This is a genomic window from Celeribacter sp. (assembly GCF_048266405.1).
Classification (GTDB): Bacteria; Pseudomonadota; Alphaproteobacteria; order Rhodobacterales; family Rhodobacteraceae; genus Celeribacter.
Window position 1 is genome coordinate 1 of the sequence record NZ_JBLWZO010000017.1, and the last position, 46,645, is coordinate 46,645.

Here is a 46,645-nt window from a genome sequence, read left to right on the forward strand (position 1 = left end):
CGCAGGTTGGACAGATCAAAACATGGTGCATTTGTCATCGTTGGTGACAGACAACTATGACATCTATTCCAACTTCCCGATCAATTCGGTCGACGATGTGAAAAACCGCCGTTTGAATGCGCCGGGCACATCAGCGAACTGGTTGGCCGATACAGGGGCAACACCCGTCAACGGGGCGCTGACAACCTACTACACCGACATCCAAACAGGTGTGTCCGAGGGCACGCTATCGTTTGCCAGTGGCATTCAGCCAACCCGCGTTTATGAGGTGGCACCACACCTGTCGCGCGTTGGGTTCGGGTCGATGTATTTTGGTGGCATTGCCGTCAATAAGAAGTTTCACGACCGCCTTCCCGCCGACGTGCAGGTAGCTTTGCGTGAAGCAGGCCGTATCACATCGCGCAGCCACGGTGACTATGTGACCGAGCGTTCGACAAATGCGATGACGGAGATGGTTGCCGCTGGGCTTCAAGTCAATGAGATGGCACAGTCCGAGCGTGAGAAATGGGCCGCAACCTTGCCCAATGTCACGAAGCCTTGGCTCGATGCGAACGGCCCCGCTGCCGCGACCGTCCTCAAGGCTTATTTTGACGAGTTGAAAGCCCGCGGCATTACGCCTGCGCGTGATTGGTCCGCCGAAATCTAAACCCTGAATCCATTTTGTTTCACTCCATCGAATTGGACATGACATGCCGCACGAACGTACCTTCACCCAAAGCACGGGGCCTTTAAGACGGGCTTTTCAGGCTGTGTTGAGCGCTATTGCCGCAATTGGAACGATATGGATTTTTGCCATTATGCTCTTGATTGTGGCCGACGTTGTCGGCCGCAATTTCTTTGCCGCGCCAATCACTGGCGTCGCCGAAATCGCGGGGCGTAGCGTCGTAGCCATCGTGTTCTTGATGTTGCCTGCTGCTGCCCTTAAAGGGGCGTTGATCCGTGCGGATTTCTTGGTGCGTCTCATCCGTATGGGCTCGCCACGCACCGTACATCTTCTTGATATGCTGTTCGCCCTCGTCGGGGCCGTCCTCTTTGGTCTTGTTGTCTTCGCCGCGTGGCCAGACACGTACGAAGCATGGGTCTCCTCCGAGTTTTTCGGGGTGCGTGGGGTTTGGACCCTTCCGACATTTCCGTTCCACCTGATTGTGGTGCTTGGGTCTGGTGTCACCAGTCTCGCTTTTGCTGCCGTTGCATATGACAGCGCCGTTCTGACAAAATCTGAAAAGAGTTTCCAAGATGACTAGCATTACAATCGGTCTCATCCTTATTGGCGTCTTGTTCGTTTTGGTCCTGTTGGGCATGCGTATTGCGGTGGCGCTTATGGCTGTTGCGTTTGCGGGCGTCTGGATTATTCGAGGCAACTTCGATCTGTCGATGCGCCTGATGTCGATTGCGACCTATAATGGTGTGGCGAACTACCTGTTTGCGACCATTCCGCTCTTTGTCCTGATGGGGCACCTAGTCAGCATTTCGAATGTTGGCAAAGACACCTTTGATGTGGCCGAAGCATTGCTACGCCGTCTTTTGGGCGGATTGGGGATAGCCACAGTTGCGGCCAATACGGTTTTTGCCGCCGTCACAGGGGTCTCGATTGCCTCGGCTGCGGTCTTCACCAAAGTGGCCGTGCCTGAAATGACGCGGCACGGATATCGCCCGTCCTTCTCCGCAGGGACCGTTGCGGGCAGCTCGGTGTTGGGGATGCTTATCCCTCCAAGCCTGCTCCTCATCATTTATGGCGTGCTTGCCGAACAATCCATCGGTCGCATGTTTATCGCCGGTCTTGTCCCTGGGGCGCTCCTCGCCGGCGGCTTTGTTCTCTGGATCATGCTCGTTGCAAAATTCGCCCCACGTCTCGTCTTTACCCAAGAGTACCTCAGCAAGAAAACCGAACAGCATGAATTGCCTCCCGCCATGCCCGTGACGGAAATCCTGAAGAAACTGCTCCCCATTGTGGTCTTGGTCGTCTTCGTATTGGGCGGGCTTTACAGTGGCTTCTTTACGCCAACCGAAGCAGGTGGAGTAGGCGCCTTTGCGGCTCTGATTATTGCCTTGCTGCGGCGCAGTTTGGACCTGCGCAAATGGTGGCAGGTTCTGACGGAAACAGGCACAATCTCTGTCGGTATTCTGGCCCTTCTCGTTGCCGCAAGCTTCTACAGCCAGATGCTCGCCGTAGCAGGTATCCCGTCGGCCATCGGGTCGTTTGTGCAAAACAGCGGATACGGTCCTGTTGGGTTTCTATTTGTCTACGTCATACTTGTTCTTCTGCTCGGCATGATACTGGACAGCAGCTCGATCTTGTTGATTGTTGTGCCTATTGCTGCACCGATTGCACAGGGCCTCGGGTTTGATCTGATCCAATTCGGGATCATCACCGTTATCGCAGTGGAGGTTGGCCTGTTGACTCCGCCGTTTGGAATTTCGATCTTCACTGTCCATTCGACGCTGGGGGATAAAAACACAACGCTCGAATCCATCTTCATGGGGGCATTTCCCTATGTGGTGATTATGTTGCTCGTGCTGGCGCTTATCGCTGCGTTTCCGGGGCTTGTGATCGGGTGAGGGGTGGCCCGTTCCGGGCTGTGCTATGACATCCAAGCGGGTTTGCATTCTGCGCCATGTTTGGACGTAATCAAATTCCTGTGCGGAGAGTCGTCGTATGAAAGACATCACTGCTATTCGGGCCATTTTGGAGCGCCCACGAGGGGCGGTTCTTGCCGTGATCGTTGGCGTTGAGGGTCCGTCCTATCGGCCTCTCGGCGCGATGATGACGATCTACGGAAAGAACGACTGTGTTGGCTCCTTGTCATCAGGCTGTATTGAGGCGGACTTGGCGCTTCAGGCGCAGGAGACATTGCGCGAAGGTGCTCCGCGCCTTGTTCGATACGGGCGAGGATCAAAGTTCATTGATATCCAGTTGCCCTGTGGCGGGGGCTTGGAAATCGTTTTACTCCCGACCCCGGATTTGGCGGTCCTGACGCAATTGGATGCCAAGGCAAAGCAACGGCATCGATGTGCATTGGACATCGATATCGAAAGCGGTGCCATGACCTTGGGGCTTGGCGGTGCGACCCGCCGAACCGCGTCGGGGATCAGTATAGATATCGTGCCAGAAATCCGCGTCTTTGCCTTTGGAAAAGGGCCAGAGGTGAACACCTTTGTCGCTCTTGCAACGTCGGCGGGATACCCCGCTGTTGTATTATCACCAGACGACGAGACCATAGCTCTGGCAAAAAACTTGGGCTGTGTGACGCAAAAGCTGACCTCAAAGACGTTCCCTGATGATCTGGCCGTTGATGACCGATCTGCAATCATCCTGTTTTTTCACGATCATGATTGGGAGCCTGAAATCCTGGCAGCATCCTTAAAGACGCCTGCATTCTACATCGGAGCACAGGGCAGCTTGAAGGCGCGAGACGCGCGTTTTGCGGCGATGCGTGGCATGGGGGTTTCTGACAAGGATCTTGAACGCATGCATGGACCCGTTGGACTGATCTCATCGGTCAAAGATCCCACAACGCTTGCGATATCAGTACTTGCCGAAATTGTTGGAAAGGCAATGCAGGACAGCGGGGCATGAATTTGTGGGATGACACGGGCGCATTGTGTTGTGCCCGTGCCGTTTTTCGAGGTGTGAGTTACATCATCTCGGCGCGTTCGCTTTGCAGGCCTCGGAAGATGCAATAGCACATCAGAAGCAAGACCAGCGTGAACAATAGGCCTGTGGAGATCACCATGGATTGTAGAGCCGCTAGGCCACCGCCGAGCAGCAATGCGATCGCAACAGCGCCCTCAAAGACACACCAGAACACACGCTGAGGCACAGGCGCGTCAACCTTGCCGCCCGCTGTGATAGTGTCGATGACTAGCGAGCCGGAATCCGATGAGGTCACGAAGAAGACGATGACCAAAACGATACCGATGAAGGAGGTGATGGAGGCCAATGGCAACTCGCCCAACATCTGGAACAACTGGCGCGGCAACTCTGCGGATTGCGCCCCAGTGAACCCGTCAAGGATCACCTGATGGATAGCAGTCCCGCCGAAGATAGACATCCATGCCACGCAGACCAATGACGGGATCAACAACACGCAGATGATGAATTCACGCACGGTACGGCCGCGGCTGATACGGGCGATGAACATCCCAACGAAAGGCGACCAGCTGATCCACCACGCCCAGTAAAACGCGGTCCATCCTTGGCTGAAGTTCACATCTTCACGGCCAAACGGATTGGCGAGGGCAGGGAGGTATTCGGCATAGGCCTTCAGGCTGTCCCAAAAGAACGAGAACAAGAAGGCTGTGGGGCCGACGATGAGTGTAAATAGCGCTAGCAGCCCTGCGAGCCCCATGTTGATCTCGGACAGGACCTTGACGCCGCCATCGAGCCCCCGCAGCACGGAGATCAGGGCGATAGAGGTGATGGCCGTAATCAGGATCACTTCGGTCGTGTTGCCGATTTCAATACCGAATAACTCGTTGAGGCCCGCATTGGCTTGTGTTGCCCCCAATCCAAGCGATGTCGCGAGGCCAAAGAGTGTCGCGAACACTGCCAAAATGTCGATGATATGCCCTGGCCAACCCCAGACACGATCCCCGAAAATCGGGTAGAATGCGGAGCGGATCGTGAGCGGGAGACCTTTGTTATAGGTGAACAGCGCCAGTGCGAGGCCAACAATCGCATAGATGCCCCATGGATGCAGACCCCAGTGGTAGATTGTAGCCGCCATGCCAAGACGAACGGCCTCGGACTGATTGTCCAACGCCCCTGCGAGCGGCGCCCAGTCCGTGCGCACCCCGCCTTCTGTGGCGGTGCCACCAATGGAGGATGAGAAGTGCGACAGCGGCTCGGATACGCCGTAGAACATTAGGCCGATGCCCATACCTGCGGCGAACAGCATCGAGAACCATCCCGCATAGGAATAGTCAGGCCGCGCGTTGGTGCCCCCGAGGCGCACCTTGCCAAAGGGTGAAACGATCAAGAACAGGGCAAACAGCACAACCAAATCAGCCGCGCCGATCAGAAACCAGTCAAAGTTCTTGGTGGTGAAATTGAACATGGCGCTAAAGATAGACGCGGCCTGTTCTGGTAGAGCTAAAGTAAAAAATACAAAGGCAACAATAGCGGCCCCTGAAATGGCGAACACAGGGTTATGAATGTCAAACCCGAACGGGCCAACAGCCCCGTCCACGTTGTGTTGACCGATTTCATACTCTGTGTCGATCACATCCGCGGCCCCCTGAGGCGCGGGTATGCCATGGTTGGTGGTTTCGTCAGACAAAAGAGTCTCCTTTTCGAATTTCGTTTGGTCCGTTCACACCTCAACTACGGAAACGTAGGAGACATCGGGCACGCCATATGGATGCCGCTGCGAACGGAGCGATGACAGTCACCGACGCGCGCGACCCATAGGTGTATCGAAACTGAATGCGCGTTGAACTGATCTCACGTTGCTGTGGGTATCAGCCTTTGCCCCAAGATCGCAACCAAGTCACGGAAACTCATTTGCTGACGTTCAGACGAACGGAAGAGACGATTTTAGTTTTGTATACAAACGGCGCCACGAGGGCGGCGTTTGTTAGTGTATCAATGCTGAAGCAAAGCGACGCGGCATTTTACTGGTCGCGCATCCAATTCAGTTGAGAACGGGTGATAAAGTAGTGTCCTGATGAGGGCTGCCTTATGTGCAGCTGAAACCAGAACACCAGTATTAGATCAGGCGGCGAGGGCCAGAACCGCCATCGCAGGCAGGCGCAGAACCTCATGGGCCATCGCCACACGCTCGGGCGTGTAATAGCCCTCTTCGTGCAGGAAGTTGACCGTCGCCACCATCTTGCCGCCAAGGATCACGGGCAGGTTGATCACCGAGCCGCAGCCCAGTTTGCCAATCAGTTCCGCATCAGGAAATACGGTGTCGATATCGGCCAAGGTGTTGGAGACAAAGGTCTCGTGACGCCCATGCACCTGCTCGAACCAGCGGTTCATTTCGATTTCCTTGGTGCCCGTCGTGGGGTAGTTCTCCACGTCGTCGGTATAGACGCGACGGGCGAGCATGGCGTCCATGTCGGCGGTCATCACCGTGAATAGCTTGGCCCCGACCGTGGCCTTGGTTAGCGCGCAAAGCGCAACATAGGCCTGCTCGTCCGTGGTGGCCTCTGATAGCGCCTTTTCGAAGGTGCGTCGCGCCGTATCTGTATTTGTCATGTCTTAGTCCTTACGGTCTGGATTGCCGCCTGACGCAGCGTAGAGGGATTGGGTATAGGGATCGGTGAAACCGCCATCATGGAGCGCGGAGGCGGGCGCGATCTCGACAATGCGGCCCTTGTTCATCACGGCCATGCGGTCGCACATGAAACTGACCACGGGCAGGTTGTGCGTGACCAACAGATAGGTCAGCCCTTGTTCGCGGCGCAGCTTCTTCAACAGGTTCAGGATTTCCGCTTGCACCGAAACGTCAAGCGCCGAGGTTGGTTCATCGAGCAACATCACTTTGGGCTCCAACATCAAGGCCCGCGCGATGGCGACCCGTTGACGTTGCCCGCCCGAGAGCTGGTGCGGATAGCGAAAGCGGAACCGCTGGTCGAGGCCTACGGCGGCGAGCATGTCGTTGACGCGCGCGTCGCGATTGCCAAGCCCGTGGATTTTGAGCGGTTCGCTTAACACGGTGTCCACGGATTTACGTGGATGCAGGGAGCCATAGGGGTCTTGGAACACCATCTGGCAACAGGTGGCGAAATCCTGATCGACGGCATGTCCGCGCGGATGGCCGAGTACCGAAATCTCACCGGTCCAATCGGGGGCAAGCCCTGCGATGGCCTTCAGGATCGTCGACTTGCCCGACCCGCTCTCACCGACTAGCGCAAAGCTCTCGCCTTCTGCGACCTCGATGTTCACTCCTTCGACAACCTTGGTGTCACCATAGGAAATGTCGAGGTTTTTCAAAATAATGGCGCTCATGTGCCGCTCCATGCGCTGCGGTCAAGGACGGGGAGTTCGTCGCGGGTTTCTTCCATGCGGGGCACGGCGGCCAACAGGCCCTTGGTGTAGGGATGCGTGGCCTTGTGCAGATCGGCGGCGGCGCAGCTTTCGACCACCTCGCCTGCGTGCATGACCAGAATGCGGTCGCAGTAACGCGCCACCAGATTGAGGTCGTGGGAGATCAGGATCAGCCCCATCCCCTTGTCACGCACCAATTCGTCGATCAGGTCCAACACCTGCGCTTGCACCGATACGTCCAGCGCCGATGTCGGCTCGTCCGCGATCAACAGGTCGGGGCGCGGGATCAGCATCATGGCGATCATGATACGCTGCCCCATGCCACCGGACACCTCGTGCGGATAGAGGTCCACCACCCGTTCGGGATCGTTGATCCGCACGGAATGCAACATCTCCAGAACGCGGGCTTTGACCTCGCGGCGCGGCAGGTTCTCGTGGGTTTTGAGCGCCTCGGCGATCTGCGCACCGATTGTCATTACGGGGTTTAGCGAGAACTTCGGGTCTTGCATGATCATCGAAATCCGCGCGCCACGAAGGTCGCGCATCTTGCGCTCCGAAATCCCTTGCAGGTCGATGCCGTCAAACATCATCTTGTCGGCCTGCTGCTGTCCTGGCTTGCGGATCAGTCGTAGGATCGCGCGGCCCGTCATGGACTTGCCTGATCCGCTTTCGCCCACGATGCCAAGGCGTTCGCGGCCCAAGGTGAAGGACAGGCCCTTGACCACCTCAACGCGTCCCTGTGGTGTGGGAAAGCTGACACGCAAGTTTTCCACTTCGAGTAACGGGGAACGGCTCATGATTTGCCTCCCTGTTTGGGGTCCAGCACGTCGCGCAGACCATCGCCCAGAAAGCAGAAGCCGAGCGAAACGATGATGATGGCAAAGCCGGGCATGGTGGCGACCCACCACTGATCGAGGATGAAGGCCCGCCCGCGAGAAATCATCGCCCCCCATTCTGGCAGGGGAGGTTGTGCGCCAAGACCGAGGAAGCCCAAACCCGCGGCGGTCAGGATAATACCCGCCATGTCCAGTGTGACCCGCACGATCATTGAGGAGGTGCAAAGCGGCAGCACATGGAGGATGATGATCCGTGCATGTGACGCCCCGAGCAGGCGCATGGCCGAGATGAACTCGGAGTTGCGGAAGGTCAGCGTTTCGGCCCGCGCGATCCGCGCATAGGCGGGCCACGAGGTGATGGCGATGGCAATGATTGCGTTCTCGATCCCAGGCCCAAGCGCCGCTACGAAAGCCAAGGCAAGGATCAGTTTGGGCATCGACAGGAACACATCGGTGATGCCCATCATAATCTTATCCACCCAGCCGCCGAAGTAGCCCGATATCGCCCCGATCAAGAGGCCGAGCGGTGCGGAGATCACTGCCACAAGTGCGACGATCATCAGCGTGATACGCGCGCCGTAGATGACGCGGCTGAAAATATCGCGGCCCAATTCGTCCGTGCCCATCCAATGCGCGGCTGAGGGCGGCAACAATCGTTGTCCCAACTCCTGTCCCAGCGGGTTCTGTGGTGCAATCCATGGCGCAAATATTGCTGCGAGGATCAGCATCAAGAGGATCAATGCTCCCACAACCGCCAGCGGATTGCGCATCAGCATCCGCGCCATGCGGTAGCTGTGGCCGAGCGAGGCTTGCAGGCGGGAGGTCGGGGAGTCGTCGAGCAGCCAGTTGGTCATCGTCGTCATGGCACTCTCCTATCGGCTACGCGGGTCGAGAATGCGGTAGAGCACATCCGACAGCTTGTTGATGAGAATAAAGACCGAGCCGATCACTAGCGTTGAGCCAAGCACGGCGTTCATATCGGCGTTCAGCAGAGCCACGGTCAGGTAGTTACCGATCCCTGGCCAGCTAAAGACGGTCTCGATCATCACCGAGCCTTCCAGCAGCGCGGCATAGGACAGGCCTATCACCGTGATCAGAGGCACACGGATAGGACGGAACCCGTGGGTCCAGATCACCCGCCATTCCGCGACACCTTTGACGCGGGCGGTGGTGATATATTCCTGACCGAGTTGGTCCAGCATGAAACTGCGCGTCATCCGCGCGATATAGGCCAGAGAGAAAAAGCCGAGAATGGTGGAGGGCAGGATCAGGTGGTCCAGCGCACTACGGAACACATCCCAGTCGCCTGCAATGAGGGAATCAATCAGCAACAGGCCAGTGTGCGGTTCTACCAGTCCTTCATAGAAGATATCGACGCGTCCGGGACCGCCGACCCAGCCAAGGCCTGCGTAGAAAACCACCAACCCCACAAGGCCGAGCCAAAAGGCAGGGACTGAATAGCCGAGAAGCGCAAAGACGCGGATCAGTTGGTCCACCCATGTGCCTTGTTTGGCGGCGGCCCAAACGCCCAGAGGAACCCCCATGCCGATGCCAATGATGATACCAAGCGTCGCCATTTCCAATGTTGCGGGAAAGACGCGGGCAAGGTCTTCGGCGACGGGGCGGTTGGTGGATACTGAATGGCCGAGGTTGCCTTGGAACACATCGCCCACATAGGAGATGAATTGCACCAGCAAGGGCCGATCCAACCCCATTGCGATACGGGCGGCGTCGTATTGTTCTTGCGTGGCGCGATCTCCGACCACGGCCAAGACAGGGTCAATCGGGATCACGCGACCGATGAAGAATGTGATCGCCATCAATCCGACAAAGGTCAGAAGTGTGACAATGACAAAGCCACCAAATGCGCTGGCGGCCTTCGTCAGTCCGGCGTGTGAAGTCGCGGCTGTGCTCAAGGGTCTGGTCCCCATTCTTCCTCCCAAATCCACCGGTGTTCGGGAGGATCGGGATTGTGAAAACTCGACGTCAGAGAGGCCTCGGACGCGGCGGTTGGTCCTTAAGGCATAAAACAATTTTCCAGATTTACAAAAATAATTTTTGCATGACAAAAATTTTTTTTGTAGCGTGAGTGAAAGAACGCCTCCAACGTGTGGCCCTTTCTGATGTTTCAGGCGGGGGTCTCCACCCAAAGAGTGAAATTAGAAATGTCCTCTGAGAACCTGACATCAAAGCCCAATATCGGCCCCGCGATCCGCAAACGCCGCAAGCAGTTGAAGCTGACCTTACAGGCGCTTTGCGACAAATCTGGCGTCTCCGTGGGCTACCTCAGTCAAGTTGAACGCGACAACGCAACGCCTTCGCTCGGCACGTTGGCGCAGATTTCAGCGGCGCTTGATGTGGGGCTCGACTATTTCATTTCAGCGTCCAAACCCTCGGACGGGCTGACCCGCACGGGAACGCGCCCGCTGTTTGCGCTCGATGATTCCTCTCTACGCTACGAGGCGCTTGGCGCGGATTTTCCCGGCTCGGAAATGTCCTCCTACATCCTGCACATCCCCGCGGGTTACGTATCTGAAACCGTGAGCCACGAGGGCGAAGAGATTATTTTCGTCCTTGAGGGCGAAATTCAGCAGACCTTGGACGGCCAGTCCTTTCGTATGACCTTAGGCGACAGTCTGCACTACAGCGGCAACACGCCGCATGCTTGGAGCAATCCAACCGATCAAACCGCTCGGATTCTCTGGACGGGCACGCTGACAGTTCTCAACCGAAAAGGCACCATCGAGCTTCCCGAATTGTCCCACAAACAGAACGCGTAAATCGCGACAATCAGATTAGAAATCGTATCTAACAAGGAGACCTCCCGTGAAACATCTGAAGACAACATTGCTGGCAAGTGCATTGCTCTTGCCACTTGCGGCACCCGCCGTTCTCGCCGACACGCCCGATGGTGTGCTGGTGGTGGCGCAGAACATCGACGATATCGTCGCCATCGACCCCGCGCAGGCCTATGAGTTCACCTCTGGCGAACTGCTCACCAACCTCTATGACCGTCTGGTGCAATACGACGCCGAGGACACCACCGTTCTGGCGGCAGGTCTGGCCTCCGATTGGAAAGCCGATGCGGACGCAAAGACCATCACCTTCACCCTGCGAGATGGCGCAACTTTTGCCTCGGGCAACCCCGTGACAGCCGAGGATGTGATCTATTCCTTCTCCCGCGTGGTGAAGCTGAACCTGACCCCTGCCTTCATCCTTACCCAACTGGGCTGGACCCCCGAAAACATCGGCGAGATGGTCACGGGCGAAGGCAACACCGTCACCGTGAAGTATGACGGCGACTTCTCCCCCGCCTTCGTGCTCAACGTTCTGGCCTCGCGCCCTGCATCCATCGTGGACAGCACGCTCGTCAAAGAAAACGAAGTTGACGGCGATATGGGCAATGCATGGCTCAACGCCAATGCGGCGGGCTCTGGCCCCTTCACGCTGCAACGCTATGCGGCGGGTCAGATGGTGCGTTTGGAAGCCAACCCGACCTACTTCAATGGCGCGCCAGAAATCGACAGCGTGATCATCCGTCACGTTGCCGAAAGCGCCACGCAGCAACTGCTGCTGGAGCAGGGCGATGTGGACATGGCCCGCAACATGACCCCCGACCAGATTGCCTCGCTCGACAGCGACGAGATCAAGGTTGAAACCTTCCCGCAGGCCGCCGTTCACTTCCTGTCGTTCAACCAGAAAATCGACAGCCTCACTGATCCCGCCGTATGGGAAGCCGCGCGCTATCTGGTGGATTACAAGGGTATGACCGACACGATCATCAAGGGTCAGATGGACGTGCATCAGGCCTTCTGGCCTAAAGGCTTCCCCGGCTCCTACGACGAGACGCCCTTCTCCTACGACCCTGAAAAGGCCAAGGAGATCCTGGACGAAGCAGGGATCGAAACACCTATCACCGTGTCGCTCGACGTGATCAACGCGGCGCCCTTCACCGATATGGCGCAGTCGCTTCAAGCGAGCTTTGCAGACGCGGGGATCAACTTCGAGATCCTTCCGGGCACGGGTAGTCAGGTGATCACGAAGTACCGTGAGCGCAGCCACGAAGCGATGCTGCTCTATTGGGGCCCCGACTTCATGGACCCGCATTCGAATGCCAAGGCCTTTGCATACAACTCCGACAACTCGGACGAGAGCTATGCGGCAACGACCACTTGGCGCAACGCATGGGCCGTGCCTGACGAGATGAACGAGAAAACCATGGCCGCTCTTTCCGAGACCGATCCCGAGGTGCGTCTCGACATGTATCGTGAACTGCAAAAAGAAGTGCAGGAAGAATCCCCCATCGTCATCATGTTCCAAGCAGCCTATCAGGTGGCGATGGACGACGATGTGTCGGGCTACGTGAACGGCGCGACATCCGACTTCGTTTACTACCGTCTGGTCGAAAAAGACTAAGCCGACGGTCCTGATCTGACCTTTGTGGGTCGCCGTTCGCGCGGCGGCCCACTTCTTTTCCCCCGAATTCCCCAAGCATCTCTGGAGTGTCCGATGACCGATTTCCCGCTGACCGTTGCCCGCATTGCCGCCCTACGCGACCGTATGGAACAGACAGGAACCGACCTTGTCGCGGTCGGCCCCTCCAGCCACATGGCCTACCTGGCAGGCGTTCATCCCCACGGTGACGAACGGCCCGTGATGCTTCTGGTCAGCAAATCCTATGCGGGGTTTCTGATGCCCGCGCTGAACTCTGCGGCCGCGCGTAAGGACACCGACCTGCCGTTTCACTGCTGGCGCGATGATCAAGGCCCCGATGCGGCACTCGCCGAACTTTTGGAGGCCTGTGGCGCGACGGGTGCCAACCTCTCGGTCGTGCTGGACGAAACCATGCGCACGGATTTCTCTCTGCGCCTGCTCGACGCAATGGACAGCCCGCGCCGCCGCTTCACCGAGGACACCGTTGCCCTGCTCCGCGCTTCTAAGGATGAGGCTGAATTCAAGGCCATCAAGGACGCGCATCTGGTAAATGACACGGCGGTGAAAGCCGCCTTCGCCGCGCTCAAGGAAGGTGTGACCGAAGCCGAGATCGTCGAGTTGATCAAATCCGAATATGCCGCCCTTGGTGCCTCGCTGGAATTCTGCTCGGTTTGTTTCGGAGCCTCGGGTGCCTTCCCGCACCACACGTCGGGTGCATCCAAACTGGAGCGTGATACGGCGGTGCTGATTGACACGGGGTGCCGCCTCAACGGCTACCCCTCCGACATGACCCGCTGCGGCTATTTCGGCAAGCCGGAAGAGGGATATGAGGAGGTCTTTGCCGTGGTGGAATGCGCTGTTAAGGCCGCAATCGCCGCCGCCAAGCCGGGAGTGCGTGCCAGTGCCATCGACAAGGCCGCACGCGACGTGATCACCGACGCAGGTTACGGCGACCGTTTCCTGCACCGCACGGGCCACGGCCTTGGCATCGACATCCACGAACCACCCTATATCGCCGCCAACTCCGATGTTGTGTTAGCACAAGGCAACGTGTTTTCCATCGAGCCAGGCATCTATCTTGATGGCAAATTCGGTATCCGTCTGGAAGAAATTGTGATCCTGCGCCAAGATGGCGCGGAAATCTTCTCCGAAATGCCCCGCGACATGGTGCGCGTCGGTTGACCACAATTTGTCAAAGATTGGCTAAGAAACGGCGGTGAGAAATCTCTCACCGCTGTTTTAACATATGAGCCTCTACAAAATCCGCATCATTTGGTATGCGAGCTTACCGTCATTGGGTATGACGGCCGACTGATCCCGACGGATCGAAGTCGAATGCAATATATCCGCGGGTATGATTAAATTTTAAGCGCATAAGCGGGTAACCCCACGTACAATGCGGCATCATGTTGCTTAATCTTGAGAAGCAATTACCGTCGAGACATGACAACAAAAAAGCCGCACTTCAGTGAAATGCACACATCCAGCGGACAGCCTCGGCCTCCGTATGTTGGTTACGATGCATGGTTCGCCAAACAGAACAATGAACGGCTTGCCCAAAAGTCCAAGGAAGCCGAGGCCTTTTTCAGACGTACGGGGATCACCTTTAACGTCTATGGGGAACACGACGCTGAGGAGCGTTTGATCCCGTTCGATCTCGTGCCACGGATTATTTCGTCGCGAGAGTGGACCAAGCTTTCAAAGGGTATTGAGCAACGGATTTATGCTATCAATGCATTTTTGCATGACATCTATAATCGGCAGGAGATCTTGCGGGCGGGTATTATCCCGACCGAGCTGATCGCACAAAATGACGCCTTTTTACCGCAAATGATGGATTTCAGCCCTCCGGGTAACATCTACACCCATATTGTGGGAACCGACATCGTGCGCACGGGCGAGGATGATTTCTTCGTCCTCGAAGACAATGCACGCACGCCTTCGGGCGTCAGCTATATGCTGGAGAACCGCGAAACGATGTTGCAGATGTTCCCAGAACTGTTCAGCAGCATTTCTGTGCAGCCCGTAAGCGATTACCCTAAAAATCTGCGGCGCTCGCTTGAGGCCTCTGCGCCGCTTGGATGTACAGGCCGCCCTTGCGTGGCGATCCTTACGCCCGGCATTCACAATTCCGCTTACTACGAACACAGTTTTCTGGCCGATCAAATGGGTGTGGAACTGGTCGAAGGGCATGACCTGCGGGTGGTCGATGGTCATATCGCCATGCGCACGACCAAGGGCTATAAAACCATTGATGTGCTCTATCGCCGCGTCGATGATGAATATCTTGATCCGCTTACGTTCAATCCTAACTCTATGCTTGGGGTGCCTGGGATCATGGATGTCTACCGCGCGGGCAACATTACGATTGCTAACGCCCCCGGTACGGGCGTGGCCGATGATAAGGCAGTTTATAGCTATATCCCTGAGATCATAAAGTTTTATACGGGTGAGCCCGCGATCCTCAAGAACGTCGAAACCTTCCGATGTTCGGAGCCGCAGGCGCTCCAATATGTACTCGATAACCTCGCCGATCTGGTCGTCAAAGAGGTGCATGGCTCTGGCGGCTATGGCATGTTGGTTGGCCCCGCCGCCACTAAACAGGAGTTGTCGGATTTCGCCGACAAGCTGCGCTCGCGCCCCAATAACTACATCGCGCAGCCAACACTGTCGCTATCGACCGTGCCGATTTTCACAGAGAGCGGCCTCGCGCCACGTCATGTCGATTTGCGTCCTTTCGCGTTGGTGTCGCCCAATGGGGTCAACATCACCTCGGGCGGGTTGACCCGCGTTGCGCTAACAGAAGGCTCGTTAGTGGTCAATTCAAGCCAAGGCGGCGGCACAAAAGACACTTGGGTATTGGAAGACTGATATGTTGGGAAAAACCGCAGGAGGTCTGTATTGGATGTTCCGCTCGCTAGAGCGGGCCGAGAATACCGCGCGTTTGATCGAGGCGGGGTTTCGCATCGCGCTGACACGTTCCACCACAGCCGAAGCCGAATGGCAGTCGGTGATATCGACGCTTGCTGCACAGCAGGCCTATGAGGCGATCTGTGACGGATATGATAGTGCGCAGGTGGTGGATTTCCTGCTCCGCGAACCCAGAAATTCAAGCTCGGTGCTGTCCATCATCAAATCTGCGCGCGATAACGCCCGTCTGGTTCGCACCGCGCTGACGACCGAAGTGTGGTGTGCTGTTAACGAAACGTGGATGCTGTTCACGGAGCTGCTGAAGGATGAAATTTCCCAGACAGACCTCCCCGCTGTGCTTGCGACAATACGACAGCAATCAGGTCTGGTGCGAGGTGCATTGCACGGGACGATGTTGCGCAATGATATCTACGATTTTTGCCGTCTAGGCACCTTTGTTGAACGCATGGACAACACGGCGCGGATCATTGATGTGAAATACTATTCGCTTCTGCCCGCGCCCTCGTTCGTCGGCAGCCGCCTCGACAACGTGCAATGGGAAACGATTTTGCGCTCGGTTTCTGCGCATAGGTCGTTTCGCTGGGCCGTTGAAGGGGACTTCACTGCCCCCGCAATTGCCGAGTTTTTGATCCTTGACCGACGGATGCCGCGTTCGTTGGCCTTCAGTGCCGAACAGATCGTAAATAGCTTATCACAGTTGACGCAAAATTACGGGACCAGTCTACCGTCCAATGATATGGCTGAGGCGCTTAAGGCGCGGCTGATGACGCCTGACATAGATGCGATTTTTGACGAGGGCTTGCACCAATTCGTGAGCGGCGTGATTGGCAGCACGGCCAACCTCGCTCATCAAATCGAAATCGACTACAGGTTCACACGATAATGGAACTTAGCATCAGCCACACAACCGAATACGCTTATAGCGCGCCCGTGGATTACGCGCTGCAAAAAGTGCGCTTGCGCCCTCTCACATCCGTGATGCAACAGGTCATCGACTGGGATGTGGAGATAATGGGTGGCAAGATTGAAACCAGCTATCTCGACCATTACGGCAATCACGTCGATCTCGTGAGCATCGAGCCTGGGGCGAGTGTTTTAAGCATTCACGCCAATGGACAGGTCCGCACGCTGAACGGTAGCGGTGTGCTTGGTCCCGTGTTCGGCCGCGCACCCCTTTGGCATTTTCGACAGCCGACGGCGCTGACACTGCCCGGCGCGGCGATCAAGGCCTTGCCAAGGATCACCTCGGATGTCAGCGGACAGCTTGCCGAATTGCACAGCCTGTCCGATGCTATTCTCAAGGCGCTCCCCTACAAAGGAGGTGAGACGGCAGTGGACACCCCCGCCGAGGAGGCGCTTCAAGGCAAGACGGGTGTTTGTCAGGATCATGCACAGATTTTTGTTGCGGCGGCGCGGTTGTCAGAACTGCCTGCGCGCTACGTCAGTGGATATCTGCAAACCAATGAAGAGGTACAACAAGAGGCAACCCACGCATGGGCCGAGGTCTATATCGACGGACTGGGGTGGGTTGGATTTGATGTCTCTAACGGGGTGTCGCCCGATGAGAAATATGTGCGCCTCGCTATTGGTCGCGATGCGCGTGATGCGGCCCCGATCGAAGGGCTGCGCATGGGGAGTGCCGATGAAACGCTCATGGTATCTTTGCAGGTTCAGCAGTAAAGAGGAACTGAGGTTTCTTTTCGGATAGAATGAAATGACGTATTGCATCGGAATGCGACTGGACCAAGGGTTGGTCTTTATGTCGGACACACGCACCAGTGCGGGTGTTGATAATTTTGCCGTCAGCAAGAAAATGTTCCACTGGAACGTGCCAAATGAACGCGCAATTACCATTATGACGGCGGGCAACCTTGCCACGACGCAATCTCTCATCAGTCTTTTGAATGAACGTTCTGTGCTCGCAGGCGAGCGCGATCCGAATATCTTGCGCCTGCCGACGATGTTTCAGGTTGCACGCTTGGTTGGGGACACATTGCGTGAGGTCATCACCGGTTCATCCCCGACAGGTCAAACCTCGGACGATCAATTCGGCGCATCGATTATTTTGGGCGGTCAGATCAAAGGCGGCAAACCGACGACCTTTTTGATCTACCCTGCAGGAAATTTTATCGAGATTTCTGATGATACGCCGTTTTTTCAGATCGGTGAGACAAAGTATGGCAAGCCGATCCTCGTGCGGGCATATGATCGACAGATGGAATTCGCTGACGCTATTAAGCTGCTGCTTGTGTCGTTCGATTCAACCGTCAAATCAAACCTGTCTGTTGGTTTGCCATTCGATATTCAAATCTACGAAAATGACTCGTTCTCGATAGAGAGGACCAAACGGGTCGATACGGATGATGCCGTATATCAGGAAATTTCAAACGGGTGGGGGGATGCGTTGCGTGATGCTTTCCGACTGTTGCCAAGTTACGAGTTTTGAGCGTTGCCGCTAGGGTCAAGCCTTTACCGAATGGTTGATGCAGAGCTGCCAATCGCGGTTCGTTTTTTTTGAAGTGCCCCCCGCACAGCAGACGTGTTTGGGGGCGTTGATCTGTAGGTCGGCTTAATGTGACAAAGTAACCTCTACCCGTGGTCGGACAGATGCCTACTTTCAAGACGTTAACTTCCGTCTGGCGGCAACTCTCCTCCTTCCAAAAACCCGTAAAGCTGTTATTTGAAATTATGGATATTGTTCTGATCACTGCGATCATCGCATCGCTTTTTGTTGTCATTGGAGCGGCGGAGCCTCTCGCTGCACAGTTGCGCCTGCCATACAGCGTTATTCTCGCTATTCTGGGTATCCTTATTGGCTCGGGCGCAATCTTCTTTTTGCGCACTGACCTGACGGATGCGCTTAATCCGGTTGCGGAGGCGATCCTAAAATTTCCAATTCGATCCAACGTCTTCCTGTATGTTTTTCTGCCGACACTGTTGTTTCAGGCAACCTTGGGGATGAATCTGCGTCGGATGTTGGACGATTGGGTTCCTATTATGGTTTTGGCCATCGTCGCTGTGATATTGGCGACGTTCAGTGTCGGGTACGCGCTTTCGTGGGCGAGTTCGCTGCCCTTGGCGGCGTGTCTGTTGATCGGGGCAATCGTCTCGACGACTGATCCTTCCGCGGTTGTCTCGATCTTTCGGTCCATCGCTGCCCCCCGAAGACTTTCACGGATCATCGAGGGTGAAAGCCTGCTGAATGATGCTGCCGCTATTGCGTTGTTTGGTTTGTTCATGGGGTTTGTTATGCTCGGGACACCCGACCCTAAATTGGGTGACGCCATTGCTCAGTTTCCGGTCTTGATCATGGGAGGCGCCTTGACGGGTTGGCTTGCCGCGCGGATTGCGATCTGGTCCATGTCCTTGATCAGCGCACATGAACTGGCACTGGCCTCTGTCTCGGTCGCATTGCCCTATCTTGCCTATATCGGGTCTGAACAAATCATCGGCGCATCGGGTGTCATCGCTGTGGTTGCGGCAGGGCTGACACTTAACTTGACCGGTCCAGGGCGATTGCCACCTCACGCATGGGTCAATTTGCGCGAGGTCTGGGATTTGCTTGCCCATTGGGCTGGCGCATTGATCTTTATCCTCGCCGCACTATTGATACCCCGATTGTTGGCAGATGTCAGGATCGAAGACCTTGCCCTCATCGGCGTTGTGATAGTTGCCGCGTTTGCCGCGCGCGCGGTTATACTTTTCGTTCTGTTGCCATTCCTGACACTGCTAAGGGTATCTCCCGCTGTCGAACAGCCTTACCGGACTGCAATCCTTTGGGGCGGGCTGCGGGGTGCTGTGACACTTGCGTTGGCGCTCGCCGTCACAGAAAGCCTGCGGGTTCCAGTAGAAGTCAAACGTCTGGTTGGCATTCTTGCCACTGGGTTTACCCTGTTTACCTTGCTGGTACAGGGTACGACTTTGAGGTCCGTTATCGGCTGGCTAGGGCTCGATCGCCTGTCACCGATTGATGAAGCCATGTCGCGGCAGGTTGTCGCTGTCGCCCTGCAAACCGTGCGCGAAGATGTGTCGCGAACGACTGAGGACTACGCCCTCACTCATGAGGTCGTGCGCACGGAGGCGAAGGCGTTTGGTGAACGACTGGAGACCGCTGTTAAAACAGCGGAAGACAGCGAGGATATCCTTGATCGTGACCGAATTACTTTGGGGCTGATCGCGTTGGCAGGGTTCGAACGCGACACAATCTTGAACCGTGTGCATGAGCGAACAATTTCGGCGCGCATGGCTGAGAAGACTCTTTTGGATGCTGACCGACTGATTGAAGGTGCGCGTTCGGATGGGCGTGCCGGCTATCAGCGGGCGGCGCGGCGCTCCGTTGCTTATGGGCGCGCGTTTCGAGCAGCAGGGCTTCTGCATAGCAAACTACGGATATCTGCACCTTTGGTGCGCCTGACGGCAGATCGATTTGAGCTTTTGCTGTCACAACGGCTGATCCTACGCGATCTAGGGTCTTTTATTGAGGGGCGTATACGCCGAATTCACGGACGACGGGTCGCTGGCCTACTATCAGATATGGTAGCGCGGCGGGTCGAACTTGTGGAAACCGCTCTGGATGGTTTGCGGCTGCAATATCCTGGATATGCCGAAGAGTTGGAGCGTCGTTTTATAAAACGTACCACCTTGCGGTTTGAGGAACGAGAATACGAGGCGATGCGCGAAGACGGGCTGATTGGCGCAGAAGTTTATACCGCTTTGATGCAAGATCTCACGAAACGGCGTGCCACAGCAGAAGACCGTCCTCCTCTTGATTTCGAGGTGAAGCGCTATGAGCTGATCAAACAGTTTCCGCCGTTCGCAGATCTGGATGCCAAATCCGTGCGGCGACTTGGTCGCGCGTTGAAGACCCGTTATGTCAATGCGGGAAGCACCATTTTGCGCAAAGACGGCGCATTGAAGCATGTGTTTTTTATCGCCTCTGGGGCGGTCGAATTGGAAATCGCAGGTCAGACATCGCGTTTGGGTCGGGCGGATATGTTCGGGCAAGTGTCTATCTTGATGAAAAATGCGCCCCGTTCCGAAGTGCGCGCCATCGCTCCAACGACGTTGCTTGTTCTTGATGTGGCGCAGTTTCAGCGTCTTCTTAAAAAGATACCAGCGCTAAGAAGTGCTGTGCGCGCCAGTGCAGAAAAACGCGGCATTGATCCGGATGCACTTTTGAAAGACATCGCCACTGAAACTTAAATGAGGGTATTCACTTCTATTGCCCGATCCAGAAAATGCTCAGTCCAAGCCCACCACGGGCAGCCATGTGTGCTAGACGTTGCCGTGGCTTACGGCGACGTCTAGCACACCAATATGTTAAAAAGTGTCAGGCTGACCAGTATTTGCCGCTTACGATAGGAACTGCTCGACCACCTGCGCCTGCTGCTTGAGCCCGTCGGGATCAAGGCTGGTCTTGAGCTTGGTGAAGGCTTCAGACCACTCGGAGGTACGGATACGCACGGGGGGATTTTCCGTGCCCATGACCTGCATGACAACCGCCGCCACCTCATCGGCAGTCTGATAGATGCCCGTCTCTTGACGGTTCTGCGATCCCGCGACGTATTTCTGGAGGATCGGCAGGTATTCATCCTCCAACATGCCGCCCGTCTGCGCCATCTGTTCCATCACCGTATTGGCGAACTCGGAGGAAATGCCACCGGGTTCGACGGCGCTGAAATGAATGCCGAAGGAGGGCGTGATATAGCTGGCCATCGACTCGGTGAGGCCCTCAACCGCAAATTTAGCGCCGCAGTATACCTCATTGAACGGCTGCCCGACCAATCCGCCGACAGAGCTGATGTTGATCACATGCCCCGCACGGGCCTTGCGCATATGGGGCATGACAGCCTTGGTGCAACGTGCGACGCCCATATAGTTGATATCGAGGATCTTCTCGATGTCCGCCTCATCTGCCTGTTCAAGACTGCGGGCATAGCCCATGCCCGCGTTATTGACGAGTACATCAATGCGCCCTTGTTCTGCGATAACGGTCTCGACCGCCTTGGTGACGGAGGCTGTGTCCTGTACGTCGAGTTGCAGCACGGACAACGACACTCCCGCCGCCTCCGCAGCCGCATCCAGCGCACCTCTCTTTTGCGTGTTGCGCATGGTGGCATAGACGGTGTGTCCGGCTTGGGCGGCCTGCACAGCAATGGAGATGCCGAGCCCCGTGGAGGTGCCGGTGATAAGAACGATTTTTGACATGGAGTGATCCTTTTGATCAGTGATTTGCAATGGAGAGCCAGACCCGTTCAAAGGTCTGCTCGATCAATTTTTCAGGGATGTTCCGACCGGAGAGGACGGCGCTGCGCGCAAGCTGCATTGCGGGTGCCACTAGCAGGAGCGAGAGAAGGTTTGTCTCGAGGTCGGCCAGCGTGCCATCAGCCACACCGCGCTTGAGAAGCGCCGCAATATCGGCGGCATATCCGTCGGCAATGGCCTGTTGTTCGGGCAGCAAGATTTTTGCGGAACTGGCGTATTCGAGGAACAGGAAGTCTTTCGGACGGGTGCGCACAAAGCGGAACATGGCAAACCACATCTCCCGCACCAGACGGGTGCTGTCGGCTTCCGCACGGTGCTTGGTGATGCAGTCGTGAAACTCCGCCTTGAGTTCCATATAGACCTGACGGAGCATGGCGTCCTTATTCTCGAAATGCACATAGACTGTGCCTGCGGACACCTTTGCCCGTTTGACGATGCCCGCCACGTTGACCGATGAAATGCCGTTTTCGACTACTTCGGCCACAACCGCGTCCCGCAGTTTCCTTCTGGTGTCTTGTTTACTGAGTCTCGGCATAGGCCATCCCCGCTTTCGATAGCAAGAATATATGATAATGAATATTCATTATCAATAGAGCGCGAGATTTTTGTTTCTTTACGGGGAAGGGGAGCTCGTGTGAGCGACAGATGCTATTCCGTGAAGATACGGCAAGGGGTCCAGAGTGTCTGACGTCAGTCCTCGATTGTAAGGGCCCCAAAAACAGGGGCCCTTCTTTTGATACGGCAGGATGTTTAGCTTGCTATAGCTAGACGTTGAAATTTTGATTGAGCGTAGATCAGCGCCTCTCCCTCAGCGATGGCAACGTCTTCAATTTGACCAATGAAAACCGAGTGGCTACCTGCTTCTGTTGTCGCGATGACTTGGCAAGATATGCTGGCCAAAGCGTCAGTTAAACGCGGCAGGCCTGCGGCGCAACGGGTCCAGTCTCCAGTTTCAAACTTGCGCACGCCACTAAGGCCTTTTGCTCCAGCAAATGCCATTGCGACATCGGCATGATCTTGTCCCAAAAGTTGCACCGAAAATTGCCCCGACCGAGCGATTTCGCAACATGTTCCAGTTTTCCGGTTAACGCAAACCAGAAGACTAGGCGGGCTGTCAGAGACAGAGCACACAGCCGTAGCTGTGATGCCACGTCTCAGGTCGCCTTGTCCTGTTGTGATCAGGGTTACTGCCCCTGGAAACAGACCCATCGTTTCCCGAAATGTTTGAATATCTATCGGCATCTTAGTCGGCCTGTAGGCTGGTTAGATAGTCTTCGGCAGCGGTTGGGTCTGCGAACCATGGGAAGAAATCGCGGGGATCGTTAAATCCGTTGGCAATGCGAGCTGCCAAGCCAGGTAGTACCTGTGCTGATCCCATTATATCCAATACGAATGGGGGTGGCGGTAGAAGCATCATGTTAGTCCAGCGGACAACCCATTGAGCATATTCCCAAAAACGTTCGAAAGTTTCGGTCATCCAGATTTCGTCAAATGGTTGGTCGCCGTGCTGCAAAATGGAATCGAGATAAACACTCGCCGCTTTTGAGGCATTGTTCGAGCCTTGTCCTGTGATTGGATCGTTCAAGCATACCGCGTCACCGAGCCCCAAGACTTTTGCCCCAGACGGCAAGGTGCCGATTGGCTTGCGCACGGTGGGAGGGAAGCGTCCCGCAAGGATACCGCCATCATCGGTTAATTCGACGTTGCGACAACGATCAGCTTCCCATGGTAGGTACGTATTTAGAATTTCTTGCGATTTTGCGAGATGCTCGCTGGGAGTTTTGACATCGCGCCAACAATCCATTGGGCCATTGGGCACCCCTTCAAATACCATAATTTCGCAGGGGCCTGATTTCGTCAGCGCGGGGAAGACAAAGTATTCACCAACGCCAGGAATCAAGTTGAAGTTTACCGCGGAAAATTCCTCACGTGGCGTCATGCCATGCACGTACGTTAAGGCCAAAGCGCGCTGTGGAGCGTCAAATGGCGAACGCTCGGCATCACGTTCAAACAGTTTGCCTATGTCACCTTTTCCTGACGCCACTATAACCAAATCACTAGATTTTGCCTCGGTCTCCAGTGTTTGAATGTCGGCAACGCTGATGTCCAATTTACCACCAAGGTGTTCGAATTCTGCCAACCAACGCGGAATTTTGACGCGCTGATCGATGGACTGTGCCGAGGCATCTAAGCGCGCAGCCCAGTCGATCACTTTACCTGGACCTTCAGGGTTCGCGATAGAAAAAGAAATGCCTTCGACAGGAGCGCTGTTGTCTTGCCAGAAGTCTATCCCTAAATCGCGTTCGTGCTGAAGTGATGCGTCGAATTGGCATTGTGAGGACATGACGCGGCCATCCGCGATTTGATCTGCTGTGCGGTCTTGGATGATCTTGACGGCATAACCTTTTTGCAGCAGGCCGATGCCCAATTGAAGGCCGGATTGGCCGCCTCCGACGATGGTAATGCGTTTCATTCTTTGTCTCCTGTTGGTCTTTTTTGTTTTTTATTTGATCTAATCGATGAGTCTTGGGATCGCGGCGACAGCGCCTTCAGGACCCATAGCGGTGTAGCCCCCGTCGACGCGCAGGTCGGTTCCGGTGATGAAGCTGGCTTCATCTGAGCACAGGAACATGATGGCCGCTGCTACTTCTTCTGGCTCGCCGACGCGGGGGAATAAGTGAAAATCAGCACCGACTTTATTGGTTTTGGTGCGATCGCCACCGGATAGATTGTCCATGATATTCGACCAGATCCAGCCTGGAGAAACAGCGTTGACTCGAATACCGTCAGGGGCCAAGTCCATGGCTTGGTTGCGGGTCAACTGTAATATCGCGGCTTTGGATACAGGGTAGAGCCAGCGTCCTGTCTGGGCTACGCGGGCGGATATGGAGCCGAAATTAACAATAGCTCCTTTGTTATTTTTCAACTCTTCGCGGGCAGCCTGCATCAACATAACCGACCCGATAAAGTTTACATCCAACGCTTCCAGCCATTCAGCTCGCGTGCTTTCTGCACCGTTATCAAGATAGGTGGCCGCAACATTTACAAGAAAATCAATCCGACCAAATGTCTCCATCGTTTCGGAAACCAATCGAGTGATATCAGCGTCCGAGCGCAAATCAGCGTGGACAAATTTTACGTCGTCGCTTTGCAGTTTTTCACCATTTTCGGCGTCAATATCTGCGACAACAACCTTCACGCCGTGCGAGCGAAAGGCTTCGATTACAGCAACGCCAATTTTAGTAGCGCCGCCGGGTATAATTGCTACTTTGTCTGTTAAGCCACGCATGCTTTGTTCCCTCCTGTTTAAAATTTTTATGATGAAAGTTGATCGTAATGAAGAAAGGTGCACTATCCTTTCAGCGTAATGACTATCCGGATTGCGCAATTAATCGCTTTAGGCTTCAATTAATTGTTTAGAGAGGGTGAGCTTGGATCTGTTTCAATCAACGACAAATGCCGACGCACTCCCGCTTGGCAATCATGTCCTTTTCTCGAGCGATGACGTTGACCACGCTCGCGCGGCGGTGGCCGAAGTTTACTGTGACCATCGTCTTGAGGTGATCGGGCGGAACCCCTTTGCCGCACAGCACAACCGTTTAAGCGGCAAAGCGCTATCGATAAATGTTATGACTTATGGCGCCAAAACCATGATCGCGCCGGGGGCTTTGGAAGGGTTCTACTTGTTCCAGTTTCCTGTTCGTGGCCATGCCTCGGTTAACAACGGGAAAAACCGTTATGAGATCGGGGGAGGCACCGGCGGTGTAATCAATCCTGAGGCTTCGACCACCATGATCTGGAGCGAAGACTGCGTTCAGGTGATGATGCAAATTGAAAAGAGGGCATTCATAGAAGCCGCTTGCGCCGAGGTTTGTTTGCCTGCGGGGGCGTCGCTTCAATTTTCAGGGGCCAACAAGTTGCACAACAGTGAAGGTCGCGCATTTTTGGGCATTTTGGATTATGTAATCAGGGAGGCGGAAAGAGGCGAGGTATTATTGGGAGGTGACACGTTACTTAGTAAGCAGTTGGAGCGGACCTTGATGGTCGGGCTGCTGCAAACTCAAGTCCATAATTTTACCTCTGTCGTTACGACTAATACCGGACCTATGCCGCGCATCATTCGGAGTGCTGAAAGCTATATGCGTGAAAACCTTGGTGCGCCGATCATGGTAGAAGATATTGCCAGCGCTGCGGGGACGAGCGTGCGTAATTTGCAAGGAGCCTTTAGAAGTCGATATGGTCGTTCACCTATGACGGTTTTGCGAGACTTGCGACTTGAACTGGCGTGGGAGGAGCTGTCCAACCCTACGCGTACAACGCGAGTGACAGATGTTGCGACCGAGCTTGGCTTTTTTCATCTTGGGCGATTTTCTGAGATATATCGCAAAAAATATGGCTGTACCCCAATCGAAACTCTGCGCGCTGCGCGTCCTGGAGAAGGGTTCGGACCATTCTGATTTGGAAACGGTCTGGTGGTGAGCGTTTTGAGTTGTCCCGACAAACTCGGGGCGGTTCATATCACTAAGTGCGTTCATGCAGGTTGAAGTGGTCGCGGACGGCCTTTGGCAATCGGTCATCATCGAACCTCCAAAGACCACAGTGGCGACGAAAAATACTAAGCGCTCGTCCGTGTACTTGTTCCAAAACCACTTCAGACTGCGCAATACTGCCGACTGCGCTTAGGCCCGTTGTTAACCCGTGCCCAAAAATGTGTTTATCCGACGCTATTCTTTTGGGTCTGAAAATCATCAATCCCAAATCTGTGTCAGGCCCTGCCAAACTGTTCATGCGAACACAATGAAGGCAGCCAGAGTTCAACAAGACAATGGCATCATATCTGTACAGTCGCGGCAGCAACGGCGTGCGCCCCTCTCCATCAAAGCTCATCAATGTTGACATGTAGGTTGTGTGGTTGCGTTGGTAGATCTGACTATAGCCGACGAGGATGTGATCCTTTAGAAAACCTGAGTTGTGGTAAATGAGATAGCTCCCACAATTTATGCCAAGCATTTCATGGTTGGTTTTAGAGAAACTGCATAGTTTCTTGTAGTTTATGATAAATTTGTCATTCAAGTCGTTCGTGTCTGGGGGTGTGTCGACACGTTGGGGATGGTGATGCGCAGGGGGCATCAATAGCATATCAATGGTGACGTCGAGTGCGGACGCCATTCTTTTTAGTATTTCAACGGAAGGTTGGTTAACGCCTTTAAGATACTTATTGAGCTGCTGCCTGTTGATGCCAATTGCTTGGGCGCCATTGGACAGGTTGGCGTATTTTGCGAGAATTAATCTCCGTAAGTTCTTTGAAAAATATTCTTCTTGCATAAATTCCCCCAACTCAACGGTAAAACGCAAATGATAACTCTTTAGAGGTCGTATCTCATATCCTGTACGCTTCCGAAAAGGGAAATTTTGATTTGGTGTCAAACGTTTAGAAATATCTGGCGCAAACTAATCCAATTTTCCGTGACGGCGTCACGCCGTCGCGTTGAGGCATGCGCTTTAGAGTAATGCTCATTCATTGTTTTCAACGTTGGACGACATTTGAACCGATTGGCGACACTAACAGCGGTTTCATACCCTGCGGGGAAAGTATGCGTTGTCAGATCAGGGTGCAAAATCAAAAAGTAAACCAATGTGACTACACAGCATCGCTCGGTGTGCTTGTTGGGTTACAAATTAACCTTGTTGGCGAAATTTCTTCTGGCCCCAGATTGGCTTAGGTGTGGCGTTTAATTTCGACGTTGAGGAAGCAGGAGTGATGGGGCGTAGATCCCGTCACTTAAAGTGAATAATTGAGCCAAAGACATCAGGCCCGATCGCCTATTTCTGGTGAGCTTGGCTTGCCGTTTGACGCGAGGGTTTCCTTGACAACACCAGATATGTAGGGCTCTTTGCCAGATGATCGGGTGCCGTGTGTATTCAAGGACGTGGGGCGAAAATTTTGTTGGTTCGAAGCAGTAAGTTGAAAACGTCGATTGTTGCCGCAGCAATAGGTTTGCTTTCTATCTCGGCGGCGTCTGCCACGAACTTTACGATGACTGTGCCGGGTACTGGCATTTCGCTGCCTTCAGTTTATCCCGAGGCGGGCGGCGTGGCGATCGTCATGGTGGGCGTGAACGGCAATATTTACTACCAGTTTTCCGATCCGAGCGGGGCCTTTGTTGGGTTCCAGAATAACGGTCAGCCAGCGGCTTTCAGGGGTAACCCGTTTACCATCAATGACCCGATTCCTCTGGATTGCGGCATTCGCTCCTGTACCGACTACTTTGGCGGAGAGATTGCGCAGGTATATATCCGTTTTTCGGCCTATGATGGCGACACCCAGCCTGGCGGTTTTGATCAGAACGACATCAGCCTCATCCTGAACGGGACGAATGTGGGCAGCTGGTCGGGACTGACGACCGAAATCACAAATAACGCGGGTACAACCAGTTATGGCTCTGCCACTGGCTTCGGTAATAACACATTCAACACTGGTTGGTTCAGCTCCTCCAACCCGACTCTGTTATCAAATATTTTGACGAGCAATCAGACCAGCACGCAGGTGTTCGATGATGATCCAAACGACAACTATTGGGATTTCACCCGCGGCAACAGTCTGTCTAACGAGGGATTTCGGACTATTGCGCCCGGTTACGAGTTCGAGAAAACCGCGGATAAGACCGAGTTCTCCGCCGTGGGCGAAGTGATTAATTATACCTATAAGGTCACCAACATCGGGTCGGTGAATATCTACGATCTCTCGGTGTCAGATGATAAAATCCCGAATGTTACCTGCGATAAAGCGACCCTCAATGAGACGACCGACGGCGGCGCGGAAGAAGTGGCGACCTGTACCGGTTCTTATGTTGTGACGCAGGAGGATTATGACGCACAAGAGGTGGTCAATGTCGCTACGGCGGAGGGTCGACCAGAGTATGGGGTGCTTGGAGCGGTGACAGACAGTTGGACGGTTGACGGCCCTCTTGCACTGTCGCCTTCCCTCACCATCGAAAAAACGGCCAACGTCGGCAGCTTCTCCACCGTTGGGGAGGTTATTACCTATTCCTATGTGGTCACGAACAATGGCGATGCTACGGTTAGCGATATTGCCGTCACCGACGACCGCATTCCAGGCACCGTCTGCACCATCGCTAGTCTCGTGCCGCAAGCACCTAACGACAGCCAGACATGTACTGCGCAATACACGGTCAAGCAGACCGATATTGATGCTTTCATTATTGACGGGACCCAACTCACCAACGAGGCGGAGGCAGAGGGGAAAGACCCGAATGGTGCGACCGTTACCAGTCCTACCGACAGTGTCTCGCTAAATGGTCCTGCAGCTTCGCCGACGATGACGGTCGCCAAATCGGCTTTGCAAAGCAATTTTGATGCGGTGGATGACCTGATCCAGTTTGAAATAGAAATCATGAACACCGGTAACGTGACATGGCCTGCCGCGCCGACGATCACCGATGATCTGGTGAGCGATGCGGTAACCTGTCCGGTGGGCACTGTGGTGCCCGGTGCGACCATCACCTGCACGGCGGATTACCGGATACAGCAAGAAGACCTCGACGCCGAGCAGGTTGAGAATATTGCTGAGGCCAGCATCACCGTTGGCGGCGTGACCGAGACGGGGCAGGGTGATGTAACCGTGCCTGCAGTGGTCACCACTGGCCTTGAGATCCTCAAGCGCCAGCCTGCAGGTGATGCGACCACCTTCGATGCGGTGGATGCTCAGCTGAACTATGAGTATGTGCTGACCAACACTGGTAACGTCACCTTGCTGTCTCCCACCATCAGCGACGATAAGGTGACCGCGAGCTGTGCCGATGCTACTATTCCGCCTGGCGGGTCGATCACCTGCACCTCCGATGCGCCCTATCTGGTGACGCAGGTAGATATCAATGCGGGCAAGGTGACCAACATCGCCTCTGCCGAAGCCGTTACCGAGCAGGGCGCTCTGGTGGAGAGCGATGAGACCAGTCTCACTATCAATGCTGATCAGAAGCCCGAGATCACCCTCGTTAAGACCGCCGAGGTGGTAGATCCGGCTGATTTCGCTCCCCTCCTTCCGGTGACTTACACCTACGAAATCACGAACTCTGGAAACGTGACCTTCACCAATCCAATTGAGGTGACGGATGACAAGTTCCCAAACCCGATCGACTGCGGCAGTGCAGTGCTTGCACCGGGTGCGTCGCGCACCTGTCAGGCCTCCTACATAGTCACCCCTGCCGATTTCATCGCGGGATCCGTGACCAACACCGCCACGGCGAGTGACGGCACGACTACATCCAATTCTGATACCGCAACCGTGCCGCAAGCTGGCACTCCCGGTATCGCATTGGTGAAAACGCCTCAGCTTGGTTCGACTTTTTCCAGCACCACCGACAGCATCAGTTATGACTTTGAGGTGACGAACACGGGAGACACGCTCTTTGTCCTCGCTCTCCAGAATTTCTCGATTGACGATCCGAAGATTTCGGCCATCAGCTGCCCGCCGACGACGCTTCAGCTTGCGCCGGGGGAGTCGATGACCTGCACTGGCACCTACAGCTCGATCACTCAGGCCGAAGTGGATGCAGGTGAGATCGTGAACACCGCGACTGCCAGCATTGATGTGCCTTCGGGGCGTTTGACCTCGCCCAGTTCAACCGCGACGGTGGAGGCTGACATCACCCCTGCGATGAGCCTTACCAAAACTGGTCCCGCCAGCTTTGGCGCAGTGGGTAGCACCGTGACTTACACTTTCGAGATTACCAATGAAACGGCGCAGACGATCTCTTCGGCCAGCGTGACTGATCCGAAGATTCCAAGCCTGTCGTGTAGTTTTTCCAATATTCCGCCCAACGGGGTGGTCTCTTGCGACGGGGACTATGTGGTGACCCAAGCCGATCTCGATAGGGGCCAGATCGACAATACTGCCAGTGCGACTGGCCTTGCACCGACTGGCGAGAGCCTGAGCGCCACCGCGAGTGAAATCGTCACCGCCGATCCGGCGGCACAGGCGCGCGCCCTGTCGCTTGACAAAACAGCTGACCTCGACCCGTTCGTGGCTGTTGGCGATATGGTTAACTACAGCTTTGCCGTCACCAACACCGGAACCGTGACCCTGACCGATATCGTGGTGGATGACCCGATGCTGGGCTACAGCTGCACCATTGCCACCCTGCCGGTTGCCACTACTGACGACACCACCTGTTCCACCACTTATGTGATTACGCAGGCCGATATCGACCGAGGCTTTGTAGAAAACACGGCCACCGCCACCATTCCCGGCGAAGCGCCGGTGCCAAGCATCTCTAATATCACTGGCCCCAATCGCGTTGCGGCCTTCACCGTTGAAAAGACCGCTGACGCCGACAGTGAACTCGCAGTGGGCACTGTGGTGGAATACAGCCATGTGGTGACCAATACCGGCAACGTGACGCTTGAAGACGTGAGGCTGACCGATAACCACACCAGCGCAGCCGGAACGGTGGAGCTTACCTTCTCCCCCTCGAACGTCATCACTACGCTTGCGCCGGGCGAGAGCGAGACGCTCTACACCTATTACACCGTTACCCAAGAGGATATCGACGCTGGCAACGACCTGACCAACAACGACCTGACCAACGTTGTAAGCGCCACAGCGGACGCCCCCGTTGGTGTAACCGATCCGCAGGCCAGCGATGACGAGGTCGTGGATCTTGAGGATGCCGCTCCGGCTATTCGCGTGGTCAAGACGGAAGACGATGCAAGCGGCAGCTATGACAATCTGCCTGCCACCGAGCTTTTCACTTTTGAGGTGTTCAATGATGGCAACGTGACCCTTACAGGCTTCGAGCTGACAGATGCGCTCACAGGGGACAGTTGCGCCCTGCCGGACATCGCGCCAGGCTCCAGCGTGACCCAGTGCCTGAACGGTGACCCGTTGGAGGTGACCTATACGATCACTCAGGCCGACATTGACCGTGGCTCGTTGGTCAACTCCGTGACAGTTACCGATGGATCGCTGACTGCGACCGATAGCGTGACCTTGTCAGGCCCCACGCAGTCTCCTGCGATCTCGATGGTCAAAACGCCCACCTCGGGTGCGAACTTTGCGGAAGTGGGTGACTTGATCACCTATGACTACGTGATCACCAACGAAGGCAATGTAACCCTCACCGGACCGTTCAGAGTGGTCGATAACAAGGCGACGGTTAGCTGCCCTGTCACTCCGGTCTCGGGTGTGTCTGTGAGTGCGCCGGACAATACGTTGACGTGCACAGCAACCTATGCGGTCACTCAAGACGATCTGGATGCGGGGCAGGTGACGAACCTTGCTACCGCCTCCGTGATCCAGTCAGTTACTCCTGGTGGCAGTGTAACCGTAGAATCTGATGAAGAAAGCGCGACCGTTTTTGCCGATCAAGGTCCTGAGCTCTCGATCGACAAGAGGATTACGCCGAATACGCCGAGCACCTACCGCAATGTGGGTGATCAGTTGAGCTACGACTTTATCATCACCAATAGCGGCAACGTCACCATTCCCGGTCCGATCACAGTGGACGACGATCAGATCGGTGCAGGCCTAGCCTGTTCTGCTGTTCCGCTTTCGCCTGGGGATAGTGTGACATGCACCCATACATGGGAGGCTGATCAGCCCGCTATTGACGCGGGGCAGATCACCAACACAGCCAGTCCCATTGCCTCCTTCGGTGGAGTGCCCGTGCCGAACAACAGTGACAGCGTGACCGCTCTTGCCATCCAAGAGCCCGAGATGCTCATGGAGAAATCCTTTGTTTCGATCACGAACAACACCTTCACCGTCGATGAGGTGATCACTTACGAGTACCGAGTGGAAAATACAGGCAACACGACGTTTTTCACTGAACCGGCCGTTACGGACAACGTGATCCCCAGTGGCATCAGCCTGAGCAACCCAGCCACCTTCCCGGCAGCTGGTCTGCTGCCGGGCGAGGAACTGATTTACACTGGCACCTATGTTGTCACTGCCAATGATGTTGCGCTTGGCTCTGTCACCAACACCGCCACCGCCACGAGCGACGGCACTACCTCAAACCCGTCATCGGTAACGACGCCGGTTAATGTCGAGCCTGCGCTCACCATCGAAAAGGGGGCGAGTGTTACGAGCTTCTCGGCGTTAAACGACGAGATCGAATATACCTACACGGTAACCAACTCCTCCGAGGGCAGCGGCGGCATTCGCCCCGCCATCCCCGAGCCGATCACGGTGGAGGATGACAAAATTGGGGGTACCATCAGTTGTGAAGCCACCGACTTTGGCGTGCTCGATCCCAATGAGAGCACCACTTGCACCGCCACCTACCTGATCACTCAAGATGATCTCGACGCGGGGGAGGTGACCAACTCCGCCGTAGCCGCGGCGACATACGGCCCCGTTGGAAATCAGACGCAGGTGCTGTCTCCCGCTGACAGTGTGACTGTCTCCGGCGAGCAACTGCCTGCCCTGACTACTGACAAGGTCGTGATTGCCGGGCCGAACCCTGCGGCGGAGGGCGATGTTCTTACCTACCGGATCACCACCGAGAACACTGGTAACCAGACGCTCTTTGGAGTCGAGATTGCCGATGCCCGCATTCCCGCGCTGACCTGTGCGGTTGATGCCGCGCCCGCCGTGGTGCCAGTGACGCTTGAGGTAGGGCAGTCTTTGGTTTGCGAGGGCGATTACACCGTTACACAAGAGGATATCGACGCTCAGAGTTTGGAAAACACCGCTGAGGTTTCCGCCACCAACCCTGCGGGCACCCCAGTGAGCGACAGCGCTACCACAACCCATCCGCTCGAGGCCTATGACCCGGAAGTGACTGTGACCAAAGGGCTGCGGGATTTCGAACCCGATTCCGCCTTTTCCGCTGTGGGGCAGGAGGTTGTTTACCTCATCACCGTGCAGAATACTGGCAACATTACCCTCGACAGCATCGATGTGACCGACAGCATTGTTCCCGGCACCTGTACTGTTGGGCCGCTCGCTCCGGGCGAGGAGGATGCAACTTGCGAGTTCACCTATACGGTGAAGCAGGCCGACATTGATCGCGGGTTTATCGACAATACCGCCCTCGCTACGGCCCAACCAGCCACGCCGGACAGTGATCCGGTGACTGGTGAAGATACGCTCACAGGAAACGGTCCTGAGAAGGAACCAGAATTCGCTCTGAACAAAGTTGCTGATCTGGAGAATTTCAACGCCGTGGGGCAGGTGATCACCTATACTTACACGGTGGCCAACGCAGGCAACGTCACGCTCAACGATACGCCCATTGTCACCGATGACCGGATCACGTCCATATCCTGTGACCCGATGCCCGCGGGCGGGCTGCTGCCTGGCGAGTTCATTGAATGTACAGGCACAGATATCGTCACGCAGGATGATCTTGATGCAGGCAGTATCACGAACGTGGCCTCGGTCTCCTCGCTCGAGGCGCCTTTTGATCCGGCCAATCCCGGCAACGCAAGTGCGACCGAGACAGTGCCTGCGGTCCAAATGCCAGGCGTGACCGTCGAGAAAACGGCGAATGGCGCGACCGATGTGGTCGTGGGGCAGGAGGTGACTTACAGCTACACTGTTACCAACACCGGCAACGTGCGCCTGTCGGATGTGACCCTGACTGATGCTCACACCAACGCCGGAGGCACTGCGGCGCTCGCCATTGAAAACGGCGGCGTGATCTCTACGCTGGAGCCTGGCGTGCCGGTAACTCTAACGGCAACATATGTGGTAACACAGGCGGATATCGATGCGGGCAATGACTTGACCAATACGGTAAGCCTCACCTCTGACAGTCCCGATGGGACAACCCCTACGGCAAGTGATAACGAGGTGGTTACAGTCGCGCCTGAAATGCCAGAGATGGAAGTCATCAAGCAAGTGAAGGGCACGCCCGACACAACGGTTAATAGTACGGTGATCTTCGAGATCACGGTGGAGAATACTGGCAACGTGACTTTGAGCGGTGTGACGTTGGCCGATACGTTACGGCGGCAGGATGCGACTGATATAATCCCCGCGCCCACACCGGTGCTTGCGTCGGGCGATGGTGCCGAACTTTCGCCTGGAGAGGTTTGGACCTATGAGGTGAGCCACGTTCTGACCCAGGAGGATATCGACGCGGGCGGGCTGGTGAACTCGGCCACCGCCACCGGAATCGCGCCGGATGGCGATCCCGTGACGGATGTGTCTGACAGTGGCACAGGCACCGGCAGTACGCCGACACCATTCGCAATCCCGGAAGTCCCGTCGGTGGTGACGCTTAAAGAGGTGACGATCCCTGCTGATGAAGTGGGTGAGGTGGTAAGTTTCACCATTACGATAGAGAACACCGGCAATGTTACCCTTACCAATGTGACGGTGACCGATGATGGGCTCACGCGCCTCGACGGCACACCGCTTACGCTAGCCTCTGGCCCCACCTTCGCGGGCGCCACGCTGGGCTCAGGTATGGGGACACTCCAAGTGGGCGAGGTTGCGAGCTACACTGCGACCTATGTGCTGGCGCAGGAGGACATAGATGCGGGAGGCGTGCAGAACGTCGCCACTGGCTCGGCGACATCACTAAGTGGGGCAGACGTGCAGGATCCGACCGACACGCCTGCGGTGAATGAGATTGAAGCCGCGCCTGCGATCGATATGAGCAAGGCGCTCGCCGATGGCGGGCCGACCTACGATGCCGTGGGCGACGTGTTGGAATACGAGTTCACGGTTAAAAACACTGGCAACATCACACTGACCGACCAGATCGTTATCGACGATCCGCTCATAGTTGATGCAGGTGGTACTATCACCTGTCCGACGCCACCTTATGCACCTGGCGTGGAGGTTGTTTGCACCGGTAGCTATACCGTCACTCAGGCAGACATCGACGCAGGTGAAGTGTTCAATAGCGCCACGGCCACCGTGGGCGATGCCGATCCGGTGACTGATAACGAGACTGTGCAGGCCCAACAGCTGCCCGCCATGACGGTGGTGAAAGAGGCTGAGGAGTTGGCGTCGGAAGAGTTCGTCACTGGACGCGAGGTAAATTACACCTATACGGTAGAGAACACTGGCAACGTGACCCTCACCGATCCCATTACTGTATCTGACAACCTGATCCCTGATGTGAGTTGCGCGGCTTTGCCCGCGGGGGGCCTTGCTCCCGGCGCGACGCTTGAATGCACTGGATCCTACATCATCACTTCGGATGATGTGGATTTAACCAGCACCACCAACCTTGCAACGGCAAGCAGTGGCGGCACAGACTCGCCTCAAGTATCGGAGACCATCCCGCTCGACGGCGTCCCTGCGTTGACCATTGTCAAAGATCTCGGCTCTGTTACCGACGCTGCCGGAAATCCGCGCGCGGGCGACCAGTTTGCTGAGGTGGGTGACCTCATCACATATAACTTCACTGTAACCAACTCTGGCACTGTGGCCTTCGCTAACGCGGTGGATGTGTACGACGATCACTTCCCTGACCCGATTGCCTGTTACATTCCCGACGCGGCCACCAACCCTGACCTGATCGCGGGAGAAACGGCCGAATGTTCTGCTGTTTACGTAGTGACACAGGATGATCTGGACGCGGGCGAGGTTTTGAACTCAGCCTATGCGCAAACCGAATTCGGTTCGATTCCGACCATCGTAACCAGCCCGCCTGAAACCGAGCTGACCGAAGCGGCGACCGACCCGCAGATCGAAATCCTGAAAGCGGTTGATCGCGCCAACTACACCCAGCCTGACGATGTGTTGACCTATACGTTTACGGTCAAAAACACTGGCAACCAGACGCTGAGTAGCGTTGAAGTGACCGATCCTCTATTGGCCGATCTGGACTGCGCCTTTGCTACCCTTGCGCCTGGCGCAAGCGAGATCTGCACTGGCACGTTGACCATCACACAAGCGGAGATGGATGCGGGACAGGTAGTGAACGTGGCCTCGGTTGAGGCTATTACGCCAAAGGGCGATGGGGTCGATGACACCAGTGATCCTGTCATTTCCACTGCGCCTGCAGTGCCGAGCGAGTTGGTGTTGGTGAAGTCGGCCACGCCCGCTCCCTTTGGCGGCGTTGGCAGCACCATCACCTATGGCTTCGCGCTTACAAATAATGGTCCTTTCACATTGGAGAATGTGACTGTCACGGACCCTCTGGTGCCGGGCTTTAGCTGCACCGTGGCAAGCATCGCGGTGGGCGAGACCAACAGTTCCAGCTGCTCTATGCCATACACAGTCACCCAAGAGGATGTAGACGCAGGTGAAATCACCAACAGCGCCTCTGCTACGGGCACAACGACGACGGGCCTGACCTCTGAGGCCGAGGATGAGATCACGACACAGGGCCCTGATGCGGCTCCTGCGATAGACGTGATCAAGACGGCCATCGTGCCCGCCACCACTGTAGACTCGGTTGTGACCTATGAACTGGCGGTGGAGAACACAGGAAACGTGACCCTCGAAATCACGAGCATCACAGACGAGATGGAACGGATTGCCTCTGGGCGGCGGATTTACCTGACCACGCCTTTTGTTTATGCCTCAGGCGACGACGACACAGATTTGCAGCTTGATGTGGGGGAGACATGGATCTTCACCGCGACCTACAAGATTACCCAGACCGATGTGAACGCGGGTGGGGTTTCCAACACTGCCACGGTCACTGTGACCGACCCGAATGGCACGCCGGTCACAGGCATCTCCGATGACGGGGTGGACGCCAATGGCGATGATAACCCCACGCGGGTTGAAATCACTGCCGCCCCAGTGCTCGACGTGGTCAAATCCATCTCGCAGACGGGTGCTGTTGATGGCGATGAGGTTATCTTCCTCATCGAGGCCTTCAATCGAGGCAATGTGAGCATCCTCAATGCCGTGCCCAGCGATGTTCTGACGCGACGTGACGGTACAGATATCAGCGCCGGGGTGTCGGCGCCGGTGCGAGTGGGCCCGAACGCCACTGCACTGACAATCGAACCGGGCGAAAGCTGGCAGTGGGAAGTGAGTTACACTCTCACGCAGGAGGATGTGGATGCGGGCGGCATCTCAAACCTCGCCACCGTCGATGCTGAGGGGCCGCTAGGTGACTTGGTGAGTGACGTGTCGCGCGATGATGACCCAAGTGACGGGAACCCCGCCGTGGACCCGACCGAGCTGGTGATTCAGGCTGCTCCGGGCATCGAAACGACGAAGACAGTCTTCGCTGGAGCGCCAACCATGGCTGGCGACAGCGTGACCTTCGAGATCGTGGCGAGAAACACGGGTAATGTCACCCTCTCGGGCGTAACGTTGGATGACACTCTGACGAACCTCGACGGCACAGTTCTTACGCCAGACAGTGTGAGCCCCGACCTAACGGCTGGTGGCGACATCGGACCAGGTGAGAGCACCAGCTGGCAGGTCGTTTATACGCTGACACAGGATGATGTGGACGCAGGTGGCATTGAGAATACCGCCACGGCTACGGGGACTAACCCCGGTGGCCTACAGGTTTCAGACGTATCGGATGATGGCGATGATGGAGACGGCAATACGCTGAATGACCCGACGCAGGTGATCGTTACGCCCGACAACACGCTGAATGTCGAGAAGACGGCCTCAACACCTGAGCGGGTGGCTGGCAGTCTCTTCCGCGTGACTTTCGCCATTACGGTAGAAAACGCAGGCAACGTGACGCAGGAGAACGTACAGGTCGCGGATGACCTTGCCGCATGGGTGACGCCAGCCGAGCTGTCGAGCGTTGCCGTGCCTGTTGTCTCTGGCTTCGAGGTTGCAAGCCCCAACACCGGCTTCAACGGTGAAGGGGACATCTCCACGCTCGCCCCCGGTGCAGTGCTCCTGCCCGGCCAGACGGGGACTGTGACCCTAACGGTGGAATTCGACATCGCCGATGGAAGCCCCGCGCAGGATAACGTTGCAGAAATCACCACTGATCGGGTGACTGTGCCTGTGACGGCTACTGTGGGTATTGCCGGACTGGAAGATGAACCGGACCTCTTGGCCGAAAAAACCGTTCTCTCTGCAGGGCCGTTCCGCGCAGGTTCGGTTGTGCGTTACGAAGTGATCTTCACCAATAACAACACAACGGGCGAGAGCGGGCTAACGCTAGTGGACCAACTCCCCGTCGGGATGCGTTACGTGACTGGTAGCGCCAGCTTTAACGGTGCAGACGCGCCAGCGCCCGTGGTCAGTGGTCGAACCCTACGTTGGGAAGGTGTCGATATCGCTCCCCGTGATACGGTTATCCTTCGCCTCTCGGCTCTGCTGCTTGATGGAGCGGGAGAGTTCACAAACCGCGCCTTCGCGCTTGATGGACGGGGCGTGCAGATTTCCAACACTGCGGAGGCCAAGATTGATGTGGCACCTGAGCCTGTATTCGACTGCGGCGATGTGATCGGCAAGGTTTTTGATGACCGCAACGGCAACGGCTACCAAGATCCGCCCTTGGGTCAGTCAGCAGCAATTACCAATCAGGATTACTATTCAAAAGGTAAGTTCCAGACCACACCCGAGGTGGTTGAGCAACAGCAGAAGGGCGAGCCGGGTATTCCAGGCGTTCGGCTCGTGACGGTGCGTGGGGATATCATCACCACCGACGAGTTTGGCCGCTATCACGTCCCCTGTGCCCTGCTGCCTGCCGACATCGGCTCCAACTTTACGCTTAAGCTCGATGATCGCTCGCTGCCGACTGGTTACAGGGTGACCACTGAGAACCCGCGGGTGATGCGCCTGACCGCGGGTATCATGACCGAGCTGAACTTTGGCGCGAAGTTGGGTAAGTTGGTTGAGGTCGATCTGACGTCTATTGCCTTCGAGCTTGGCGGCGAACAACCTTCCGCTACGTTGGTGCAGGGCATTGATGAGCTCGTGAAACAGATCCGTAATACCCCCACGACGCTGCGGATCACCTACTATAGGGCGGGTGAAAGCCCTGATCTGGCCCGCGCACGTCTGAAGGCGGTGGAGACGTTGGTCCGCGAGCGCTGGAGCGGTGCATACAAGCTCCAGATCGAAACCACGATTGCGAGGGTTCAGTAATGTACAAGGTGATCAGTAACTTCGGTATTCGCAGCCTGCTCCTTGGGGCAACGGCCTTGGTGGCGCAGCCGCTGCGCGCACAAGATGGCGCGGGCTTTTCCATCTCCATTGATGGGGCCACGGTCTCTGGTGATCCGGTGCTTCAGCGCGAGTTGATACGCCCTGATGCGCAACTGGCCGAGGCTGACCTGCGTATTCAGTATGATGGCTTGACCGTTACTCCTCGGCTTGATCTCGAAATCGTGGGAAATGAGCTAGGACCTGTAGTGCAGCTTCAATCCGCGCTGAACTATCCAGCCTTTGTGAAGCGGGCCGAGATACTCGTCTACGATGCCACCACGCGCGGCGCACCACAGCTGGCAAGCAGGCAGGCTGTGGCGGTGAACGGTGCCGCTAGTGTGACCTTGCCGAGCGATAACGCTTACGCGGTGCTTCGGGTCTACGATGCCTTTGGTCGCTATAACGAGACGGCCCCTCTGGCGCTACATACGGCAGACAGCCGTACGCGTGAGGATGGTGTGGAAGAGGGCGCAGACGCCACCGCACGGCAGGGCTTCCGCGTTTATGGCGGTGGGGTGACTGTTTCGGGCAGAAGCGTGGCGCCAGATGCAAAGGTGCAAACTCTGGGTGAGACTATTCGTCCCGATAGTTCTGGCACATTCGTGGTGCAACGCATCCTGCCGCCAGGGCAATACCCAGTGAAGGTGGCCGTGCAGGGCGGCGGGCAGAACGTGGATATCGTGCGCGACATTACCGTGCCTCGCTCAGAGCAGTTCTATGTAGCCACTGGCGATGTGACATGGGGCTTTAACAATGTCTCGGGCGAAGGCCGCGAAACCTACACCACAGGGCGTTTTGCAGGTTATCTCAACAACCGTTATGCAAACGGCACAGAGCTGACGCTTCAACTCGACACGGGTGAGGGCGATATTGGCGATATCTTCAGCGACCTCGATGAACGGGATCCGCGCTCGGTTCTGTTGAGGGTGGACCCCGACGATCTGTATCCCACCTACGGCGACGACAGCACGTTAGTGGATGATACGCCAACCTCGGGCAAATTCTACCTGCGTGTCGAACGCGACAACAGTCACCTCACATGGGGTGATTTTCAGGCGGATGTGAATGGCGGATACCTGCGCAATGAGCGAACGCTCTACGGTTTTTACGGCCATTACGAGACACAGGCCGCCGCCGACAACGGTGAGTCGCGTGTAACTGTGGATGCTTACGCTGCTCAGCCCGAGCGGATCGCCCAAAGGGATGTGCTGCGCGGCACAGGCGGCTCGGTCTACTTCCTGCGGAGACAGGATATCGGGATCGGGACCGAGACGGTGACCGTCCAGATCCGCGACGCCTCCACCGGCCGCGTGTTGGAAACCCGCCGGTTGATCGCTGGGCAGGATTACCAGATCAATTATATTCAGGGTGTAATCACACTCGCTGCGCCGCTTTCGTCCTACGGCGGCGGCGATGGATTGGTGATCACTGACGCGGGCGGCTCGAACGATGCGAACCTCGTGGTAAATTACGAATACTCCCCCACGTCCACCGATGTTGACTCTTTCTCATATGGCGGGCGTGTCGAGGGTTGGGTGAACGACAAAGTTCGCTTGGGTGTGACCGCGATGAGCGAAGAGACCAGCAGTGGCGACCAGCGCTCCGCTGGAGTGGATTTGCTTTGGCGGCACAGCGAGAACACCTTTGTCTCGGTCGACGCTGCGATGAGTGAGGGGCCGGGCTTTAGCTCCAACCTATCTACCGATGGTGGTCTCGTCTTTGACACCTCTTCCGGCACGGGCGGTAATGGCGAGGCCTTCCGGCTCGACACGCGGGTGGATTTGCAAGATCTTGGCATGTCCGCCGATGGCTTCTTTGGCGCCTATTTCGAGAAGCGCACGGAGGGGTTCTCGACCCTTGATTATGACACATCGAGTGATGAGAGCCTCTGGGGCGTAAGTCTCGACGTGGCGGCCAGCGAACGGCTGGATTTGTCCTTCTACTATGACAGCTACGAAAACGACGCAGGGGAGCATGACAGGGAAGGCGGGGTCGAGCTGGAATATTCGCTAAGCCCGCGCGTATCTCTCGGCGTGGGCCTCGAACACCTTGATCGACGTTCCAGTAGTGATGACGGTAATCGTACAGATGCAGCCGTGCGCCTGACCTATGCGACCGGGGAACAGACCGAGGTGTATGGCTATGCGCAGAAAACTCTCGCGCGCGCTGGAGATCTCGCTCGCAATGATCGTTACGGCATAGGTGGCATCTTTGATCTGGGCGGCAACTGGAGGTTGGAAGGTGAAATTTCTGACGGTGATCTCGGGCGCGGCGGGCGACTGCTATTCCGACATGAGAAGGGTGAATACGAGAACACCTATTTCGGTTATGAGCTCGATCCTGACCGTGAGCTGACCGGAGTGGACCTTGAGGGCACCGACAAGGGACGGTTTGTGACTGGGGCAAATCGCGAATTGGGCGACGGGCTGACTGTCTTCGGGGAGAACACGTATGACATGTTTGGCAAGCACCGAGCGCTTACTTCGAGCTATGGCGCGCAGTACAAGCACAATGATTATCTGACCTATTCGGGCACCTTCGAATATGGTCAGATCCGCGACTCGGTGAACGGCGACTTCGAACGCAACGCCCTGAGCCTCGGCGTGGCCTTTCAGGACGAGCGCACCACCGCTTCGGCACGGTTAGAATATCGCAACGAAGATGGCTCTATCTCAGGGTCTCTGCGCGATAGCGAGACCTTGCTGTTCGTGGCAGATGCCCGCCATGAGATAGACGACGCGCGGCGGCTCGTGTTCAGCCTCGATGCCTCGACCACCGAGGGTGAGGGCGTGATCGTGGAAAGCGGCGACCTCGTAGATTTACAGTTGGGCTATGCCTTCCGACCGGTAGATAATGAAAAGCTGAACGTCCTTTTGCGCTATCGCTATTTGCTCGACACCTATGGTGAGCAGTTGGACAATGATGACGAGCCAGGGGCGCTGCAACGCACGCATGTGCTCTCCGCTGAGGCTTCTTATGATTTGAATCCTGAGTGGACACTCGGCGTGAAGGTCGGGGGGCGGTTCAGCAAGACAGCAGCCGATGCCGATAGCGTCTGGGAGCAAAACAACGCGATTTTGGCCGCTGCTAACCTGCGGTATCACTTCGTCCACAACTGGGATGCGCTGCTAGAGGTTCGGACCATGAATTTTGAGCAGACCGGAACCACCGAATTCGGTGGACTTGGAGCGGTTTACCGTCAGGTTGGTCCCAACTTGAAGCTTGGTGTGGGTTACAACTTCGGTTCTGTCTCCAGCGATTTGACGGATATAGAATACGATGAGCGGGGGGCTTTTCTTAACCTCGTCGCAAGTTTTTAGGCGGAAGATACTGGCCCGCTTAGAGTTGACGCTGGCTCTAACGCTAAATTCAAATAACCATATCGGGCAAGACGGGTAACTGTGGAATCGTTTTGTAGGTTTTCAAGAATGTGGCCAGTTCAGCACAATCTTGATCTTCTTTTCAGATGAATTGTGCTTGCGTGTGGTATGGTTGATATCCTTGACGTTCTTCTCGGCAGGGCTTGTGTGTGTTCCGGTTGTTTTTCTCCTCTTCCACTCCTCAGTAGTTTCAATGAGCGGCTTTCGAATGGGGTCAGAGAATGTAGGTCGCGCACAAAGAATTCTGTGTCGTGCACTTGCCCTTTACGTCATCCCTGTAGGATCAACCCTTGCGATGCCCTTGAATTAGAAGTTATCACACGGAACGCGGCGCGGTTCACGACACGTAATCCGCCGCCGTCTTTGAATTCATCTTAGGGAAGAACAAATGGAACTTTCACGTCGCTCAGTTATGATCTTGGGAAGCGTTGCCGCAATGTTTGTCGGCCAGTCAGCATTCGCCGAGATCGACCCCGTCAATCTGCGCCTCGCCCATGTGGTCAACGAGCAGGACGGTTTTCACGCAGCAGCCACCAAATTTCAGGAGTTGGTTTCCGAGCGCTCCGATGGAAAAATCAGCGTTGAACTCTTCCCCAACGCGACACTTGGCGACGAACGCACCCTGCTTGAAGGTATGCAGATCGGCACCGTTGACATGGGCGTCATCACCAATGGTCCAGTCTCGAACTTCCTTGAAGAGATGGCCGTATTCGAGATGCCGTTTCTTTTCCCATCCGCTGAGAAGGCCTATGAAGTTCTTGATGGGCCAATCGGGCAGGAATTGTTGGACCGTTTGTCAGAGGTTAACCTCAAGGGGCTCGCCTATGCCGAGCGCGGGTTTCGCAACCTGACAAACTCTGATCGCCCTGTTAGCACACCTGCGGATATTGAAGGTTTGCAAGTTCGCGTGATGGAAAACCCTGTCTATATTGATACATTCCGCGAGCTTGGCGCAGATGCCATCCCTATGGCTTGGACCGAAGCCCTCACAGCGATGCAGCAAGGCACGATTGACGGGCAAGAAAACCCCGTTGGCGTGGTTTATTCGTTCAAGCTGAACGAAACTCAAACCAACATGACAATGACACGCCACGCTTATGCGCCTGCTATTTTTGTGATGGGTATGCCCGTATGGAACAAGCTCTCGGAAGAAGCACAAGAGATCGTTGTTCAAGCTGCTCGCGAAGCTGCCGCCTATGAACGCCAACTCAATGCGGAACAGGAAAGTGTTCAGCTCCAAGAGTTGCGCGATTCCGGTATGACCGTGATTGACGATGCTGACCTCTCGGCCTTTGCCGCTGCGGTTCAACCCGTCTACGAGAAATACGGTGCCAAGTTCGGGGATTACTTGCCGCGCATACAAGAAGCGCTCAAGTAAGATGTTGAAAGCACTAGGGTGGATGGATCGGATGGTTGGGTCAATACTTGGCCCAATCGTCTTTCTCGGCATGATCGCGCTGACCGGAGTAATCACGTTACAGATCGTATCACGGGTCTTTTTTACATCGGTCAGTTGGACCGAGGAAGTGGCCCGTTTTCTGTTGATCTGGATTACATTTCTCGGTGCCACTCTAGCATTTCAACAAGGGCGCCATATCGCTGTCACGCTCTTGCGTGATAGCCTTCCCACCCCTCTCAGACGCCTTGTGACGGGCGCAGGGATTTTGGTTACGATCCTATTCCTAGTCACTCTGACGATGATCGGGTGGCAATATATGAATGTGCAGAGCTTTCAGAAGTCCCCGTCCCTGCGGATTTCTATGTCCTATGTCTACTCTGTCATGCCCTTTTGTGCCGCCTTGATGTCTGGTCTTGCCCTGATTGACCTCGTGCGACTTCTGGCGGGTCAACTGCCGCGAGAAACACCATTGGATATGCCAGAATGAGCCTTGTTCTTGCCGGCCTTTTTGTACTCTTTCTGTTGATGGGACTTCCCATTGCCATTGTGATTGGAGCCGCCACAATGACGGCGCTCAATCTGGGCGACGTGCCGTTGATGGTTGTGCCGCAACAAATGTTTGCAGGCCTCAATAGCTTCGCGCTGGTCGCTGTGCCGATGTTTGTGCTGGCCGGTGATATCATGGCGCAGGGTGAGATTTCCAAACGATTGGTAGCCTTTGCCGACAGTATGATCGGCTTCATCCGAGGCGGGCTGTCCATCGTTTCCGTCTTGGCAGGCATGTTCTTTGCTGCCATTTCCGGCTCTGGCGCCGCGACAACCGCCGCGGTCGGGGCCAGTCTTGTTCCCGAGCTGAAACGCAAAGGGTATGATCCCGCGTCGGCGGCCTCGCTCATTGCCGCGGCTGGAACAATCGGCGTTGTTATCCCGCCCTCTGTTCCAATGATTATCTACGCAGTGATCGCCCAAGTTTCCGTAAAAGAGCTTTTCTTGGCTGGATTGATCCCGGGGATCGCTATGGGTGTGGGGTTGATCTTTATCGCACTCATCCAAGGCTACCGTCGGGCCTATGAACCAGGAACACCGCTCTCATTACGAGTCATTGTGCGCACGTTCCTGTCAGCGAGTTGGGGTCTTATGGCCCCGCTGATCATCCTTGGCGGTATCTTTTCGGGCATTTTCACACCAAGCGAAGCTGCGGTGATTGCCGTCAACTATGCCATCTTCATTTCGTTCTTTGTCTACCGCGACCTCACCCTCAAACAGTTCTACCGCATCGTTATGAAAGCGGGCGTGACCACCGCTGTCATCCTCTTTGTGATCGCCTCCTCCTCCGTGTTGAGTTGGGCGCTCGCGAGTTGGCAGGTTCCCAACGCAATTGCGGCATTCGCCCTTTCGATATCAAGCAACACATATATTTTGCTCATTCTGATCATGATGCTCATACTCCTGACAGGGGTTTTCCTAGAGACAGCGAGTGCGCTCATCATCCTGACGCCAATGCTACTGCCACTCGCCGCACAACTGGGCATTGGGAGCATTCACTTCGGCATCATCATTGTGGTGGGTCTGGCAATTGGCATGGTGACGCCGCCCGTGGCGATCAACCTCTTCGTCGCATCATCGATAACGAATTTGCCCGTTGAGCGGATCGCCCGCGCAGTCCTACCCTACCTCGCGATGTTGATCGTCGTGTATCTACTGATCGCATTTATTCCGATGTTCCTGTAACCTCGGCTGAACAGTTGACGAGGCGTTTGCAGGCCTTTGCTTGCTAGCTGTTCTTTGTGCGATTTTGTTCGCCTCCACAAGGAAGGCTCAAAACACTGCGCTATTCTTATCCCGAAGTCTGCGGGAATCGCGCCGTAGTATTATGGTAGACGGGCTAGCCACCAGCCCGCGAAAACTTGTCTTTCAGTTAGTGCGTCTTGCAGCTCGCCCCGCAAGTTCGTCAAGCGATCAGGGTCAGGAAGGCTAGAAAATGCGAACTGCTGTGATCCCTAAAAACGTCCTCGTTTTTGATTAGAGTTTTCCGCTAGATTTTTCCTGAGCTGGGATAGGAGCGGAAACGCATGAAAGCATCGAAGTTCACGGACGCGCAGAAGGCGTTCATCATTAAGCAGGGTGAAGAAGGCGCAACGGTTGCTGAGATCTGCCGTAAGGCTGGTATCCGCTGCCCGACAGGGTCATGCGAAGCATGATCCCGAGAGGGGCCAAGCTACGTACTTCAACTGGAGTGCAGGCGGAAAAAGAAAAGCGTCCAGTGGACGGTTTTCCCGCCAAACAAGTATGCAGGCATGTTGCCCACAGATATGAAACGGCTGCGTGAGCTCGAAGACGAGA

30 protein-coding genes and 1 pseudogene are annotated in these 46,645 nt (G+C 55.8%); 19 read left to right on the forward strand and 12 right to left on the reverse strand.

Going from position 1 to position 46,645, the window contains the following annotated elements; genetic code table 11:
• The 4 genes from dctP to ACN0TS_RS17225 form a co-directional block, all read left to right on the forward strand.
• Positions 1-646, forward strand: a 646-nt coding sequence (gene dctP, locus ACN0TS_RS17210; RefSeq protein ID WP_417260561.1) for a TRAP transporter substrate-binding protein DctP, incomplete at its 5' end; no start/stop codon positions are given.
• Between the two features lie 43 nt (positions 647-689).
• Positions 690-1,244: a TRAP transporter small permease subunit gene (locus tag ACN0TS_RS17215; RefSeq protein ID WP_417260562.1), complete on the forward strand. Its 555-nt coding sequence runs from the start codon at positions 690-692 to the stop codon at positions 1,242-1,244.
• The gene (locus ACN0TS_RS17220) at positions 1,237-2,559 is read left to right on the forward strand and encodes a TRAP transporter large permease (RefSeq protein WP_417260563.1); all 1,323 of its coding nucleotides are present in this window, start codon (positions 1,237-1,239) and stop codon (positions 2,557-2,559) included. Before ACN0TS_RS17215 ends, ACN0TS_RS17220 begins: the two co-directional genes overlap by 8 nt.
• Before the next feature lie 97 nt (positions 2,560-2,656).
• Positions 2,657-3,577 carry an XdhC family protein gene (locus ACN0TS_RS17225; protein ID WP_417260564.1) on the forward strand — a complete coding sequence of 307 codons (921 nt, stop codon included), beginning with the start codon at positions 2,657-2,659 and terminating at the stop codon, positions 3,575-3,577.
• Positions 3,578-3,635: 58 nt separating this feature from the next.
• Here ACN0TS_RS17225 and ACN0TS_RS17230 read toward each other — a convergent pair whose 3' ends face one another.
• From ACN0TS_RS17230 to ACN0TS_RS17255, 6 genes are all read right to left on the reverse strand, one after another.
• Positions 3,636-5,279 carry a BCCT family transporter gene (locus ACN0TS_RS17230; protein WP_417260565.1) on the reverse strand — a complete coding sequence of 548 codons (1,644 nt, stop codon included), beginning with the start codon at positions 5,277-5,279 and terminating at the stop codon, positions 3,636-3,638.
• 434 nt (positions 5,280-5,713) lie between these two features.
• Positions 5,714-6,202, reverse strand: coding sequence for a GAF domain-containing protein (locus ACN0TS_RS17235; RefSeq protein WP_417260566.1), 489 nt, complete (start codon positions 6,200-6,202; stop codon positions 5,714-5,716).
• Between the two features lie 3 nt (positions 6,203-6,205).
• Positions 6,206-6,955 (reverse strand): ABC transporter ATP-binding protein, encoded by a 750-nt coding sequence (locus tag ACN0TS_RS17240; RefSeq protein ID WP_417260567.1) that lies wholly within the window; start codon positions 6,953-6,955, stop codon positions 6,206-6,208.
• Positions 6,952-7,791 (reverse strand): ABC transporter ATP-binding protein, encoded by an 840-nt coding sequence (locus ACN0TS_RS17245; RefSeq protein ID WP_417260568.1) that lies wholly within the window; start codon positions 7,789-7,791, stop codon positions 6,952-6,954. Before ACN0TS_RS17245 ends, ACN0TS_RS17240 begins: the two co-directional genes overlap by 4 nt.
• Entirely contained in the window at positions 7,788-8,693 is a 906-nt protein-coding gene (locus ACN0TS_RS17250; RefSeq protein ID WP_417260569.1) for an ABC transporter permease, read from the reverse strand. Before ACN0TS_RS17250 ends, ACN0TS_RS17245 begins: the two co-directional genes overlap by 4 nt.
• Before the next feature lie 9 nt (positions 8,694-8,702).
• The gene (locus ACN0TS_RS17255) at positions 8,703-9,761 is read right to left on the reverse strand and encodes an ABC transporter permease (RefSeq protein WP_417260570.1); all 1,059 of its coding nucleotides are present in this window, start codon (positions 9,759-9,761) and stop codon (positions 8,703-8,705) included.
• 234 nt (positions 9,762-9,995) lie between these two features.
• Between ACN0TS_RS17255 and ACN0TS_RS17260 the strand changes: the two genes are divergently transcribed.
• The 8 genes from ACN0TS_RS17260 to ACN0TS_RS17295 all read left to right on the forward strand — a co-directional run bounded on the left by ACN0TS_RS17260 (position 9,996) and on the right by ACN0TS_RS17295 (position 20,397).
• Complete coding sequence (locus ACN0TS_RS17260) at positions 9,996-10,610, forward strand: helix-turn-helix domain-containing protein (protein ID WP_417260571.1); 615 nt, start codon at positions 9,996-9,998, stop codon at positions 10,608-10,610.
• Positions 10,611-10,656: 46 nt separating this feature from the next.
• Positions 10,657-12,246 carry an ABC transporter substrate-binding protein gene (locus tag ACN0TS_RS17265; protein ID WP_417260572.1) on the forward strand — a complete coding sequence of 530 codons (1,590 nt, stop codon included), beginning with the start codon at positions 10,657-10,659 and terminating at the stop codon, positions 12,244-12,246.
• A gap of 93 nt (positions 12,247-12,339) precedes the next feature.
• Positions 12,340-13,446: a M24 family metallopeptidase gene (locus tag ACN0TS_RS17270; protein WP_417260573.1), complete on the forward strand. Its 1,107-nt coding sequence runs from the start codon at positions 12,340-12,342 to the stop codon at positions 13,444-13,446.
• Positions 13,447-13,707: 261 nt separating this feature from the next.
• A complete protein-coding gene (locus ACN0TS_RS17275; RefSeq protein WP_417260574.1) occupies positions 13,708-15,135 on the forward strand; it encodes a circularly permuted type 2 ATP-grasp protein in 1,428 nt (475 codons plus the stop codon).
• A gap of 1 nt (position 15,136) precedes the next feature.
• Positions 15,137-16,078 carry an alpha-E domain-containing protein gene (locus ACN0TS_RS17280; RefSeq protein ID WP_417260575.1) on the forward strand — a complete coding sequence of 314 codons (942 nt, stop codon included), beginning with the start codon at positions 15,137-15,139 and terminating at the stop codon, positions 16,076-16,078.
• Positions 16,078-16,875, forward strand: coding sequence for a transglutaminase family protein (locus ACN0TS_RS17285; RefSeq protein ID WP_417260576.1), 798 nt, complete (start codon positions 16,078-16,080; stop codon positions 16,873-16,875). The genes ACN0TS_RS17280 and ACN0TS_RS17285 overlap by 1 nt, the downstream gene beginning before the upstream one ends.
• 34 nt (positions 16,876-16,909) lie before the next feature.
• Positions 16,910-17,641 carry a peptidase gene (locus ACN0TS_RS17290; RefSeq protein WP_417260577.1) on the forward strand — a complete coding sequence of 244 codons (732 nt, stop codon included), beginning with the start codon at positions 16,910-16,912 and terminating at the stop codon, positions 17,639-17,641.
• Positions 17,642-17,883: 242 nt separating this feature from the next.
• Entirely contained in the window at positions 17,884-20,397 is a 2,514-nt protein-coding gene (locus ACN0TS_RS17295; RefSeq protein ID WP_417260590.1) for a cation:proton antiporter, read from the forward strand.
• 150 nt (positions 20,398-20,547) lie between these two features.
• Here ACN0TS_RS17295 and ACN0TS_RS17300 read toward each other — a convergent pair whose 3' ends face one another.
• The 5 genes from ACN0TS_RS17300 to ACN0TS_RS17320 all read right to left on the reverse strand — a co-directional run bounded on the left by ACN0TS_RS17300 (position 20,548) and on the right by ACN0TS_RS17320 (position 24,748).
• A complete protein-coding gene (locus tag ACN0TS_RS17300) occupies positions 20,548-21,402 on the reverse strand; it encodes an SDR family oxidoreductase (RefSeq protein WP_417260578.1) in 855 nt (284 codons plus the stop codon).
• 16 nt (positions 21,403-21,418) lie between these two features.
• Entirely contained in the window at positions 21,419-21,943 is a 525-nt protein-coding gene (locus ACN0TS_RS17305; RefSeq protein ID WP_417260579.1) for a TetR/AcrR family transcriptional regulator, read from the reverse strand.
• Between the two features lie 266 nt (positions 21,944-22,209).
• The gene (locus ACN0TS_RS17310) at positions 22,210-22,701 is read right to left on the reverse strand and encodes a flavin reductase family protein (protein WP_417260580.1); all 492 of its coding nucleotides are present in this window, start codon (positions 22,699-22,701) and stop codon (positions 22,210-22,212) included.
• A 1-nt stretch (position 22,702) separates the two neighbouring features.
• The gene (locus ACN0TS_RS17315; protein ID WP_417260581.1) at positions 22,703-23,932 is read right to left on the reverse strand and encodes a styrene monooxygenase/indole monooxygenase family protein; all 1,230 of its coding nucleotides are present in this window, start codon (positions 23,930-23,932) and stop codon (positions 22,703-22,705) included.
• A gap of 39 nt (positions 23,933-23,971) precedes the next feature.
• Entirely contained in the window at positions 23,972-24,748 is a 777-nt protein-coding gene (locus ACN0TS_RS17320) for an SDR family oxidoreductase (protein WP_417260582.1), read from the reverse strand.
• Positions 24,749-24,890: 142 nt separating this feature from the next.
• Between ACN0TS_RS17320 and ACN0TS_RS17325 the strand changes: the two genes are divergently transcribed.
• Entirely contained in the window at positions 24,891-25,916 is a 1,026-nt protein-coding gene (locus ACN0TS_RS17325; RefSeq protein WP_417260583.1) for an AraC family transcriptional regulator, read from the forward strand.
• Positions 25,917-25,980: 64 nt separating this feature from the next.
• Here the strand turns inward: ACN0TS_RS17325 and ACN0TS_RS17330 are convergent, their stop codons facing one another.
• Complete coding sequence (locus ACN0TS_RS17330) at positions 25,981-26,814, reverse strand: helix-turn-helix domain-containing protein (protein ID WP_417260584.1); 834 nt, start codon at positions 26,812-26,814, stop codon at positions 25,981-25,983.
• 682 nt (positions 26,815-27,496) lie between these two features.
• On the opposite strand from ACN0TS_RS17330, the gene ACN0TS_RS17335 reads away from it, so the two are divergent.
• From ACN0TS_RS17335 to ACN0TS_RS17360, 6 genes and pseudogenes are all read left to right on the forward strand, one after another.
• On the forward strand, positions 27,497-39,463 hold the full coding sequence (locus tag ACN0TS_RS17335; RefSeq protein WP_417260585.1) for a hypothetical protein: 11,967 nt from the start codon (positions 27,497-27,499) through the stop codon (positions 39,461-39,463).
• Positions 39,463-42,843 (forward strand): hypothetical protein, encoded by a 3,381-nt coding sequence (locus tag ACN0TS_RS17340; protein ID WP_417260586.1) that lies wholly within the window; start codon positions 39,463-39,465, stop codon positions 42,841-42,843. The genes ACN0TS_RS17335 and ACN0TS_RS17340 overlap by 1 nt, the downstream gene beginning before the upstream one ends.
• Positions 42,844-43,291: 448 nt before the next feature.
• Positions 43,292-44,281 (forward strand): TRAP transporter substrate-binding protein, encoded by a 990-nt coding sequence (locus ACN0TS_RS17345; RefSeq protein ID WP_417260587.1) that lies wholly within the window; start codon positions 43,292-43,294, stop codon positions 44,279-44,281.
• A 1-nt stretch (position 44,282) separates the two neighbouring features.
• Positions 44,283-44,789 (forward strand): TRAP transporter small permease, encoded by a 507-nt coding sequence (locus ACN0TS_RS17350; RefSeq protein ID WP_417260588.1) that lies wholly within the window; start codon positions 44,283-44,285, stop codon positions 44,787-44,789.
• The gene (locus tag ACN0TS_RS17355; RefSeq protein ID WP_417260589.1) at positions 44,786-46,033 is read left to right on the forward strand and encodes a TRAP transporter large permease; all 1,248 of its coding nucleotides are present in this window, start codon (positions 44,786-44,788) and stop codon (positions 46,031-46,033) included. The genes ACN0TS_RS17350 and ACN0TS_RS17355 overlap by 4 nt, the downstream gene beginning before the upstream one ends.
• Positions 46,034-46,374: 341 nt before the next feature.
• Positions 46,375-46,645 (forward strand): annotated as a pseudogene (locus tag ACN0TS_RS17360) (transposase); the annotation flags it as partial.

Bases quoted from the DNA above. Each gene is read 5' to 3' on its own strand.
- ACN0TS_RS17275 (WP_417260574.1), top strand. From the start codon at position 13,708: ATGACAACAAAAAAGCCGCACTTCAGTGAAATGCACACATCCAGCGGA.
- ACN0TS_RS17220 (WP_417260563.1), top strand. From the start codon at position 1,237: ATGACTAGCATTACAATCGGTCTCATCCTTATTGGCGTCTTGTTCGTT.
- ACN0TS_RS17235 (WP_417260566.1), bottom strand. From the start codon at position 6,202: ATGACAAATACAGATACGGCGCGACGCACCTTCGAAAAGGCGCTATCA.
- ACN0TS_RS17310 (WP_417260580.1), bottom strand. From the start codon at position 22,701: ATGCCGATAGATATTCAAACATTTCGGGAAACGATGGGTCTGTTTCCA.
- ACN0TS_RS17350 (WP_417260588.1), top strand. From the start codon at position 44,283: ATGTTGAAAGCACTAGGGTGGATGGATCGGATGGTTGGGTCAATACTT.
- ACN0TS_RS17300 (WP_417260578.1), bottom strand. From the start codon at position 21,402: ATGTCAAAAATCGTTCTTATCACCGGCACCTCCACGGGGCTCGGCATC.
- ACN0TS_RS17335 (WP_417260585.1), top strand. From the start codon at position 27,497: ATGACTGTGCCGGGTACTGGCATTTCGCTGCCTTCAGTTTATCCCGAG.
- ACN0TS_RS17245 (WP_417260568.1), bottom strand. From the start codon at position 7,791: ATGAGCCGTTCCCCGTTACTCGAAGTGGAAAACTTGCGTGTCAGCTTT.
- ACN0TS_RS17260 (WP_417260571.1), top strand. From the start codon at position 9,996: ATGTCCTCTGAGAACCTGACATCAAAGCCCAATATCGGCCCCGCGATC.
- ACN0TS_RS17250 (WP_417260569.1), bottom strand. From the start codon at position 8,693: ATGACGACGATGACCAACTGGCTGCTCGACGACTCCCCGACCTCCCGC.
- ACN0TS_RS17315 (WP_417260581.1), bottom strand. From the start codon at position 23,932: ATGAAACGCATTACCATCGTCGGAGGCGGCCAATCCGGCCTTCAATTG.
- ACN0TS_RS17345 (WP_417260587.1), top strand. From the start codon at position 43,292: ATGGAACTTTCACGTCGCTCAGTTATGATCTTGGGAAGCGTTGCCGCA.
- ACN0TS_RS17270 (WP_417260573.1), top strand. From the start codon at position 12,340: ATGACCGATTTCCCGCTGACCGTTGCCCGCATTGCCGCCCTACGCGAC.
- ACN0TS_RS17280 (WP_417260575.1), top strand. From the start codon at position 15,137: ATGTTGGGAAAAACCGCAGGAGGTCTGTATTGGATGTTCCGCTCGCTA.
- ACN0TS_RS17225 (WP_417260564.1), top strand. From the start codon at position 2,657: ATGAAAGACATCACTGCTATTCGGGCCATTTTGGAGCGCCCACGAGGG.
- ACN0TS_RS17285 (WP_417260576.1), top strand. From the start codon at position 16,078: ATGGAACTTAGCATCAGCCACACAACCGAATACGCTTATAGCGCGCCC.
- ACN0TS_RS17295 (WP_417260590.1), top strand. From the start codon at position 17,884: ATGGATATTGTTCTGATCACTGCGATCATCGCATCGCTTTTTGTTGTC.
- ACN0TS_RS17255 (WP_417260570.1), bottom strand. From the start codon at position 9,761: ATGGGGACCAGACCCTTGAGCACAGCCGCGACTTCACACGCCGGACTG.
- ACN0TS_RS17320 (WP_417260582.1), bottom strand. From the start codon at position 24,748: ATGCGTGGCTTAACAGACAAAGTAGCAATTATACCCGGCGGCGCTACT.
- ACN0TS_RS17340 (WP_417260586.1), top strand. From the start codon at position 39,463: ATGTACAAGGTGATCAGTAACTTCGGTATTCGCAGCCTGCTCCTTGGG.
- ACN0TS_RS17355 (WP_417260589.1), top strand. From the start codon at position 44,786: ATGAGCCTTGTTCTTGCCGGCCTTTTTGTACTCTTTCTGTTGATGGGA.
- ACN0TS_RS17215 (WP_417260562.1), top strand. From the start codon at position 690: ATGCCGCACGAACGTACCTTCACCCAAAGCACGGGGCCTTTAAGACGG.
- ACN0TS_RS17290 (WP_417260577.1), top strand. From the start codon at position 16,910: ATGACGTATTGCATCGGAATGCGACTGGACCAAGGGTTGGTCTTTATG.
- ACN0TS_RS17240 (WP_417260567.1), bottom strand. From the start codon at position 6,955: ATGAGCGCCATTATTTTGAAAAACCTCGACATTTCCTATGGTGACACC.